This window comes from Paenarthrobacter sp. NCHU4564 (assembly GCF_052156435.1).
In the GTDB taxonomy this organism is placed as follows: Bacteria; Actinomycetota; Actinomycetes; order Actinomycetales; family Micrococcaceae; genus Arthrobacter.
Genome location: NZ_JBQLIS010000004.1, coordinates 1 through 55,230 on the forward strand (window position 1 = coordinate 1; position 55,230 = coordinate 55,230).

At 65.7% G+C, this 55,230-nt stretch carries 50 protein-coding genes, 1 tRNA gene and 1 riboswitch (1 of these 52 only partly in view); of the genes, 24 read left to right on the plus strand and 27 right to left on the minus strand.

Annotated features, from left to right (window positions below; translation table 11 throughout):
- Positions 1-96: 96 nt before the first annotated feature.
- Entirely contained in the window at positions 97-885 is a 789-nt protein-coding gene (locus tag ACSVIE_RS05460) for a TIM barrel protein (RefSeq protein WP_442423246.1), read from the minus strand.
- Positions 882-2,015: a Gfo/Idh/MocA family oxidoreductase gene (locus ACSVIE_RS05465; RefSeq protein WP_442423247.1), complete on the minus strand. Its 1,134-nt coding sequence runs from the start codon at positions 2,013-2,015 to the stop codon at positions 882-884. The genes ACSVIE_RS05460 and ACSVIE_RS05465 overlap by 4 nt, the downstream gene beginning before the upstream one ends.
- Before the next feature lie 440 nt (positions 2,016-2,455).
- Here ACSVIE_RS05465 and ACSVIE_RS05470 point away from each other — a divergent pair, with 440 nt between their 5' ends.
- The gene (locus ACSVIE_RS05470) at positions 2,456-3,445 is read left to right on the plus strand and encodes a LacI family DNA-binding transcriptional regulator (protein WP_442423248.1); all 990 of its coding nucleotides are present in this window, start codon (positions 2,456-2,458) and stop codon (positions 3,443-3,445) included.
- A 4-nt stretch (positions 3,446-3,449) separates the two neighbouring features.
- On the opposite strand, the gene ACSVIE_RS05475 is transcribed toward ACSVIE_RS05470, so the two are convergent.
- Together ACSVIE_RS05475 and ACSVIE_RS05480 are read right to left on the minus strand one after the other, a co-directional pair.
- Positions 3,450-4,772, minus strand: a complete 1,323-nt coding sequence (locus ACSVIE_RS05475) for an MFS transporter (protein ID WP_442423249.1) — start codon at positions 4,770-4,772, stop codon at positions 3,450-3,452.
- A 42-nt stretch (positions 4,773-4,814) separates the two neighbouring features.
- Positions 4,815-4,979 carry a hypothetical protein gene (locus tag ACSVIE_RS05480; protein ID WP_426005518.1) on the minus strand — a complete coding sequence of 55 codons (165 nt, stop codon included), beginning with the start codon at positions 4,977-4,979 and terminating at the stop codon, positions 4,815-4,817.
- Positions 4,980-5,109: 130 nt separating this feature from the next.
- Between ACSVIE_RS05480 and ACSVIE_RS05485 the strand changes: the two genes are divergently transcribed.
- Genes ACSVIE_RS05485 through ACSVIE_RS05495 form a run of 3 tightly spaced genes read left to right on the plus strand, consistent with a single transcriptional unit; the run spans position 5,110 to position 7,486 of the window.
- Positions 5,110-5,919, plus strand: a complete 810-nt coding sequence (locus tag ACSVIE_RS05485) for a hypothetical protein (RefSeq protein WP_426005520.1) — start codon at positions 5,110-5,112, stop codon at positions 5,917-5,919.
- Positions 5,903-6,652 (plus strand): LamB/YcsF family protein, encoded by a 750-nt coding sequence (locus tag ACSVIE_RS05490; protein WP_442423250.1) that lies wholly within the window; start codon positions 5,903-5,905, stop codon positions 6,650-6,652. Before ACSVIE_RS05485 ends, ACSVIE_RS05490 begins: the two co-directional genes overlap by 17 nt.
- A 30-nt stretch (positions 6,653-6,682) precedes the next feature.
- Positions 6,683-7,486, plus strand: a complete 804-nt coding sequence (locus ACSVIE_RS05495) for a biotin-dependent carboxyltransferase family protein (protein ID WP_426005523.1) — start codon at positions 6,683-6,685, stop codon at positions 7,484-7,486.
- A gap of 3 nt (positions 7,487-7,489) precedes the next feature.
- Here ACSVIE_RS05495 and ACSVIE_RS05500 read toward each other — a convergent pair whose 3' ends face one another.
- Entirely contained in the window at positions 7,490-8,845 is a 1,356-nt protein-coding gene (locus ACSVIE_RS05500) for a DUF445 domain-containing protein (RefSeq protein WP_426005524.1), read from the minus strand.
- Positions 8,846-8,894: 49 nt separating this feature from the next.
- Between ACSVIE_RS05500 and ACSVIE_RS05505 the strand changes: the two genes are divergently transcribed.
- The 4 genes from ACSVIE_RS05505 (at position 8,895) to ACSVIE_RS05520 (ending at position 11,397) form a co-directional block, all read left to right on the plus strand.
- Positions 8,895-9,785 (plus strand): glycerophosphodiester phosphodiesterase family protein, encoded by an 891-nt coding sequence (locus tag ACSVIE_RS05505; RefSeq protein WP_426005526.1) that lies wholly within the window; start codon positions 8,895-8,897, stop codon positions 9,783-9,785.
- A 156-nt stretch (positions 9,786-9,941) separates the two neighbouring features.
- Positions 9,942-10,325 carry a DoxX family protein gene (locus ACSVIE_RS05510; protein ID WP_442423251.1) on the plus strand — a complete coding sequence of 128 codons (384 nt, stop codon included), beginning with the start codon at positions 9,942-9,944 and terminating at the stop codon, positions 10,323-10,325.
- 26 nt (positions 10,326-10,351) lie between these two features.
- Entirely contained in the window at positions 10,352-11,089 is a 738-nt protein-coding gene (locus ACSVIE_RS05515) for an AzlC family ABC transporter permease (RefSeq protein WP_442423407.1), read from the plus strand.
- On the plus strand, positions 11,086-11,397 hold the full coding sequence (locus tag ACSVIE_RS05520; protein WP_426005529.1) for an AzlD domain-containing protein: 312 nt from the start codon (positions 11,086-11,088) through the stop codon (positions 11,395-11,397). Before ACSVIE_RS05515 ends, ACSVIE_RS05520 begins: the two co-directional genes overlap by 4 nt.
- Before the next feature lie 3 nt (positions 11,398-11,400).
- Here the strand turns inward: ACSVIE_RS05520 and ACSVIE_RS05525 are convergent, their stop codons facing one another.
- Positions 11,401-12,030 (minus strand): TetR/AcrR family transcriptional regulator, encoded by a 630-nt coding sequence (locus ACSVIE_RS05525; protein WP_426005530.1) that lies wholly within the window; start codon positions 12,028-12,030, stop codon positions 11,401-11,403.
- 92 nt (positions 12,031-12,122) lie between these two features.
- On the opposite strand from ACSVIE_RS05525, the gene ACSVIE_RS05530 reads away from it, so the two are divergent.
- From ACSVIE_RS05530 to ACSVIE_RS05540, 3 genes are read left to right on the plus strand one after another with little or no spacing between them, the layout of a single operon-like run.
- Positions 12,123-12,455: a thiamine-binding protein gene (locus tag ACSVIE_RS05530; RefSeq protein ID WP_426005531.1), complete on the plus strand. Its 333-nt coding sequence runs from the start codon at positions 12,123-12,125 to the stop codon at positions 12,453-12,455.
- Between the two features lie 41 nt (positions 12,456-12,496).
- A complete protein-coding gene (locus ACSVIE_RS05535; RefSeq protein WP_442423252.1) occupies positions 12,497-13,168 on the plus strand; it encodes an O-methyltransferase in 672 nt (223 codons plus the stop codon).
- Positions 13,168-13,671, plus strand: a complete 504-nt coding sequence (locus tag ACSVIE_RS05540) for a GNAT family N-acetyltransferase (RefSeq protein ID WP_442423253.1) — start codon at positions 13,168-13,170, stop codon at positions 13,669-13,671. Before ACSVIE_RS05535 ends, ACSVIE_RS05540 begins: the two co-directional genes overlap by 1 nt.
- Positions 13,672-13,696: 25 nt before the next feature.
- On the opposite strand, the gene ACSVIE_RS05545 is transcribed toward ACSVIE_RS05540, so the two are convergent.
- A complete protein-coding gene (locus ACSVIE_RS05545; protein WP_442423254.1) occupies positions 13,697-13,858 on the minus strand; it encodes a hypothetical protein in 162 nt (53 codons plus the stop codon).
- Positions 13,859-13,953: 95 nt separating this feature from the next.
- On the opposite strand from ACSVIE_RS05545, the gene ACSVIE_RS05550 reads away from it, so the two are divergent.
- The gene (locus ACSVIE_RS05550; RefSeq protein WP_442423255.1) at positions 13,954-14,883 is read left to right on the plus strand and encodes a spermidine synthase; all 930 of its coding nucleotides are present in this window, start codon (positions 13,954-13,956) and stop codon (positions 14,881-14,883) included.
- A gap of 13 nt (positions 14,884-14,896) precedes the next feature.
- Here ACSVIE_RS05550 and ACSVIE_RS05555 read toward each other — a convergent pair whose 3' ends face one another.
- From ACSVIE_RS05555 to ACSVIE_RS05565, 3 genes are read right to left on the minus strand one after another with little or no spacing between them, the layout of a single operon-like run.
- Positions 14,897-16,663, minus strand: a complete 1,767-nt coding sequence (locus tag ACSVIE_RS05555; protein ID WP_442423256.1) for an ABC transporter ATP-binding protein — start codon at positions 16,661-16,663, stop codon at positions 14,897-14,899.
- Positions 16,660-18,486 (minus strand): ABC transporter transmembrane domain-containing protein, encoded by a 1,827-nt coding sequence (locus tag ACSVIE_RS05560; RefSeq protein WP_442423257.1) that lies wholly within the window; start codon positions 18,484-18,486, stop codon positions 16,660-16,662. Before ACSVIE_RS05560 ends, ACSVIE_RS05555 begins: the two co-directional genes overlap by 4 nt.
- Positions 18,487-18,519: 33 nt before the next feature.
- A complete protein-coding gene (locus ACSVIE_RS05565; protein ID WP_442423258.1) occupies positions 18,520-19,431 on the minus strand; it encodes a LysR family transcriptional regulator in 912 nt (303 codons plus the stop codon).
- A 143-nt stretch (positions 19,432-19,574) separates the two neighbouring features.
- Between ACSVIE_RS05565 and ACSVIE_RS05570 the strand changes: the two genes are divergently transcribed.
- Together ACSVIE_RS05570 and ACSVIE_RS05575 are read left to right on the plus strand one after the other, a co-directional pair.
- A complete protein-coding gene (locus ACSVIE_RS05570) occupies positions 19,575-20,957 on the plus strand; it encodes an MFS transporter (protein ID WP_442423259.1) in 1,383 nt (460 codons plus the stop codon).
- 4 nt (positions 20,958-20,961) lie between these two features.
- Positions 20,962-21,711 (plus strand): 3-hydroxybutyrate dehydrogenase, encoded by a 750-nt coding sequence (locus ACSVIE_RS05575; protein WP_442423260.1) that lies wholly within the window; start codon positions 20,962-20,964, stop codon positions 21,709-21,711.
- A gap of 107 nt (positions 21,712-21,818) precedes the next feature.
- Here ACSVIE_RS05575 and ACSVIE_RS05580 read toward each other — a convergent pair whose 3' ends face one another.
- From ACSVIE_RS05580 to ACSVIE_RS05605, 6 genes are all read right to left on the minus strand, one after another.
- Positions 21,819-23,258, minus strand: coding sequence for an amino acid permease (locus ACSVIE_RS05580; RefSeq protein ID WP_442423261.1), 1,440 nt, complete (start codon positions 23,256-23,258; stop codon positions 21,819-21,821).
- 71 nt (positions 23,259-23,329) lie between these two features.
- Positions 23,330-24,598, minus strand: coding sequence for an MFS transporter (locus ACSVIE_RS05585; RefSeq protein ID WP_442423262.1), 1,269 nt, complete (start codon positions 24,596-24,598; stop codon positions 23,330-23,332).
- The gene (locus ACSVIE_RS05590) at positions 24,576-26,165 is read right to left on the minus strand and encodes an ATP-binding cassette domain-containing protein (RefSeq protein ID WP_442423263.1); all 1,590 of its coding nucleotides are present in this window, start codon (positions 26,163-26,165) and stop codon (positions 24,576-24,578) included. The genes ACSVIE_RS05585 and ACSVIE_RS05590 overlap by 23 nt, the downstream gene beginning before the upstream one ends.
- On the minus strand, positions 26,158-27,003 hold the full coding sequence (locus tag ACSVIE_RS05595) for an ABC transporter permease (RefSeq protein WP_442423264.1): 846 nt from the start codon (positions 27,001-27,003) through the stop codon (positions 26,158-26,160). The genes ACSVIE_RS05590 and ACSVIE_RS05595 overlap by 8 nt, the downstream gene beginning before the upstream one ends.
- Positions 26,996-27,937, minus strand: a complete 942-nt coding sequence (locus ACSVIE_RS05600) for an ABC transporter permease (protein WP_442423265.1) — start codon at positions 27,935-27,937, stop codon at positions 26,996-26,998. The genes ACSVIE_RS05595 and ACSVIE_RS05600 overlap by 8 nt, the downstream gene beginning before the upstream one ends.
- A 40-nt stretch (positions 27,938-27,977) precedes the next feature.
- Positions 27,978-29,534, minus strand: coding sequence for an ABC transporter substrate-binding protein (locus tag ACSVIE_RS05605; RefSeq protein ID WP_442423266.1), 1,557 nt, complete (start codon positions 29,532-29,534; stop codon positions 27,978-27,980).
- 270 nt (positions 29,535-29,804) lie between these two features.
- On the opposite strand from ACSVIE_RS05605, the gene ACSVIE_RS05610 reads away from it, so the two are divergent.
- The gene (locus ACSVIE_RS05610; RefSeq protein WP_442423267.1) at positions 29,805-30,671 is read left to right on the plus strand and encodes an IclR family transcriptional regulator; all 867 of its coding nucleotides are present in this window, start codon (positions 29,805-29,807) and stop codon (positions 30,669-30,671) included.
- A 13-nt stretch (positions 30,672-30,684) separates the two neighbouring features.
- On the opposite strand, the gene ACSVIE_RS05615 is transcribed toward ACSVIE_RS05610, so the two are convergent.
- A complete protein-coding gene (locus ACSVIE_RS05615; RefSeq protein WP_442423268.1) occupies positions 30,685-31,131 on the minus strand; it encodes an SRPBCC family protein in 447 nt (148 codons plus the stop codon).
- Between the two features lie 165 nt (positions 31,132-31,296).
- On the opposite strand from ACSVIE_RS05615, the gene ACSVIE_RS05620 reads away from it, so the two are divergent.
- From ACSVIE_RS05620 to ACSVIE_RS05630, 3 genes are all read left to right on the plus strand, one after another.
- Positions 31,297-33,027, plus strand: coding sequence for a urocanate hydratase (locus tag ACSVIE_RS05620; protein WP_442423269.1), 1,731 nt, complete (start codon positions 31,297-31,299; stop codon positions 33,025-33,027).
- Positions 33,028-34,620 carry a histidine ammonia-lyase gene (gene hutH / locus ACSVIE_RS05625; RefSeq protein ID WP_442423270.1) on the plus strand — a complete coding sequence of 531 codons (1,593 nt, stop codon included), beginning with the start codon at positions 33,028-33,030 and terminating at the stop codon, positions 34,618-34,620.
- Between the two features lie 187 nt (positions 34,621-34,807).
- Positions 34,808-35,056 carry a hypothetical protein gene (locus tag ACSVIE_RS05630; protein WP_426005556.1) on the plus strand — a complete coding sequence of 83 codons (249 nt, stop codon included), beginning with the start codon at positions 34,808-34,810 and terminating at the stop codon, positions 35,054-35,056.
- 147 nt (positions 35,057-35,203) lie between these two features.
- On the opposite strand, the gene ACSVIE_RS05635 is transcribed toward ACSVIE_RS05630, so the two are convergent.
- The 6 genes from ACSVIE_RS05635 to ACSVIE_RS05660 all read right to left on the minus strand — a co-directional run bounded on the left by ACSVIE_RS05635 (position 35,204) and on the right by ACSVIE_RS05660 (position 43,864).
- Complete coding sequence (locus ACSVIE_RS05635; protein ID WP_442423271.1) at positions 35,204-35,425, minus strand: hypothetical protein; 222 nt, start codon at positions 35,423-35,425, stop codon at positions 35,204-35,206.
- Between the two features lie 104 nt (positions 35,426-35,529).
- A complete protein-coding gene (locus ACSVIE_RS05640) occupies positions 35,530-40,434 on the minus strand; it encodes an NAD-glutamate dehydrogenase (protein WP_442423272.1) in 4,905 nt (1,634 codons plus the stop codon).
- A gap of 159 nt (positions 40,435-40,593) precedes the next feature.
- A tRNA-Cys gene (locus ACSVIE_RS05645) sits at positions 40,594-40,664 on the minus strand.
- 107 nt (positions 40,665-40,771) lie between these two features.
- Positions 40,772-41,260 carry a hypothetical protein gene (locus ACSVIE_RS05650; protein ID WP_442423273.1) on the minus strand — a complete coding sequence of 163 codons (489 nt, stop codon included), beginning with the start codon at positions 41,258-41,260 and terminating at the stop codon, positions 40,772-40,774.
- A gap of 54 nt (positions 41,261-41,314) precedes the next feature.
- Positions 41,315-42,265, minus strand: a complete 951-nt coding sequence (gene hutG / locus ACSVIE_RS05655; RefSeq protein ID WP_442423274.1) for a formimidoylglutamase — start codon at positions 42,263-42,265, stop codon at positions 41,315-41,317.
- A gap of 156 nt (positions 42,266-42,421) precedes the next feature.
- Positions 42,422-43,864 carry an NCS2 family permease gene (locus ACSVIE_RS05660; protein WP_426005563.1) on the minus strand — a complete coding sequence of 481 codons (1,443 nt, stop codon included), beginning with the start codon at positions 43,862-43,864 and terminating at the stop codon, positions 42,422-42,424.
- Positions 43,865-43,976: 112 nt separating this feature from the next.
- Between ACSVIE_RS05660 and ACSVIE_RS05665 the strand changes: the two genes are divergently transcribed.
- Together ACSVIE_RS05665 and ACSVIE_RS05670 are read left to right on the plus strand one after the other, a co-directional pair.
- Complete coding sequence (locus tag ACSVIE_RS05665; RefSeq protein WP_442423275.1) at positions 43,977-44,612, plus strand: copper resistance CopC family protein; 636 nt, start codon at positions 43,977-43,979, stop codon at positions 44,610-44,612.
- Between the two features lie 157 nt (positions 44,613-44,769).
- Positions 44,770-44,955, plus strand: a riboswitch (cyclic di-AMP (ydaO/yuaA leader).
- Between the two features lie 3 nt (positions 44,956-44,958).
- The gene (locus ACSVIE_RS05670) at positions 44,959-45,747 is read left to right on the plus strand and encodes an NlpC/P60 family protein (RefSeq protein WP_426005566.1); all 789 of its coding nucleotides are present in this window, start codon (positions 44,959-44,961) and stop codon (positions 45,745-45,747) included.
- Between the two features lie 83 nt (positions 45,748-45,830).
- On the opposite strand, the gene ACSVIE_RS05675 is transcribed toward ACSVIE_RS05670, so the two are convergent.
- Complete coding sequence (locus ACSVIE_RS05675) at positions 45,831-46,499, minus strand: FAD-dependent monooxygenase (RefSeq protein WP_426005568.1); 669 nt, start codon at positions 46,497-46,499, stop codon at positions 45,831-45,833.
- A 434-nt stretch (positions 46,500-46,933) separates the two neighbouring features.
- On the opposite strand from ACSVIE_RS05675, the gene ACSVIE_RS05680 reads away from it, so the two are divergent.
- Both ACSVIE_RS05680 and ACSVIE_RS05685 read left to right on the plus strand, forming a co-directional pair.
- Positions 46,934-47,971: a universal stress protein gene (locus ACSVIE_RS05680; protein WP_426005569.1), complete on the plus strand. Its 1,038-nt coding sequence runs from the start codon at positions 46,934-46,936 to the stop codon at positions 47,969-47,971.
- Positions 47,972-47,989: 18 nt separating this feature from the next.
- Positions 47,990-50,803: a PEP/pyruvate-binding domain-containing protein gene (locus ACSVIE_RS05685; RefSeq protein WP_442423276.1), complete on the plus strand. Its 2,814-nt coding sequence runs from the start codon at positions 47,990-47,992 to the stop codon at positions 50,801-50,803.
- Here the strand turns inward: ACSVIE_RS05685 and ACSVIE_RS05690 are convergent.
- Both ACSVIE_RS05690 and ACSVIE_RS05695 read right to left on the minus strand, forming a co-directional pair.
- The gene (locus tag ACSVIE_RS05690) at positions 50,800-51,720 is read right to left on the minus strand and encodes a cation diffusion facilitator family transporter (RefSeq protein WP_442423277.1); all 921 of its coding nucleotides are present in this window, start codon (positions 51,718-51,720) and stop codon (positions 50,800-50,802) included. The genes ACSVIE_RS05685 and ACSVIE_RS05690 overlap by 4 nt on opposite strands.
- Positions 51,721-51,730: 10 nt before the next feature.
- Complete coding sequence (locus ACSVIE_RS05695; protein WP_442423278.1) at positions 51,731-52,234, minus strand: metallopeptidase family protein; 504 nt, start codon at positions 52,232-52,234, stop codon at positions 51,731-51,733.
- Positions 52,235-52,351: 117 nt separating this feature from the next.
- On the opposite strand from ACSVIE_RS05695, the gene ACSVIE_RS05700 reads away from it, so the two are divergent.
- Together ACSVIE_RS05700 and ACSVIE_RS05705 are read left to right on the plus strand one after the other, a co-directional pair.
- Positions 52,352-53,416 carry a LacI family DNA-binding transcriptional regulator gene (locus ACSVIE_RS05700; protein WP_442423279.1) on the plus strand — a complete coding sequence of 355 codons (1,065 nt, stop codon included), beginning with the start codon at positions 52,352-52,354 and terminating at the stop codon, positions 53,414-53,416.
- A complete protein-coding gene (locus tag ACSVIE_RS05705) occupies positions 53,413-54,336 on the plus strand; it encodes a carbohydrate kinase family protein (RefSeq protein WP_442423280.1) in 924 nt (307 codons plus the stop codon). The genes ACSVIE_RS05700 and ACSVIE_RS05705 overlap by 4 nt, the downstream gene beginning before the upstream one ends.
- Positions 54,337-54,345: 9 nt before the next feature.
- Here the strand turns inward: ACSVIE_RS05705 and ACSVIE_RS05710 are convergent, their stop codons facing one another.
- Positions 54,346-55,230, minus strand: the 3' portion of a protein-coding gene (locus tag ACSVIE_RS05710; protein ID WP_426005578.1) for a DMT family transporter. It continues 72 nt past the right edge of the window; only the last 885 of its 957 coding nucleotides appear in the window; its start codon lies beyond the right edge, outside the window — the gene reads right to left on this strand; its stop codon occupies positions 54,346-54,348.

Consider the following 55,230-nt stretch of genomic DNA (forward strand, 5'->3'; position numbering starts at 1 on the left):
TCAACCCCAAAACCACCACCCCGCCGGTGGCGTTTTGGGGGGGTTTGGGCCCGCAACAAACGCCCAAAAATGGCGACCCAGTTGGGAGGGAGGGGGTTAGGTGAAGGCGGCGCGGAAGGCGGCGAGGGCGGTGTCGCCTGCCTCGATGCCCTGGCCACCCACGGCTCCGGCTTCCATCCCGATCACCCCGGCGTACCCGGCGTTACGGAGTGCCTTGGCTACGGCCGGGTAGTTGATCTCCCCAGTCCCGGGCTCGAAACGTCCGGGAACGTCGGCCACCTGGATTTCGCCGGTGTACGGCTGTGCCGCCCGGACCAGTTCGATCAGGTTCCCTTCGCCAATTTGAGCGTGATAAAGGTCCAGCATCATTTTGACGTTCGGATGATCCACGGCCTGGACCAGTGCCAGAGTGTCCTTGGCCCGGGCGAGTGGAATGCCGGGGTGGTCGAGGATGGTGTTCAGGTTTTCGAGCGCGAACGTGATGCCGTGCTTCGCGCCCAAAGCTCCGAGCTTCTCCAGCGTGCGGAGTCCGGTCAGCCACATTTCTCCCGTGGAGCGGTGCGTTGGCCTCACGGCACGCCCGCCCTCGCCCAGTTCGGCCGGGTGCACCACCATCCGCTCCACGCCCAAATCCAAGGCGGTAGGAATGAGCTTCTCCGCCGAGGCCAGGACCTCGTGGGCGTTGGCGGGGTCGATGACACTGCCGCCAAAATAGCCGCTCATGGAGGAGAAACGGGCGCCGGTCGCCGCCAAACCGGAGATGTCCCGCCCACGGGTGTCCCAGAGTTCCACCTCAAAACCCTGATCGTGGATCCTGCGCACACGATCGATCAGTGGCAGTTCGCCGTAGACCATTTCGGCGCAGACAGCCAAGCGGAAACTCATGCTCCGGCTCCCTGCAACTGCACGGCATCTTCGGCCGGGCGGAGCTCAGCGATCTCCGAAACGTCTACCGGCAGCCCGGTTTCGGCGGACTTGAACGCAGCCAACGCCACGGCCAAGGCGTTCCGGGCGTCGACCCCGCCGGGAGCGGCGGTAGGCGAGGCGGCCGTCGTCGTGCTTTCAAAGCCGCGGCGTGCCGCGACGTCGTGCGCAAAGTGCGCCAGCTCATCGGTGTAGGCGTCGTGGAACAGGTGGATGTTCAGGCGCGTGGTGTCCGAGGCGATGCCGGCAGCAGTGTAACTGGTGGCGTTGGTGGCCTGGGGCGTGCCTGCGGTGACCATGCCTGCGGATCCGAAGACTTCGCCGCGGACGTCGTAGCCGTAGAGGGCGTTGAAATTCGCTTCCGCCACTGCGATGGCGCCGTTACTGTACGTGACGGTCACGACGGCGGTATCCAGCAACCCGCCCGCCTTCGCCTCGGGTGCCACCAGGGCATCGGCAACGGCGTGGACCTTGACGGGGACGGCGCCGGGGTTGAGCCAGTTGAGGGTGTCGAAGTCGTGGATCAGGGTTTCCAGGAAGATGGTGCCCGGTGCGATGCGTCCAGGATTGCCAAGGCCGGCTTCCGTGCCTGGGTCGCGGGTGAGGGAGCGGAGAAGTTGCGGCGTGCCCACAACGCCGTCCTCGATCAGCCTGCGTGCGGCCGCGAAGTCGCTGGAGTAGCGGCGGTTGAAACCAAAGCGAAGGACGACGCCGGCACTCGCCGCCGCCTCGATGGCCGCGTCCAGTTCCTCGATGGTTCGTCCGCCGGGCTTTTCGCAGAAGATGTCCTTGCCGGCCTTCGCGGCGGCCTGGATCAGTTCCGCGTGGAAGCGCAGGGGAGTGGCGATGAGGACCGCGTCCACGTCGGGATCGGCAAGGACATCTGCGGCATCGGTACTGATCTTGGTGACCCCGAACGTGGTGGCCAGATCCTGGACGGCGGGAAGGAGGGGGTCGGCGATGGCTTCCAGCCGGGCATCCGGAATCCGGCGTGCGATGGAACCGGCGTGGAATTTGCCGATCCAGCCGGCGCCAAGCAGGGCAATCCGGACCGGCCGGCTTTGGGGCGCGGAATGCTGGAGGTATGTCATGTGGACTCCTGGTTCTCCTGGTCTAGATCGTTCTAGTCAGTCCATGGTGGCACGTGCCGGACGTGGTGTCTAGATCGTTCTAGTTCACGTGCCAAAAGGAACTTGATCCGGAACGCAAAACTTCTTTCAAAACCTCCGTCATGATCTTTGGTCAGGTGGCACATATCCAGTGCCCAAGTCATTGCCCGGTGTGCAGTGCCGTCGCCCTTTTCGGTACAGATCCACGGGCAATGCTGAGTGAGCAGCGATGGATGTGGTGGGTTCTGGGGCCCACCCGGGGCGCCGTCGCTGTGGAACCGGGCTAGTGCGGTCGGTCGTCTGAGTCGCGGCCGGCCGCACGTCTGGTACCTGTCACCCCATGGTCCGGCCATCCGCCGGGCAAACCGAGCGCCAGTCATCTGCTGGATCGTTCTATAGACTTGCTCAGTCGGAGGAGGGCCATGGCAGGAAAACGCCCCACGTTAATGGACGTGGCAGAGGCAGCCGGAGTTTCCCGGGCGCTGGTGTCGATCGTGATGCGCAACGCCCCGGGTGCGTCCGAGGCCACCCGGGCCAGGGTTTTGGAGGCCGCCGGAAACCTCGGCTACCGCCCGGACAGCAGGGCGCGGCTGCTCCGCAGTTCACGGACCAGGCTCCTGGGCGTCACCTTCTCCACGGCACAAGCGTTCCATGCCGAAATCGTGGAGGCAGCGTATGCCGGAGCCGCCCACCGTGGCTACGACATCGCCCTGAGCGCCGTCACAGGGGACCGCCCGGAGTCGCAGGCCGTGGAGTCGCTGTTGGATTTGGGCTGCGAAGCCCTGATCATGATTTCCCCGGCGCTGGGGCAGGACGAACTGGAACGCTGTTCCGCACGGCTGCCGGTAGTGAGCCTGTTGCGCGACGACGTTGGCCCTACCGTGGACTCAGTCAGCAGCGACGACCTCCAAGGCATCCGGCTGGCAGTGGACCACCTGGTATCGCAAGGGCACCGCAGGATTGTGCACGTCCACGGCGGAACTGCCGTGTCCGGATCCAGGCGCCGTGAGGCTTTCGTCCAGGAGATGGAAAGCAGGGGCCTGGAGGCGCGTGTTGTCCAGGGCGGGGCCACGGAAGAGGACGGCATGCGCGCAGGCCAGGCGCTGCTGGACGAGTTGCCCACGGCGGTCCTGGCCTTCAATGACCGCTGCGCCTTGGGCATCCGGGAGAGCTTCCGCGCCGCAGGGCTAAGGGTGCCGGAAGACGTTTCCCTGATGGGCTACGACGACAGCCAGTTCGCGCGCCTCAGCTACGTGCAGCTAACCTCAGTCAGCCAGGACGCGCCACTGCTTGCCAGGGCAGCGGTGGACAGGGCCATTGACAGGCTGGAAGGCTTGGCGACTCCCACCCACGCTGTGCGGACTCCCCACGTGGTGCTCCGCCGGACAACGGGGCCTGCTCCCGCGCAGTAACAACCTATGCCGGTGAATGACCTGCAGTTGAAGGACGGCCGGCCGGATCGGGCGAATCCGAGGACAGCGGGTGCTGGATCTCGTCCACCGTCATCCGTGCCGCAAACAGGGCAACGAAGGCCATGATGGGGCATACCAGCCCGCCCACGAAGAAGATCAGCCAGATGGGAACCACTTCGGCCAGCGGACCCGCGAGGGCCATGGACACCGGCATCAGGGCCAGGGACACGAAGAAGTCCAGGCTTGAGATGCGGCCCAGCAGATGTGGTGGCACCCTCCGCTGCAGGAGCGTTCCCCAGATGACCACACCGACGCCCTCGGTGACTCCGAAGACCACCATGGCAGCCGCGAGGACCCACACGCTGTCCATGAACCCGATGGCCGCCACCGGCAGGCTGCCCACGCCCCAGGTCACAATCATCACCGTGAGGTAGCGTCGGGGCAGCCGGAAGGATGCCGTAGCCAGGGACGCCACGGCGCTGCCCACGCCCATGATCGCCAGCAGGAAGCCGAACATCCGCGAGTCACCGCCCAGTTGGTCCCGAACCACAAAGGGCAGCAGGACCTCGATGGGGCCGATAAGAAACAGCACCGACAGGCAGGCCCACAGCAGGGTCCACAACAGCCAGGGAGTGCGGATCGTGTAGCTGAATCCCTCGCGCAGGTCGTGAAAGAGGGACGTCCGGGCCGGGACTTCCGCTCCGGCCAGGTCTGCGGTGGGCCCGCGGATGTCCAGGTCCTGCCGGCTCAGGAAATTCAGGATGCCGAAGGCCACCAGGTGGCAAACGGCGACTCCTGTCACCGCGAACGCAGGGGACAGGGACGCCACCACAATGCCCGCAAGCGCCGGGCCTGCTGCCTGTTGGAGGATGGGGCGGACCGTGCCCTCCATGCCGTTGGCGGCCAGCAGGTCCTCGGGCGGCAGGATGCGGGGGAGCATGGCGGAGTACGCGGGGAAGAAAAATGCCTGTCCCACTCCCAGCACGAAGGCCCCGACCGCCAGGTGCCACAACTGCAGGAGGTTGAGCAGTGCCAGCAGGGAGACCGTGGCGATCACTGCCAGGTTGACACCCTCCACCGCAATGATGAGGAGACGCTGGCGCATGCGGTCCGCTGCGATGCCGCCGACCAGGACGAACGCCACCAGGCCCACGCCGGCCGCGGTTGCCACAAAGGACAACTCCAAGGGACCGCCGCCGAGGTGGATGACCTCGTACACCATGGCCACGGCCCACATACCCGAGCCGAAAATGGAGACCGAAAGCGCGGCGATGAGCACCCGGAATTCACGGTGTGCAAAAGGGCGCAACGCCCTCAGAGCGGCCATTCCACCAGCCTAGACCCGGCAGCGGCCACAGGCGAGAGCGGGTCAGGAAGCTCCCGGCGCCGACTGGTCGTCGTCCGTGTCCGGTCCCTCTGCGGGATCCTGGCTATGGATGCCGATGTCGTCCGGTACCCAATCCTCGGTCCCGCCCTCGGCCGGGGAATCTGTGTGGTGCCTGATCACGTGTTCGTTCTTGTCGGCTGGGTTCATTACGGATACTCCTGTCCAGGGGACTGCTTCCGTGAATGCACCCTAGTCTACGCCCGGTGTGCAGCCGGCGTGGCATAGGCTGAACGCAGTAGTTCTTCGGAAACGAGCCAGCTGCCATGGAGAGGTGAAGATGCCCAAGCGACCCAACCCCGCTGTGAAAATCGCCCAAAAGACAGCACACAACGCCGTGTTCGACGCCCAGGGAAACACCAAGCCGGGCGTGCACACCGCCCTGCTCAAGGCCGTGGACGTGCAAAGGCCCCTGGTCCTGGCGAACCTCAGGAGGATGCAGCGGCGGCACCCCCACGCGACTCCCGCGCAACTGGCCGCCAAACTCGAGCGTGACTACCTGGCCGCCGTGGCAGGCGGGGGAGCAGCGGTAGGCGCTACCGCCGTCGTACCTGGTATTGGAACCGCAGCTTCGCTGGGACTGTCCGCGCTGGCCACCGTGGGTTTCCTGGAGACCACGGCACTGTATGCGTCGTCGCTGGCCGAACTGCATGGAATCCGGCTGACCGACCCCGAAAGGGCCAGGACCATGGTCATGGCCATCATGCTGGGCGAGGAAGGCACATCCCTGCTGGGAGCACTCAGCGGACAGTCGCTGGGCCGCGGGAAAGGCATCACCAACGAATGGGGCCGCACCCTGACCAAGAAGATACCGGGCAGCGGGTTCGGCGTGATCCGCGACGCCATCCAAAGGGCCTTCCTGAAGAGCCTGGTGAAGCGGCAGGGAACGGCACTGCTGGGCAGGGCCCTGCCGTTCGGGGTGGGAGCGGTGGTTGGCGGCGCCGGCAACCTCATGATGGGCAGGGCTGTGGTGGCCACGGCCAAGGAAGCATTCGGGCCGCTGCCGGACACCGTACCCGGTGAACTCCAGCCCGGCGCAGCCAGGCAGGATCTTCCCTTGGAAGGGGGCACCGGTGGATCTGAACGCTGACCTGGGCGAGTCCTTCGGCTCGTGGACCATGGGCGATGACGCCTCCATGTTCAGGATCGTCAGCAGCGCCAACGTGGCCTGTGGCTTCCATGCCGGCGACCCCCTCACCATGCTGGACAGCTGCCGTGCCGCCTTCGACCTCGATGTCCGGGTGGGCGCCCATGTGGGGTACCGCGACCTCGCAGGGTTCGGGCGGCGGTCACTGGATATGAGCTTCGATGAACTTTTCGGGGATGTCCTCTACCAACTGGGCGCCCTGGATGGGGTAGCCCACGCGGTGGGAGCCTCCGTGGACTACGTCAAGCCGCACGGCGCGCTCTATAACAGGATTGTCCATGACCCGGACCAGGCCGAAGCCGTGGTGGCCGCCGTGCACGCCTACGACCCCGGCCTGCCGGTGCTCGGATTGCCGGGTTCGGCATGGCTGAAGCTGGCCGAAGAGTCCGGCCACCCCGTGTTCGCGGAAGCCTTCGTTGACCGGGCCTACCTCCCGGACGGCACGCTGGTTCCGCGCTCGCAGGACGGCGCGGTACTGCACGACCCGGAGGCAGTGGTTGCCCAGGCAGTACGGCTGGCGACGCGGGCCGAAGTGGTGGCCGTTGACGGTTCCGTGGTGTCCGTCCGGGCCGATTCCCTGTGCATCCACGGTGACACCCCGGGCGCTGTGGACATGGCCGTGGCCGTGCGGCAGGGACTTGAACGCGCCGGTGTGGAGATCGAAGCGTTCGCCTAGGCGCGGCTTGGCCAGACCAAAGGAGGCCTGATGAGTGCGATAGTGATGGACCCCGGTGCTTCCGCCGTGGTGGTGGCGCCGGAACAGGCCCTGGACAGGGCGTCCCTGAACCTGGCGAATGCGCTGCTGGGAAACGCCGGTGAGGCTGCCGGGCTTGAGGTCCTGGTGGGTGGCCTCCGCCTGCGGTTTGTCACCGGTTCCGCCGTGGCTGTCTCCGGCGCGGAGGGCATGGTCAAGCTCAACGGCTCAGAGCTGCCCCTGAACAAGGCGGTCCGGGTGGCCCCCGGTGCCATGCTCGAGTTCGGCCCTGCCCTGTTCGGCATCCGCTACTACCTCGCGGTGCAAGGCGGCATGGAACCGCAGTCCGATGCCTTGACCACAGGGCGGACGCTAACCTTCGGGCCGCCCAACGGGCACACCTTCCCGGCCGTGACCCGGACCGCCCGCCGTGCCCTGGATCGTGAACGACCCGTGGTCGCCAGGGTGGAGCCCGGCCCGGACGTTGAAAAATACGACGCCGCCACCTGGCTGAGGTTGACCACGGAACCCTGGACGCTCTCGCCTGAGTCGGACCGCGCCGGAGCGCGGCTGGTGGGGCGTTCCCTGCACCCGGCCGACGGACCTGCCCAGGGCTTCCACGAGGCGGGCGAAGCACCCCAGGCCCGACCGCTGGTGACAGGCTCGGTCCTGCTCCCGCCGTCGGGCCTTCCCATCATTGCGCTGGCCGGACACCCGGCTACGGGTTCCTCGCCCGTGATTGCGGTGGTCCGCGACGAAGACCTGGACGCGCTGGGCCAGGCAAGACCCGGCCAGATGGTGCATCTGTTGCGCTGAGCCTCACCCGAACAGCAGGTGAGCCACCGAAAAGATGGCCAGCCCGGCCAGGGCTCCGACCACAGTTCCGTTGATGCGGATGTACTGCAGGTCCTTGCCCACCTGGAGTTCGATCTTCTGGGAGGTTTCCTCCGCGTCCCACCGCGCAACAGTATCGGAGATGACACCCGCGATGTCTGAGCGGTACGTGTTCACCAGATAGCCGGCGGCGTCTCCGATCCACGCGTTCACCTTCCCGGCGAGCTCGTGGTCGTTGACCAACCGGGTACCGAAATCGCGGACGGCGCCCTTGAAGCGCAGGCTCAGTTCACTGTCGGGATCGTCGACGGCGGCGAGCAGCGCGTTCTTGACGGTACCCCAGGTGCGGGAAGCCAGCTCGCGGACCTCGGGGTCACCGAGGATCTGTGCCTTGATGGCTTCGGCCCGTTCGATCATGGCGGGGTCGTGCTGCAGGTCCTGGGCGAGTTCGGTGAGGTAGGCATCGATGGACTGGCGTACCTGGTGGTTCTGGTCGTTCTGCACGGCACGGATGAACTTCAAGAGTTCCACGTACACCTTGTCACCCACGAGCCCGTCCACGAACGTTGGCACCCACACCGGCGAGCGGTCCGAGACCAGGCGGTTGACGGTGGCGTGGTTGGCATCCACCCAGTCCGCTGCCCGGTCCACCAGCAGGTCCACAAGCTTGTGGTGGTGGCCGTCGGCGAAGATCCGTTCCGCCATCCGTCCCACGGGCGGACCCCAGGGAGGCGTGAGCAGGTGCTTTCGGACCATCCCCTCGATCACGGCCTGGACGTCGTCGTCATTAAGCACGGTGAAGGCACCGCGGATCAGTGCGCCGCCTTCCTTGGCTACGCGCTCGGGACCGCCGGGACCGGAGAGCCAGGCGCCGGCCTTCCGGGCTATGTCGATGCTGGCCAGCTTGTCCTGCACCACTTCCTGGGACAGGAAGTTGCTCTCCACGAAGTTGCTCAATGACTCGCCGATCTGGTCCTTGCGGCGCGGGATGATGGCCGTGTGCGGGATCTTGAGGCCCATGGGGTACTTGAACAGCGCCGTGACGGCGAACCAGTCCGCCAACGCGCCCACCATGCCGCCCTCGGCCGCGGCCCGCACGTATTCCAGCCAGGGGTATTCCTTTTGGAATGCGAAGGCAACCATGAAGACCACAGCCATGACAATCAGCAGGGACAGTGCCAGCCGCTTCATACGGCGCAGCGCCGCAGCCTTCTCCTCGTCTCCGGAGGAAGGCCCGACGACGGCGGACCCACCGCGGGTGCGTGCGGTGCCTGCCGCCGGTGTGGCTGGGGAATGGTTGGTGACGTCTTCGGCTGGGATTTGTTCAGAGTTCACCTGCATTAATCCAGCCTAGCCCCGAGCGTCCAACAGCGTGGGCTACCGTGTCTGCATGACAAGTGACGACTTCGTTCCCGCCCGGCCCAAGGTCTACGCGCACCGGGGAGCCAGCGCTGCCTTCGCCGAGCACACCAGGGCTGCCTACTTGAAGGCCATTGCCGATGGTGCCGACGGTGTTGAATGCGATGTCCACCTGACCAGGGACCAGCATGTGGTCCTCCTGCACGATGCCACCCTGGACCGAACGTCAACGGGGACCGGGCCGGTTGCGGAGAAGACGCTGGACGAACTGCGTGCCCTGGACTTCTCCTCCTGGAAGGGCGCCCGCATCCCGGACGCTTACGGCGGGACGGCCGACCAGTTCCTGACGCTGCCGGAGCTGCTGGACATCCTGCGCGGAGCCGGGCGGGAAATCGGGCTGGCCATCGAGTTGAAGCATCCAAGCCCCTACCGGCTCAAACTGGAGGACAGGGTGCTGGACCTGTTGCGCAGCGAAGGCTGGAGCCCGGAGGAATCACGGCTGGACAATATCCGGATCACGTTCATGAGCTTCGACACGGATTCCATCCAGCATCTTCTGGCGTCTGTGCCCGGTGAGCACATCTGCCAGTTGGTGGACAACTTCACCGCGCAGGAAATCCGGGAAGACCTGGGCTTCGGCCCGATCACGGCAGGCGCGCTGGCCAATGTCATGAGGGCAACGCAGCAGGAAGCCGAGCGGGTCCTCGACGCGGGCGAGGTACTGATCGCCGGGCCGGGAATCGATTATGTGCGCGAGCATGCCAGGAACGTCCAGCGATGGCTTGAGTCCGGCCGTATTTTCCGTGTCTGGACAGTTGATTCAGACAAGGATGTAGCCCTGTGCCAGGGGCTGGGCATCCACGAGATCACCACCAACAAGCCTGCCCAGGTCCTGGCCCAGCTCGCCGTCCCAACTAAGTAGCACTTGTGCGCGTTTTGAGCGCTCAAAACGCGCACTAATGCGACCTGGTTGGGGAAACTTTGGCGGGTCTCCCGGCCGTTGTGATTGAGTGGTCTCATGTCGCTACACCGTTCGCCCAAAGCATCGCACGTCTTACATTCCGTCTCAGTAATAGGAATGAGCGCGCTCCTCCTGGCCAGCGGCATGAAGCACTTCCGCACTCCGCAGTTCTACTACCCCGTGGTTCCGGAGTATCTCTGCCGCCGGGACGAGCCCGGCAGCAAGGCCAATGGTGCCCTGGCCGTGATGTCCCGTGAGGAATGGGTGGCGTCCTCCGGCCTGATCGAGGCGGCACTCGGCGTCGGCCTTTTGATTCCCGCTACCCGCAAAGCCGCAGCGGACGCGACAACTGCGATGTTTACAGTATTCCTTGCCGGGCATATTGATGCTCTGCGTCGTGCATACGGGCCGGAGGGGACACCGGCTGAACGCAGGATCCACACCTTGCGCTTGCCCCTCCAGGCCCCTTTGATCCTGTGGTCATGGAGCCTGCGGAAATGAGCGGCCCCTCCCGGGAAGCGGCACCCATGAAGCTCCGGGACTCGCCGGCTTTCAAAATCGCACTTTCCCTGAGCATCGCTACCGGCTTGTACGGGGTTTCCTTCGGGGCGCTCTCCGTTGCTTCCGGATTCGACGTATGGCAGACCATGGTGCTGAGCCTGTTGCTCTTCAGCGGAGGATCCCAGTTCGCGTTCATCGGGGTTGTTGCCGGTGGCGGCTCCGGCGTGGCAGCCATGACGGCCAGTGCGCTGCTGGGGCTGCGCAACGGAATCTACGGTATGCAGATCAATGCCATGCTGCATCCCCGCGGATGGCGCCGGTATGCGTCCGCGCACATCACCATCGACGAATCCACGGCAACGGCATCGGGCCAAACAGATGCGGGCGAGCAACGCCGGGGATTCTGGACGGCCGGTATTGGCATATTCATTCTGTGGAATATCTTCACTGCTGTGGGTGCCCTGGCCGGCGATGCCATGGGTGATCCCAAGCAGTGGGGACTGGACGGCGCTGCGGTGGCTGCGTTTCTGGCGCTGCTATGGCCGCGGCTCAAGGGCCGCGAACCGTGGGCCATTGCGGCTGCCTGTGCCTTGGCGACCATCCTGGCCGTTCCGTTCGTACCGTCCGGCGTGCCAATTCTGGTGGCAGCGGTGATCGCAGGCGTCATCGGCTGGTTCAGCCACGCCCGTATGGACGAAGGACTGGAACCGGATATTGACCCCTACGCGGGACGCCACGGCCATGGGCGGGAGGGATCCTCGTGAATCTGTGGCTCTGGATCCTGATTGCCTGCGCCCTGGCCTACCTCACCAAGCTCGTGGGGTACTTCGTTCCGGCCAAGCTGCTGAAGAGCCCGCGTATCATGCACATCGCCGGGACCATGACCATCGGCCTCCTGGCCTCCCTGACGGCAGTCAATGCCTTGGCCTCGGGCCAGGGGCTGGTGCTGGATGCCCGCATCGGCGCACTGGCGGCGGCCGCGGTGGCCCTGTGGTTGCGGGCGCCGTTCCTGGTGGTGGTTATATCCGGTGCTGCCGCGGCGGCGCTGTTGCGGCTGCTCGGCTGGGGCTGAAACCTAGACGACGTCGGACAAGGTGACGCCGGGGATATCGGACTGTTCGGGCAGCGGCCGCGATGGCCGCTGGGTGCGGATGGCATCTTCGATCAGCGCCACCGGGCGCTTCCATGCCTGTGAGCCGGGTTCCATGGTGTCCACGGCACCGATGAGCATGGCCAGCAGGCGGACCATGTCCTCGATGGTGATGTCTTTGCGCAAGGACCCCTGGCCCTGTCCGCGCTCCAGCAAAGTGGCCATGGAGCCGATAAGTCCACCGGTGATGCCCATGAGCAGGCCGCGGCGCCCGGCCACCGCGTTGAGCAGGTTGGCGTCCTCGCTGGCCACGTGGACCACGGCGTCGATCACGTTGATCAGGCCCTCCGCCGCGTCCATACCGTCGAGTGCCGCCTCGGCCACGGGATCCACGTGCTGGCGGAGCTGGCGGGACAACGCCGCCAAAACCAATTGCTCCTTGTCGGCAAAGTTGCGGAACAAGGTTGCGGGGCCCACTCCTGCGGTGGAGGCGATGGTCTGCAAGGGAACGTCCGGGCCGTGTTCGCGGAAGCACTGCCGGGCGGCGGTGATGATCTTGTCCACATTGCGTGCAGCGTCCGCCCGGAGGGGCTTGCGTTGGGAGGGCTGTTCCATGCTTGCCAGACTAGCAACGGAGCGCGTGGGCGCCGTGGTTACGCGGGAGTAGGCCGTTATATGACATACCGGTACATGAAACACTGGTTTTCATGTTGCTTGCATTTTCAGTTGCTCCTTCCGGCCAGCCTGCTTCCGCCTCCGAAGGCGGACCCTCAGCGGACGCGTCGGTCCACGATGCCGTAGCGGCCGCCGTCAGGATTGTCCGTGAGTCCGGCCTGCCGAACAGTACCGATTCGATGTTCACCACCATTGAGGGTGAATGGGATGAGGTTTTCGACGTCGTCAAGCGTGCCACCGAGGCGGTGGGCCGCTACGGCAGCCGGGTCAGCCTGGTCATCAAGGCCGACATCCGCCCCGGCTACACCGGCGAGTTGACCGGAAAGGTCGAGCGGCTGGAGAGGGCCCTCGGCAACCAGGAGTAGTTCCTTCCCCCGGAGGCGCCACAGGTGCCAGACTGGGGCCCATGGTTGAACACGCAGCCGAACCCGCATGGGTTGAGGTGGAGCAATACCTGACTGACGTCGTCGTAGGTCCGGATCCTGCGCACCAGCGCGCCTTGGAATCTGCCGTCCAAGCGGGAATGCCGCCCATTGAGGTGGCTCCCACCGCCGGGAAGTTGCTCAAGCTGTTGGTGCAGCTGAGCGGTGCCCGCCGAATCCTGGAAATCGGAACCTTGGCCGGTTTCAGCAGCATCTGGATGGCGCAGGGACTTCCCGACGACGGCCGCCTCGTCACGTGCGAATACCTCCGGAAGCACGCGGACGTGGCGCGGGCCAACGTGGACGCGGCGGGTGTTGGCCACAAGGTGGAGATCAGGGTGGGCGCTGCCTTGGACACCCTGCCGACGCTGGCCGCGGAGGAATCCTTCGACTTCGTTTTCATCGACGCGGACAAGGAGAACGATGCCAATTACTTGGACTGGGCCATCCGACTGGGCCACCCGGGGACGGTGATCGTGATGGACAACGTCATCTGGGACGGTGCGATCCTTGAGCCGGAACGGGACGAGGTTAATGCCCCCGGCATCATCCGGGCCCTGGACATGCTGGGCCAGGATCCCCGGCTCGATTCCACCGCGATCCAGACCGTGGGCAGCAAGGGCTGGGACGGCTTCGCGCTGGCAAGGGTGCGCTGATGGATTTCACCATCCGGCCGGCCCGGGTCCACGACGCAGAGGACATGGCGCTCATGCACCTCCAGTCGTGGCGGGAGAGCTACGGACATCTTCTTCCGGAGGAGTTCTTCGTACGGCAGGAAGCCGGCTTGGGCGCCAGGATCGAACGGTACCGGGAGTACATCGCCGCCGGCCACCAGCGCCTGGTTGCCCACGACCCGAAGGGTGGATTGGTGGGCATCGCGGCGGCCGGGCCGGGCAGGGACGAAGACAGTCCGTGCGGGCTGGAACTGTTCATGCTGTATACGCTGAAGCGGGTCCACGGGCAAGGCGTTGGGCAGGCACTGGTGGATGCGTTGATCGGCACGGGTCCGGCCTACCTCTGGGTCCTGGACGACAACCCCCGGGCCCAGGCGTTCTATCGCCGCAACGGTTTCGTCCCGGACGGGAAGCGCCAACTGTGCGATCCTTCGTGGCACTCACTGCCGGAGCACCGCATGGTGCGTGCCGCCGTCGGGCGTTGATTTCGGGGCCAGGGCTACCGCCGCGCTATCCGTTGTCCGGACGTTCCTGGAACGGGTCGCCGACCTCGTCCGGGTCGCCCAGGATACTGGGCAGCTTCGGCACCCGCGCCAGGATGAGGCCGACGACCGTCAGCCAGGCGACGGCGACCGACAACACCACCATCCACAGCGTTCCTGCAGCATCCATGATGAGAGTGTATGGCCCCGGACCCGTTAATGGTAAGTATCCTTAGTAACAGTGGCCTCGGGGGCGCACTAGGGTGGAGGCATGACGTACGGTGGATGGGCATAGTGGCGAAATCCGGTAAGGCAGCCAAGTCTGCCAGGGGTAAAAGGTCGACGGCGGGAGTCATCGAGGTGCCTGCCGGCACCCGTCCGGACGGTCCCGTGGAGGGCATCTACTACATCGACACCGGAGACTGCGAACTCCTCCACGATCCCGACAACACCAACGGGTGGCTCCTGAAAATCAACGGCGTGCTGAGCTCGCACATTGACCTGGCCGACCCACTGTTCCTGGACTTCGAATACATGCGGTGGATCGCTGCCCTGGTGGAGTCCCGCTGGCCCAGGGAGGCCAAGCCAAAGCTGCGCGCGCTTCACCTGGGTGGCGGCGCGTGCTCCATGGCACGGTATTTCCACGCCGCCTACCCCGACGCGCGGCAAGTGGTGGTAGAACTGGATGGAAAGCTTGCCGGGTATGTCCGCAACTGGTTCGACCTCCCCAAGGCGCCGCTGCTCCGGATCCGGGTGGGCGAGGCCCGGGAGGTGACGGAAACCCTGACGCCGGACACCCGCGACCTCATCATCCGTGACGTCTTTGCCGGGGCGTACACGCCACGGGCCCTCACCACCCGCGAGTTCAATGCCCATGCCGACGCCGTGTTGGCTCCGGACGGCCTTTATGTTGTGAACTCAGGCGACGCTCCGGACCTGAAGAATGCAAGGGCGGACGCCGCCACCATCGCGGACACGTTCGAGCACACCATGATCATCGCGGACCCACCCATGCTCAAAGGACGCCGTTACGGCAACATGATCATGGCCGGAAGCCATGTGCCCTTCGGCGACGACCCGACGCTGGCCCGGCGGCTCCTGGGCGGGGCCGTCCCGGCGCACATCTGGAACGACGCGCAGGTCCGCGCCTTTGCGGCCGGAACGCCGGTCCGGCACGACGCGCCTCAGCCGGCGCCCGTGCCGCCGGCTGCTTAGGGCCGCCGGCCGCCTAGGGGCGGCTGAGGGAGCTGTTCCAGGCATCCCACAGCCGGGCGTATCTGCCCCCGCCGGCCAGCAGCTCGGCGTGCGAGCCCGACTCCACAATCCGTCCCTGGTCCATGACCACCACGGTGTCGGCGGACGCGGCCTGCGACAACCGATGAGCTATGACCACCGATGTCCTCCCGGCCAGGGCTGCCTCTGCCGCCCGGTCAAGCATGGTGGCTGTGCCGGTGCCCGCTTCTGCCGTTGCCTCGTCCAACACGGCGATGGGGGGATCCTTGAGCATGAGCCGGGCGAGGGCCAGTTGCTGAGCCTGTTCCGGTGTGGGCTGGTGGCCGCCTGCACCCACGGACGTCTCCAGTCCGTCGTCGAGCGCTTCAACCCAAGCGGCGCCGACCGCTCGAAGCGCTTGCAGCAGTTCCCCTGCCGTGGCGTTCGGTTTGGCGAGCCGCAGGTCCTCGGCGAGGGTTCCGGAGAAGACATGGACTTCCTGGCTGACCATGGCGATGCGCTCCCGCAGCTCGTGCGCCGGTGCCGTGGTGGCGTCAATGCCTCCCACAAGCACGCATCCGTCCTGGATCTTCTCCAAACCCATGATGACTTTGGCGAGCGTGGTCTTGCCCGCGCCGGAGGTGCCCACGATCGCCACGCTCTCACCGGGTTCCACCTGCAGGGACACTGACTTCAGCGCCGGCCGCTGCCCGGGATAGGCGAACGTCACGCTGTCCAGGACGATTCCGGCGGCAGGTCCCGACGGCGGCCGGCCCGCCAACGCGGCACCGTGCTCCGCGGCCCTGTCCTGTGTCAGCCCGACCATGCGGCCCAGCCCGGCAGCGGCCTTCTGGAGCTCGTCGAACTGGCCCAGGACCGTCCCGATCGGATCGAACAGCCGGTAGAAGTAGAGTGCCGCGGCCGTGGCGGCACCGATCGTGACCGCACCCTCGGCGTGCAGGAGGAAGCCCATGGCCAGCACCGCCGAAAGGCCGATCAGCTCAGCCAGGTTCAGCCGGTTGTAGAAGCGGGTGAGGTAGTTGACGCCCCGCAGGGAGTGACCGATCGTCTCCCGTGAAGCCGCCGCCACCAGGTCCGAATGCCGGTCCTGCAGGCCCAGGGCCAGGACTGACGGCGTGCCGTGGACAGTCTCAATGATCTGTTCGGTCCGGTCTGCTTCCGTGATCCGGACGGTCCGGTAAATGGGTGCGGTCCGCTTCAGGAACCAGCGCAGGGTGAACACCTGGAGGGGCGCTGCGACCAGCACGGCTACGGCAAAACGCCAGTCGATCACGCCGAGGCCCAGCAGGGTCACCGCTATGGTGAACGCCGCGCCCGTGAAGGCGGGAAGGACTCCGGAGATGGCCTCGCTGACAGCCTCGACGTCCCCGGACACGCGCGCAACGACGTCGCCGATGCCCGCTTTTTCCAGCTCCGCGAGTGGCTTCCGGACAGCCGCGGCGAACACTTCTTCGCGGAGGTCCGCCAGTGCTTCCTCGCAGATCCGGGCCAGCATGTTCTGGCCCGCAACACCCAGCAGGGCGCCGGCTCCGCCCGCCGCCAGCAGCCCAAGGGCAAGCCAGAGCAAGTCAGGAACCTCGCCGCCGGTGGCTGCGATGTTGACCATGATGCCCAGAATCGCCGGTCCTGCCAGCCCGCAGCACGAGGCCGCCAGCAAGGTCACGACGGTCAGGGCCAGGCGCCAGGGCTTTGCGGCCAGCAGCCGCCACATGGCCCTCCGGGTTTCCCGTGGCGTGGCGATGGGAAGGATTCCGTGGTTCATGAGTGCACCACTTCACGGTAGGTTGCCGAGGCCGCCAGCAGTTCACGGTGGGTCCCGGTTTCGGGGGGACCACCTGCCGTGTCCAGCACCACCCGGTGGCAGGCAGCCAGCAGCGTGGGGCTCGTGGTGACCAGCACCAGCGCCTTGTCCGGGAATCCTGCCAGCCCCTCCGCGATGACGGCTTCGGTGGCAGTGTCCACCGCCGTGGTCGGGTCGTGGAGGACCAGCACCGGTTGGGGTTGGTGGAGGGCGCGACCCAGGACAAGCCGCTGCCGCTGCCCGCCAGAGAGGTTCTGCCCATGCCCGGTCAGCACCGTTTCGGTACCTTCCGGGAACTGCGCGACAAAATCGACGACGGCGGCAGCCGAGGCCGCGCGCTCGTCCAGTTGGGCGTCGGCTGCTGACACGTTCTCCCGCACGGTGCCGCGGAAAAGCACGCCCTCGTGGCTGTCGGCAAACACTGTGGACCGGGCGTGCGAGGGATCCAGGTGTGCTGCATCGAGGCCGCCAATCTTCACGACGCCCGGAGCCGCGGGTATCCGGAAGCCCAAGGTGTCCACCAGTTGCCGGGCACGCGTCCCGTCAGGCAGGACGACGCCCACGATCTCCCCTGGAGAAGCAGCAAACGGCGGAAAATCCCCGCCAGGTGGCGGGCAGAGCTCAAGCAGCGGAGCAGGCGTGGCAGGTTTCGCGGCATCGGCATCCCCGCCAGGCGCAGCCGGCGACGCTCCGGCCGGAGGCGCTCCGGCCGGAGGCGCAGCCGGCGACGCTCCGGCCGGAGGCGCGGCCGTAGTGCCGGACCGGGCCGGGACGGCTTCCGTTTCGCCAAGAAAGGCGGCGATCCGGGCCGCGGACGCACGTTTCTGCGCCAGCTCCACACTCAGGAAACCCAGCGATGCCATGGGCCCCTGGACGAACTGTGCCACTCCCACCACGGTCACCAGCTGACCGACGGTAATGAGGCCCTGCACGGCAAACCACGCCGCAAAGAAGGCGATCCCGGCCAGGAAAGCCGCGGACATGGCAGTGCTCGCCCCGGTGAAGGCGGCCTTCGCGCGAACGGCCTTCAACGCCGAAACCAGCGATCCCTGGCTGGCAGTGCGGTACCGTGCCACGGCGGCGTCCTCGGCCCCCAGTCCTTTGAGTGGCCGGGACCCGGTGATGAAGTCGGTTGCCGAGGCACCTGCGCGGGCCGCGGTGGACTGTTCCGCGTCGCTGCGGTCTTCCAGGGGTTTGGTCAGCCGGTGCATGATCAGCAGCATCACGGGAGTCGCCAGCAGCACGGCCAACCCCAGCGGCACGGACACCAGGAGCAGTGTCACGGCGGAGGTCGCCACGCCGGCGGCCGACGCGAGTCCGCTGCCCACCAGCCAGGCCAGGCCCGCAACACGGTCCGTGTCCGAGGATGCGATGGCCACGATTTCTCCCGGTGCGCGCCGGGCTGCCATGCCGCGTGGATGGAGCACGCGTTCCACCACGAGTTGCCGGAGGTCATGCGCGCCGTAGGAGTAGGTGCGCATGGTGGCGAGGGTGCCGATCCGCCAGGAAAGAGCCAGCACGATGAAGACAACGGCCAGTGCCCCGAGCCACCAAAGGAGGGCGCCGCCGTCGTGCGGTGAAATCGCTTTGTCCACCGCGGCGCCGATCGTGGCCGGCACCAAGGCCTCGCTGACCTGGTGCAGCACGAGGCCTGCGCAGCCCACCACGACGTACTTCCATCGACGGTTTCCGAACATCGAGTACCGGAAGAGCCGGGATGCCTTCCATGGCTTGTGCTTGGCTTGCCCGGGAGGGCAGGGCGACGTAGCGGTACGGGAAGGCATGCTTCCCATAGTAAGGCTAACCTAACTTAGACGTTAAAAGCTGCGGGGCTGACCGCTTCCCAGCAGTTCCCCGCGCCGGTTCTCAGTTTCCTCCCGCAAAGCCTGCACGACGGCGGCCACTGCAGGGCGGCGCATGGAGTCGGGGCGGAGGACCAGCCAGTAGGGGAGAAGTTCGGCAAAGTCCCCGGGGAGGAGCCTGACGAGGTCCGGGTGCCGGTCCGCCATGAAGCACGGCAGGAATCCCACACCGGCGCCGGCGCGGGTGGCTTCCACATGGACGAACACGTTGGTTGACGTCAGTCCGTCGCGCATCGTAGGGACCAGTCTGCGCGGGGCGTCGAGGTCATCCACCTGAAGCATGGAGTCGACGAAATACACGAGCTGGTGCCGGGTCATCTCCGCCGCGTTGGCAGGGGTGCCGTGGTCCTTCAGGTACTGCTTTGATGCATACATCCCCAGCCGGTATTCGCCCAGCTTGATGGCTTCGGCCCGGTGGACCTGAGGGGTGCCCACCACGACTTCGATGTCCAGCCCCGAGCGCTGCTGGAGGGCCCGGCGGGTCACCGTCACGATCTCCAGGCTGAGGCCGGGATGCTCCTTCCGCAGGCGGGCTGCTGCGGGTGCCGCGATGTAGGCGCTGAAACCATCAGTAGCGGTCATGCGTACGACGCCGGTGATGGGGTCGGGTGCGCGATCGCTCGGTCCCAGCGTGCCCACTGCAGCTTCGATCCGTTCGGCGACCAGCACGGCTTCCGCGCCCAAATCTGTCACCTCCCAGCCGCCCGCTGCACGCGCGAGGACCCGGCCGCCCAGCGCCTTCTCCAGCGCCGCGATCCTGCGCGAAACGGTGGTGTGGTTCAGGCCCAAGGCCTGTGCCGCCGTCGTGAATTTACCTGACCGTGAGACGGTGAGAAGGATGAGGAGGTCGTCCGGGTTCGGATTCATATCTGCAATTCTGCACATATGTGGTGCCTCTTTGGTCATTGAGGCGCGAGGAATCTGCAGCAATACTCAGTGAAGCAATTCGTGTTGTGGATCACAACGCGCATCAAAAGGGCACTGTCAAAGAAGACACTGAGGAGATGGACATGAGCGTAGAGCAACGCTCCACACCCGCCGCCGGGAACACCGGCAAGGGATCCGGCCTGAAGAAGATCGTCGCCGCCTCCATGGTGGGCACCGTAGTGGAGTGGTACGAGTTCTTCCTCTACGCCACCGCCGCCACACTGGTTTTCGGCAAATACTTCTTCCCGAGCACCGGCAACGAGCTCGACGGAATCATCCAGGCATTCATCACCTACGCCGTGGGCTTCGTAGCCCGGCCGCTGGGTGGAATCGTCTTCGGACAGATTGGCGACAAGCTCGGCCGGAAGCCCACGCTGCAGCTGACGATCGTGATTGTGGGTGTTTCCACGTTCCTCATGGGCTGCCTCCCCGGCTTCGTCGAGATCGGATATTGGGCTCCGGCCATGCTGGTGGCCCTGCGCTTCATCCAGGGCTTCGCGCTCGGCGGTGAATGGGGCGGTGCCGTCCTCCTCGTCGCAGAGCACAGCCCCAACAAGTCCCGCGGATTCTGGTCCTCCTGGCCGCAGGCCGCGGTGCCGGTCGGCAACCTCCTGGCCACGCTGGTCCTGTTCGTCATGTCCAGCGTCCTCAGCAGCGAGGCCTTCCTCGGCTGGGGCTGGCGCGTGGCATTCTGGCTCTCCGCCGTGATCGTGTTCGTGGGCTACTACATCCGCACCCACGTCACCGAGGCGCCCATCTTCCTGGAAGCCAAGGCGCAGGTGGAGGAATCCAAGGCCATCAGCTACGGCGTGGGTGAGGTGATCCGCAAATACCCCAAGGGCATCCTGCAGGCCATGGGCCTCCGGTTCGCTGAGAACATCATGTACTACCTCGTGGTCAGCTTCGCGATTGTCTACCTCAAGAGCGTGCACAAGTACGACACGTCGTCCCTGCTGCTCGCCCTCCTGATCGCGCACGCCATCCACTTCGTGGTCATCCCGCAGGTGGGCCGCCTGGTGGATTCCTGGGGACGCAAGCCGGTCTACCTGGTGGGGGCCATCAGCGGTGCGGTCTGGCCGTTCTTCGCCTTCCCCATGTTTGACACGCAGAACGCCGTGATCATCGTGCTCGCCGTGACGATCGGCCTCTGCCTGCACGCGTTCATGTACGCCGGCCAACCGGCCATCATGTCCGAACTCTTCCCCACCCGGATGCGCTACTCGGGCGTTTCCCTCGGCTCCCAGGTGACGTCCATCTTCGCAGGCTCCCTGGCTCCGCTCCTGGCCACGCAGTGGCTCAAGGACACAGGCTCCTGGGTGCCCACGGCCATCTACCTCGTGGTCGCCTGCGCCGTGACCGCCGTGGCAGTGCTGTCCTTGCGCGAAACCAAGGGCATCGCCTTGGAATACATCGACGAGGCCGACGCCGAACGGCACGGACTGGCAACCGCTACCCCGAAGGGCTGATCTGATGGACGACTCCTTGAATGGGCGCAAAGCCTTGGTAACCGGCGGTGCGAGCGGAATCGGGGCGGCCTGTGCCCGAGCCCTGGCCGCCCGCGGCGCGAAGGTTGTGGTGGCCGACGTCGACGCTTCCGGAGCGGCGGCACTGGCGGATGAGCTGGGTGGCACCGCGTGGACGGTGGATCTCCTGGACACCGAAGCGCTTGCCGCGCTGAGCCTGGACTGCGACATCCTGGTCAACAACGCCGGCATCCAGAAGGTAGCGCCCATCGAGCAGTTCGAGCCGGCGGAGTTCCGGCGGATCCTGACCCTGATGCTGGAGGCGCCGTTCCTGCTGATCCGGGCCGCGCTCCCGCACATGTACGCCAACGGCTACGGACGGATCATCAACATCTCCTCCGTGCACGGGCTGCGGGCCTCGGCTTACAAGAGTGCGTATGTGTCCGCCAAGCACGGGCTTGAAGGGCTCAGCAAGGTCACTGCCCTGGAAGGCGGGGAGCGCGGGGTGACGTCCAACTGCATCAACCCCGGCTACGTCCGGACCCCGTTGGTGGAACGCCAGATCGCCGACCAAGCGCGCGTCCATGGCATCCCGGAAGCGGAAGTCCTCGCCAAGGTGATGCTCACGGAGTCAGCGGTGAAGCGGCTGGTGGAGCCCTCCGAAGTTGCGTCGTTGGCCGCCTGGCTGGCATCCGACGACGCCGGCATGGTCACCGGCGCGAGCTACACCATGGACGGCGGGTGGTCGGCGAGGTAGCCCGCCCCCCCTTCACGCCCGGCGCCCCCCCGCGAGATGGCAGTTAATGACAATGTTGGGCGCTCGGATTGTCATTAAGTGCCATCTCGGCGGGGGTGGCGTGGGGATCAGGCCGTCTCGTCCACCAACTCGGCCCGGCGCAGACCGCCACCGCGGACCCACAGTTTGTAGGCCACGAACAGCAGCACCAGCCAGGTGGCGCCAACATACAGGGCCACGCGGGTGTCTTCGAAGACTCCAAGGATCACGATGACCATAGCCATGAACGCGATGGTCAGGATCGACGCCACGGGCCACAGGGGCGAACCGAACTCCGAGGCGGGCAGCCCGTGGCGCTTGATCTCGCGCTTCATGGCAACGTGCGAGGCGAGGATCATTACCCACACCCACACGGTGGCAAAGGTTGCGATGGAGGCGATGACAACGAAAACGTCCTCCGGGATGACGGCGTTCAGCACAACGCCCACCAGCAGGATGCAGCCCACCATGACAACGGTCATCCAGGGGACGCCATGACGGGAGATCTTGCCGAAGCTCTTCGGCGCGTGCCCCTGCTGGGCCAGGCCAAAGAGGATGCGGCCGGCTCCGAAAATGTCGCTGTTGATCGCGGAAAGCGCCGCCGTGATGACCACGGCATTGAGGATGTGGGGTGCTGCCGGAATGCCCAGGCCATCGAAAATCTGGACGAACGGGCTGCCGTTGCTGCCCACCTGGTTCCACGGGAAGATGCTCATCAGCACGCTGAGGGTCAGGACATAGAACAGCAGCACGCGGACCGGCACGGTGTTGACGGCCTGGGGAATGACCTTCTTGGGGTTAGCTGCTTCGCCTGCCGTGATGCCGATTGTCTCAATCCCGCCGAACGCAAACATCACGACGGCGAACGCGGCCAGGAGGCCTTCGAAACCGTTGGGGAACAAACCGCCGTGGTTGATCAGGTTCCCCAGTCCCGGTGCCACGCCGCCGCCGTCGTTCCCGGTTTGGAAGCCGAACACGACGATTGCCGCACCGCCGATGATCATGGCGACGATCGCCACCACCTTGATGAGGGAGAACCAGAACTCAAGTTCCCCAAAGACCTTCACGCTGAGCAGGTTCATGGCACCGAGGAAGAGGATGATCGCGAGCACCCAGATCCATCGGTCTACCTGTGGGAACCAGAAGCCCATGTAGATACTGAAGGCTGTGACGTCGGCGATGGCCACGATGGCCATTTCGAACACGTACGTCCATCCGGTCACAAAGCCGGCGAACGGGCCGAGGTACCGGCTGGCGTATTGCCCGAAGGAACCGGAGACGGGATGGCGGACGGCCATTTCGCCCAGTGCCCGCATCACCATGAAGACGGCGGCACCGCCAATGATGTAGGCGAACAGGGCGGCCGGTCCGGCCTTTTGGATGGCGGAAGCGGACCCGTAGAAAAGTCCCGTACCGATCGCGGACCCAAGGGCCATGAAGCGGATGTGGCGGACGTTGAGGCCCCGGCTGAGTGCCGTCCCGGCGGCCTGGAGGACAGAATCCTTCGCGGCCAGCGTGGTTTGTTGCATGGTAAAACCTTCTCGTCTTTGGGAGGGGATCGCTATTCAGCACATCACTTTCCGGGCCCCTGTGATGGGACTCACGGGTGTTTGCTGTCTTCGATCGCAGACAATCGGGTTGTTGGGCGGGGCCTGGGCGGGAGGACGGAAGGAAGCGCCACGGCTGAGAGACCGGAGAGGACCACCAGCAGCAGCCAGGAAACGCCCGGCTCCCAGCCAGCCTGCCCGGACCAGGACCGCAGCAGTCCCAGGGCGGCGTTGGCCAGCAGCACGGCAATGCCTCCGCACGTGGCTGCCAGTCCGTAGTACGCGCCGCGGCCTGCAGTGCCGGACGGAAGGAACCAGGGGATGACGGCCAGGATGGTGGGCGTGAGGCTCATATGCCCCAGGATCAGCAAAGCAACGGCGGCAGCCAGTATCAGCACGGCACCGTTACCGCTGGAACCGGACACCACACCAGCGCCGCCTGCGAGCACGAACGACAGTGCCAGAAGGGAGAAGCCCACCGACATCGCGCGTGCTTCGCCCAGCCTCTGAACCCCCGTAGCCACAGGAATTTGCAGTAGCAGCGTCAGGACGGAGGCCATCAGGAACATCCCGGCGAGCCAGGCGTCGCCAAGCCCCAGGCGGCCCAGTTCCAGGGGGATGGTGAAGTACAACTGGTTGTAGGCCACCATGTTCACGCTGACGAGGATGCAGAACAGGAGGAACCGGCGGTTCCTGGCGGCGTCCGGAACCGCGAAACCGGCGCGTTTGCCGGCTTTGGAGGATTGCGGTCGCGGCGTCGCAGGCAACCTGAGCCACAACAGGACGGTCACGATGCAGAAAATCCCGGTCCCGAAGGCTAAGGCGGCGTCGAATCCCCAGCCCAGGAGCGCAGCGCCGAGCAGCGGACCCACGAGCGCCCCGAACTCCCCGGTCAGCGCCAGCCATACAAAAACCGAGCGCTTTGCCGGGTTCCGGTGCCCGGGATCGTCGGCCCTGGACAGCTGCGACTCCAGGGCAGGGGAAAACAAGGCGCCCCCGGCCCCGGTCAGCACAGCACCCAGGAGGAACGCCGGGAAATCGGCGGCCAGGGCCAGCGTGACGTATCCCGCGATCCGTACGAGGCAGCCCAACAGGATGGAGCGCTTTGCGCCCCAGTGGTCCGCCAGCATCCCGCCCACCAGGAACATGCCCTGCTGGCTGAAGGTGCGGGCGCCCAGGACAAGCCCGACGGCGGCCGCTCCCATTCCGTACTCCCCGGACAATGCGCTGGTCAGGAAGGGGACAACTGCGTAAAACCCGATATTGAAGACGAGCTGGGCTCCCAGGAGCGTGGACGTTTCAGGCCTTTGCGGGCGCGCCATCAGGAATTCCCCGGGTCAGCGGAAGGACTGCCGCCACCAGTTGTTTGCTGTGCTCGTGCCGCGGCTCGGCAAAGAAATCCGCCACCGACGCAAGCTCCACCACTTCGCCGCGGTAGAAGACGGCTACACGGTGGCTCATGTAGCGGATCACGTTCATGTCGTGGGAGATCATGATCAGAGACACCCCACGGCTTCGATGCAGCCTGAGCAACAAGTCAAGGATCTTGCGCTGCGTGATGGCGTCCAGCGCAGACGTTGCTTCATCGCAGATGAGGACCGCGGGTTCGAGCAACAGCGCACGGGCGATGGTCAGCCTTTGCAACTGACCGCCGGAGCACTGCCCTGGCCGGCGTTCCAGGATCGCCGGGTTGAGCTCTACTTCCCTGACAGCCTGCTGGATGCGTTCGATCCGGTCGTCAGCGGTGCCCGAGGATCGAAGCAGGGGCGCTTCCAGGCTTTTGAGCAGTGTCATGCGGGGATCGAAGACGTCGTAGGGTTCCTGGAACACCAATTGGACGCCGGCACCCGGAGCCGTGGTGATCTTTCCCGAATCCGGCGTGCCCAGGCCCACCAGGAGCCGCGCCAACGTGCTTTTGCCCGAACCTGACTGGCCCAGCACGCCCAGGATTTCGCCTTGCCTCAGTGAGAGCGTGACATTTTTCAGGGCTGCTGTGCTCTTACGGAAGCCGGACGGGAAGGTCTTGGTCACGCCGTGGAGATCCAGGATTGTGCCGGTGTTCTTCTCCGCGTCCGCTGGCCCGTGGTCGCCATCCTCGCGCGGATCCAGGGCCGAGGCCTGAAGGAGTTCCCACGTGCTGCAATGCGTCTGCGGTGATGCCAGGACGGTTCGGGTCACTCCCTGTTCCAGGATCCGGCCGTCCTTCATGAGGATCACGCGGTCGGCAAACGCAGAGACCGTGGCCAGGTCATGGGTGATGCAGAGAACCCCGAGTCCGTGGTTCCTGCGCTGCTGGTCCAGCAGCTCCAGGATCTGGCGTTCGAGCACCTTGTCCAGGGCCGAGGTGGGTTCGTCGGCAAGGAGCAGTTCGGGCTGCCCGGCCATGGCCACAGCCATCATGGCACGCTGTGCCATGCCTCCGGACAATTGGTGGGGATAGGACGCGGCCACGCTGCCGGGCTGCTCGAAGCCCGCATCCGCGAGGAGACGGAGCACCTCCGTGCGGGCTTCGCGTCCACGGAGGCCGCGGTGCAGCTTGAGCGGTTCCCGGATGTGGCGTTCCACGGTCATCCGGGGGTTGAACATGCGCTTGGGCTGCTGGTGGAGCATGCCGATCCGTCCGCCGCGCACCCGGTTCAGCTCACCTTCGCTGAGGTCGCGCAGTTCCGTTCCGCCCAACCGGATGGACCCGGACTGGATGGCCACGTTGCCGGGAAGCAACCCGGTGATGGACAGGGACGTCATGGTCTTGCCGCTGCCGGAGGCTCCCACCAGCGCAACGAATTCCCCTGGTTCCACGTGCAACGTGACGTCGTGGAGGATGCCCTGCGGTCCGGAGGAATCCCGCAGCCCTGCATGCAAGCCCTCGATCACCAATCCGCTATGCATTGGCGGGCACCGCCTCCGGAGCGAGAACCTGGGCTGTGGTCAGCCTGGACGTCCGCGAGAGGTGCTGGCCCAGGAGCGTTACGGACAGGGCGACGGCGAAAATCACCAGGCCGGGAGCCAGAATGGTCATCGGAGCCCGCGCTGCGTAGGGCTGGGCAGCGGCCAGCATGGAACCCCAATCCGACTGTGGTGGCTGGACGCCCAGGCCCAGGTAGGACAGGGCCCCAACGCTGATGAGGAAATGGCCAAAACGCAGGGTTGCCTGGCCCAGGAGCGGCCCGGCCAAGTGCGGGATGATGTGCTTCATCACGATGAACGAGGGCGGACACAGCAGCACGTGCGCCGCCTCCACAAACCCGCGCGCCGAGACGTCCAAGGCCAGTGAGCGGGCGAGCCGGGCGAATGGTGTCCACCCTGTCACGGTCAGGGCCAGGAGCAACGAGTGGTATCCGGTTCCCAGGACAGCCACCAGGAACAGGGCCACCACCATCTCCGGCATGGCGAGCAGGACGTCGTTGGTGCGGGTCAAGAATTCGTCCAGCCAGCCGCGCCGCCGGGCGCTCAGCACACCGATGGCCGTGCCCACGAGTGCCGTGAGCACGGTAGCCAGTGCCGCCAGCGTCAGGGAGAACTGGCCGCCGTCGAGCAATCTGCTGAGGGTGTCCCTGCCGAGGTGGTCGGTGCCCAAAAGGTGGGCAGGGCTGGGCGGGGCGAGCCTGTTGGCGAGGTCCTGACCGGCCGGCGGGTACGGGGCCAGCCAGGGCGACAGCAGGACGCCGACGACGATGATGGCCAAAACCGAACAGGCCACCCACAGGTGGAGGGGGAGTCTACGCAACGGTGGACCTCATTCGCGGGTTGAGGAACGTGTGCACCAGGTCGGCGGTGGTGGTGAGCAGCACGGCGAAGGCCACCACAACCACCACGGCACCCTGCGCCACGGGAATGTCGCTGTTGATCACGCCCTCAAACATCAACCTGCCCATGCCCGGGATGGAGAACATGACCTCCACAATCACCGAGCCGCCCAGCAGTCCGGCGAACCAGATCGCTACCGAGGTGGTGAGTGGAAGGAGGCCGTTGGGGATGACGTGCCGTGCCACAGTGGAAGCGCGGGACATTCCCCGGCTGCGGGCCGCTGCCACGTGGTCGGAGGCCAACGACTGGAGGACGCCTTCCCGCACGGCTGAGGTGAAGAAGCTGGTGGGGCGGAGCGCCAGGACAGCCACGGGAAGCACGGCGGAAGAGGGGCCGCTCCAGCCGGCGGAGGGGAGCAGCGCAAGCTGCAGCGAGAAGACCAGGACCAGCATCGGGGCCAGCCAGTATTCGGGGATGGCAATGAATGCCTGGGTTACGGCGCTGATGCCCCGGTCCAGCAAGCGGCCTTCGTTGAGCGCGGCCGTAACTCCCAGCAGCAGCGACACTGCTGCGGCAACCAGCAGGGTCAGGACGACGATGGAGAGCGTGATGCCGAGTGCGGGCAGGACCTGGTCGACCACGGGAGTGCGGCTGGTGTAGGACAAACCCATATCCCCGCTGGCGAGGTGCCCCAGCCAGCGCATGTACTGCGTCCACAGCGGATCGTGCAGGCCCAACTCGGCTGACAGCGCCTGCACGGCCGACTCATCGATCACGTCCCCGGCAACCCGTGAACGGATGATCTTGCGCACGGGATCACCGGGGGTGACGTACGGGATCAGGAACACTGCGAAAGACGCAAGAAGGACAGCGGCCACCAGGGCCGCTGTCCGTCGAGCGAGGAACCGGATCATTGCCGGGCCCGATCCGGGGTCTTCAGGTCAAGCATCTTGGTCAGGACGCGGGTTTCGCCGACTGTGCCCGGAGCACGTAGCGCGCCAGCGGATCCTGGGTGTGGCCGAGGACGTTGGAGCGGACAGCGTCGATCGCCTGTTCGTTGACCAGCCACACGTTGACGGCCTGGTCCCTCAGGATCTTGCCGGCCTGGGCATAGAGGCCGTAGCGCTCTTCGGCGTCGGCGGTCCTGGAAGCCTTGGCGATGATGGCGTCGTACTCCTCGTTGCAGAAGTGGCTGAGGTTGTAGGTGCCGTCGCAGGTGTAGTCGGCGGTCAGGAACCCGATCGGATCGGCGATGTCGATCAGCCGGTTGCGCTGGCTGAGCACCATGTCATAGTTCCCGGACAGGAGGTCAGGTTCGACGGCGGCATATTCCTTGGTCACGATGGTCACCGGGACGCCCACGGCCTTGAGGTTGTCCTGGATGACCGTTGCCACGTCGGCGAACTCGGCACGCTCGACGATCGCGATGATCTCCAGCGGGCGGTCCGAGGTGTAGCCGGCCTCGGAGAGGAGCTTCCTGGCGGCGTCCACGTCCTTCTTCGGAGCGCCGGGGTTCCCGCCGGCCCAGGGTTCGGACGGCGCGAACGGGCCGTTGGCCGGGATGGCGGCGCCTTCGTAAACACTGGCGGCGAGGGCCTCAAGGTCCAGCGCCTTGGTGACGGCCTGGCGGAACTCCACCTTGTCGAACGGCGCCTTGCCGTTGTTCATGTACAGCGTGGCCGTGCGCGGGGAGTCGGCTTTGAGGACCTTGACGTTGCTGTCGGCTTCCAGGGTGGCAAGGCCTGAGACCGGTATGGACATGGAGATGTCCGCCTCGCCCGTCTGGACCTGGGTGGTGCGGGTGGCGCCATCGGTCACAAAGCGGACTTCTGCTCCGGCCAGCTGCACTTCGCCGCCCCAGTAGTTCTCGTTCCGGTCCAGGGTCAGGGACTGCTTGGCTTTTTCGGAGACGGGTTTGAACGGGCCAGTGCAGTGCCCGAACGGGTCAACGTTGGCGCCCTTGAAGGCGGCCGGAGACAATACGCCGGTGTTCACACTGGCCAGCCGGTACGGAACCAGGGGGCTCTCGGTGGGTGTGGTGATGCGGACCGTGCGCTCGTCGAGGGCAGCAACACCGCTGACCACCTTGGGGTTGAAGGCCCTGGCAGGCACTGCCGCTTTCAGGACCCGCTGCAAGGACCCGACCACGGCTTCCGCGGTCAGCGGGGTGCCGTCCTGGAAGGTGACGCCTTCGCGGATGGTGAAGTCCCACTCCAGCGGTGAGGTTTGCTTCCACTCCGTGGCGAGCAGCGGGACGATCTTGCCTTCAGCTTCGTCGTAGCGCGTCAGGGTTTCGAGGCAGCCGGAGAGCGACAGGATGTAGGCTGCGTCGCTCTCGAGCGCCCAGTTGGCCACGGGCGCCCTGAAGTTATCCACCACGATCCGCTGTTGCTTGTCGGCAACCTGGGTGGTCTGGCTGGAGCCGGTGCTGGAACCAGTGAAGCCGCAGCCGGTCAAGGTAAGGAGGGCTGCCAGTCCCAAAGAGACGGAGGCAGGCAGGGAGATGCGCATAAAACCACCTGGGTGAAGGGGTGCCCGCGAACGGTGCAGGCGATGGAACGGAGGCCACGGGCCGCCAATTAGTTTAGGCTTCCCTAAGTTTCCCGGCCAAACCGTGAGGCTTCACAGACTGACTTTTATTCCGGAGCGGCAGTCTGGCATCCCGGACAAGGATCGGTCCTCAGCGACTGGCGCGGGCCGGAAGAAAGGTGCACGCTTGAGTACGGGATACCGGACTGCCTGCGCTGTCCGGTCCTCCGCACGTACGAGCAGTGAGGAACCATGACCACCACGTCCTTGGCACCCGGCAAAGCCACGTCCAAAGTTCCGGCAGCTGAAAACACGCTGCGGATCCTCAAACTGCTGGCATCGCGCCGGGGCCCCATGGCGGCGTCCAATATCGCCACGGCTTTGGGGTTGCCCCGGTCCAGCGTGTACCACCTGCTGGGAGTCATGGAGGCGAACGGCTTTGTGCTGCACCTGCATGAGGAGCAGCGCTATGGCCTGGGAATCAGTGCGTTTGAGCTCAGCTCGGCGTACTCGCGGCAGGAACCCTTGTCACGGCTGGGTCGGCCCATGCTGGCCTCGCTGGTGGATGCCATCGGGGAGAGTGCACATCTGGCAGTGCTGCACGGACGCGACGTCCTCTATATCGTGGAGGAACGGGCCAAGAACCGCCCAAGCCTGGTGACCGACGTCGGGGTCCGCCTCCCAAGCCACCTCACGGCCAGTGGCCGTGCAATCCTCGCCGCCTTGCCGAAATCGCAAGTCCGCGCCCTTTACCCGAACGCTGCCGCCTTTACGTCCCGGCATGAAGTTGAGTTTCCCATCATGAAGTACTCGGCCCTGTCGTCGCACCTGGACCAGGTGCGGCAGCGCGGTTATGCCACGGAAAACGGCGAGATCACCCCGGGCTTCGGGTCGATCGCCGCCGCTGTGACGGATCACCTGGGATGGCCGACGGCGGCAGTCGCCGTCACGTTCCTGGAGGACAAAGTGCCCGCTGAGCAATGGCCTGTCCTTGCCGCGCGCATCCGCAAGGCGGCGGACGAACTGGCCGCGCGTAACCCCGGCCGCCGCCCCACCTCGGTCGCATTTGGGCGCGTTTTGACCCGACAAACCGCGCACAAAGGCGACCCAGTTGGGTGAGGTGGGCTGCAGATCAGCGGGTTCCACCGGTCCCTGGGTTCTCGCGCTCGACGAGCCTCCGGAAGGTCTCAAGCTCCCCTTTGAAGCTTCCCCGGTAAGAGCCTGCAGCGAAGATCCGTGCCGATATCCCGGAGATGAATCCACGGGTCACGAACTCCTGGTTGATGCGGGTTCCCCCGCCTTCCGGGACGAACCGCACATCCGACTCGCCTTTCAGGATTGCGTTGCCGAACCGGGTGCGCAGGTGGTTGGGCCGTTCCACGGCAAGGACCTCGGTGGGGCTGGCCATCCGTCCGAACCACACGGTGTAACGGCTGCCGGGTTGGTCCACTGGACCCTCACGGTCGGTCACTCGAGTGACGCCGCCGATCCACTCCTTGAACCGGTCCTGATCTGTCCAGGTGGCGAAAACGCGGTCAGGGGGAGCCGCCACGAAAGTAGACACTCGGAAGGTTGCCATGGGACCAGCATGCACCTCTTCCACGACGATTGCGAGGGGCCCGGGACCCGTCTGTAATTCCGGACAGCACCCATCAAAAAGCCGTTCCGCGACGTTGATGGACAGGCTCTACTGGATACAGAAGATCTTTCACCCAGACACTTTTCGAGAGATGAAGGAGCCATCATGGCACCCGCCGATTTCACTACTGGAGCCCGTCCGGTCAAAGCTGCTCGTGGTACGGAGCTCACTGCCAAGTCGTGGCAGACCGAGGCGCCGTTGCGCATGTTGATGAACAACCTTGATCCGGAGGTTGCCGAGCGTCCGGATGACCTGGTGGTTTACGGGGGTACGGGCCGGGCGGTGCGTTCGTGGGATGCGTTTGATGCGATCACACGGACCCTGGAAACCATGGAGAAGGACGAGACCCTCCTGGTCCAGTCGGGTAAGCCGGTGGGTGTGTTCCGCACCAACGAGTGGGCGCCGCGGGTGTTGTTGGCGAACTCGAACCTGGTGGGGGACTGGGCAACGTGGCCGGAGTTCCGCCGCTTGGAGGCCGAGGGCCTCACCATGTACGGGCAGATGACCGCGGGTTCGTGGATTTACATCGGCACGCAGGGCATCCTGCAGGGCACCTACGAAACCTTTGCCGCCGTCGGACGCAAGCTCGCTGCTGAGGGCCGGCACCCGGCCCCCGCGCCTGAGGGCTCCACCGAGGGCCCGCTCGCCGGCACCCTGACCCTGACCGGTGGGTGCGGTGGCATGGGCGGCGCCCAGCCGCTCGCCGTGACCTTGAACGACGGCGCGTGCCTGATCGTGGACGTGGACGAGACCCGTCTGCGCCGCCGGGCGGGGAAGCGCTACCTGGACGAGGTCGAAACGGACCTGGACACCGCGATCGCGAAGGTCAACAAGGCCAAGGCTGAGCGGCGTGGCTGGTCCGTGGGGTATGTGGGTAACGCCGCGGAGGTGTTCCCGGAACTGCTGCGTCGCCATAAGGCCGGGGAGTTGACCATTGATGTGGTCACGGACCAGACCAGTGCCCATGATCCGCTGTCCTACCTGCCGGAGGGCATCACGGTGGAAGAGTGGCACACCGAGGCCGCCGCCGATCCGGAAGGCTTCACCAAGAAGGCCCAGGCCTCCATGGCAAGGCACGTACAGGCGATGGTGGAGTTCCAGGATGCCGGGGCTGAGGTGTTCGATTACGGCAACTCCATCCGCGACGAGGCCCGCAAGGGCGGCTACACCCGGGCGTTCGAGTTCCCCGGGTTCGTCCCGGCCTATATCCGCCCGCTGTTCTGCGAGGGCCTGGGCCCGTTCCGCTGGGTCGCGCTGTCGGGGGACCCGGAGGACATCCGCGTCACGGACGAGGCGATCAAGGAACTGTTCCCCGAGAACAAGCACCTGCACAAGTGGATCGACGCCGCCGCGGAGCGAGTCGAGTTCGAAGGCCTTCCGGCCCGCATTTGCTGGCTCGGCTACGGCGAACGCCACCAGGCCGGGCTGTTGTTCAACAAGCTCGTGGCCGAAGGCAAGGTCAAGGCCCCGATCGTGATCGGCCGCGACCACCTGGACTCCGGGTCCGTGGCGTCCCCGTACCGGGAGACCGAGGCCATGAAGGACGGCTCGGACGCGATCGCCGACTGGCCGCTGCTGAACGCCCTCACCGCCGCCTCTTCGGGTGCCACCTGGGTTTCCATCCACCACGGCGGCGGCGTGGGAATCGGCCGATCCATCCACACCGGCCAGGTCTCCGTGGCCGACGGCACCGACCTCGCCGCCGCGAAACTGACCGCACTCCTGACCAACGACCCCGGCATGGGCGTCATCCGCCACGCCGACGCCGGCTACGAACGCGCCATCGACGTCGCCCACGAACGCGGCGTCCGCATCCCCATGAACGAAGGCAAGTAAATGACTCTGACAACACACGAACCGCTGACCGTCACCCTCGGCTCCAGCGGCGTGACCCCGGAAGACGTCGTCGCCGTCGCCCGCCACGGCGCCAAGGTGACCATCTCGCAGGAAGCCCTGGACACTGTTGCCAAGGTCCGTGCCCACATTGACGGCCTGGCCACCAGCGACGTCCCGGCCTACGGCATTTCCACGGGCTTCGGTGCATTGGCCAACCGCCATATCCCGAACGAACTCCGCACCCAGCTGCAGAAGTCGCTCATCCGCAGCCACGCGGCCGGCATGGGTCCGGCCGTGGAACGCGAAGTCATCCGCGGCATCATGTTCCTCCGCGCCAAGACCCTGGCATCGGGCCGCACGGGCGTCCGTCCCGTGGTCCTGCAGACCATGGTGGATGTCCTCAACGCCGGGATCACTCCGGTGGTCCGCGAATTCGGCTCACTGGGCTGCTCCGGCGACCTTGCACCGCTGTCCCACTGCGCGCTGGTCCTCATGGGTGAGGGTGAGGCAACAGGGCCCGACGGCGAACTGTACGGCGCCGCGGGCACGGCACCTGTCGCTGAGCTGCTCGCGCAGCACGGCATCGAGCCGGTAACCCTGGCTGAGAAGGAAGGCCTGGCGCTGGTCAACGGCACCGAGGGCATGCTCGGCATGCTGCTGATGGCCATCGCGGACCTGCGCATGCTGCTGGCGACCGCCGATGTCACCGCGGCCCTCAGTGTCGAAGCCCTCCTCGGCACGGACCAGGTGTTCCTGCCTGAGCTCCACGCTGCCCTGCGTCCCCACCCGGGCCAGGCAGCGAGCGCGGACAACATGCTGCGCGTGCTCTCCAACTCGCCGATCGTTGCCTCCCACCGGATCAACGACACCAAGGTCCAGGACGCCTACTCGCTGCGCTGCGCTCCCCAGGTTGCCGGCGCCGTCCGCGATACGGTCGACCACGCAGCACTGGTGGCTTCCCGCGAACTCGCGGCTGCGATCGACAACCCTGTGGTCCTGCCCGACGGCCGCGTGACCTCCAACGGCAACTTCCACGGCGCTCCGGTCGCCTACGTGCTGGACTTCCTGGCGATCGCCGTGGCAGACCTCAGCTCCATTGCCGAGCGCCGCACGGACCGCATGCTGGACCCGGCCCGCTCGCACGGTCTCCCGGCCTTCCTGGCTGCGGACCCGGGCGTGGACTCGGGCCTCATGATCGCCCAGTACACCCAGGCCGGCCTGGTCTCGGACAACAAGCGCCTCGCCGTTCCGGCATCCGTGGACTCCATCCCGAGTTCCGCGATGCAGGAAGACCACGTGTCCATGGGCTGGCACGCGGCCCGGAAGCTGCGCAAGGCCGTGGAGAACCTGCGGCGCGTGCTCGCCGTCGAGCTTGTCACCAGCGCCCGGGCGATCGATATGCGCACGCAACTGTCCGACGGCGGACTGACTCCCGGTCCTGCCGGCACGGCAGTGCTTGAGGTGCTTCGCGAAGTGGTTCAGGGACCGGGTACCGACCGGTTCCTGTCGCCCGAACTGGAGGCGGCTGACCGCCTTGTCGGCTCCGGTGCCGTGCGTGCGGCCGCCGAATCCGCCGTCGGGATTCTAGCCTGACGCCGAATAAAGCGCTTCTTTGATGCGCAATTTAGCCACGCCCCGGACTTTGTTCGCAACGCAGCGTCCGGGGCGTGGCAAATGTAGTAGAACTTATGGTGTACGTCACGTCCGGCGACAACGGTGTCCCGGGCTTGACGGTCAAGTGAATATCAACAGAGAACATCCACAAAGGGGTAGAAGTTCAATGAAGGCACGGGGAGCAGTCCTTTCCAGAAGAAACGCACACTCTGCGACGGTTTCCGACTGGAAGCAGCTCAAGGTCGGCGAGAGGGTGGAAGTGGTCAAGTACGCCCATGTGATCGCGGCTGGACTGATCGAGGAAGTCTCCGGCAGCGGCAATGTGGTGTGGCTTGAACACTCCGGCCCGGGTGTCACCGAAGAAGGCAAGGAACTTTTCATGAAGTCCGACGGCGTGACTCTCCGCCGCGCGTAGGTACCCAACTGAGTCGCAGTAGTGCGTGTTTAGACCGCTCAAAACGCGCACAAATGCGACCTGGTTGGGGGAGCTTAAACAGAAACCGGGGCCTGTCCCTTTCCGCGGGTAGTAATGGCGGAAAGCGACGGGCCCCGGTTCTGCTTGCTAAGCGGCGAGAGCTTCGTGGGTCTGGCCGAAGGGAACGGATTCGTCCAGGGCCACGGTGTAGGTGCCGGGCTCATGCCTGGTCACCAGGATGCCGCAGTTGGCATCTGCTCCTGCGCTTTCGATGAGGGCATCCACGGCGCGGTCAAGACCGTCGTGGACCTCGCTTGCGTTGGAGAACGACAAGCGGATTTCGCGTTCTGCGGTGATCGCAGGGGTCATGGTTGGGGCCTCCTCTACGTGTCGCTATGCGAAGGCGACCCATCAACTATAGAGCGTTTGCCCCGAAAATTTGTAAGATGACTGGCAGCCCAGTGATCTGGATCTCACCTGCGAACCATGGCCCTGAGCAGTTTGACCGCCACGGACAGGGCTGCAATATCCATGGGGCCCGGCTTGATGGCTTCCTTGATGGTCTGTTGGATGCGCGCCAATTGTTCGATGTTTCCCCGCTCCCAGTCCACGATCCGTTCCACGGGATCACCGGCTGCAGCAGACGACCGTGGCGTGTGCCTGACGACGGCCTTGGTCATGTCCGCCAGCACCAGGTACATGTCGTCCCGCAACGCGGCCCGGGCCAACGATTCCCAGTGGGTGTCCCGCGACAGCATGGTGATGTGCTCCAGCAAAGGGATGGCCGAGATCCGTTCAAACACCGCAAAATACACTTCCGCCACAGCCTCCACCGGTTCCTGCAGTTCTTCGGCGATGGCGGAGATGTCCAGCAGGCCATAGCTCACCAGGAGTTCGGACGCCCGGACGCCCAGGCTGTGCGGGAGTCCCACAGCATCGGTGTGGGCCAGTCGCTTGAGCGAGTGGGCCAGGTTGATGCCGTGCAGGAACCCCGTGAAGTTGGCCCGCATCAACGCCATGGGCCGCTCCAACCTGGCGAAGGCATCAGCCACCGGTTTGTCCCTGAAATCGTGGGTGACATACCAGCGGACGGACCGGTCCAGGAGGCGGCGCATATCAAGGGCAACGGCGGCTCCGTGCTCGCTCGGAGTGCTTGCAGGAAGCGCCGCGATCGCTTCCATGACCGAGTCGAAGTCCCAGATCTGCCGCATGACCACGAAGGCCCGCGCGACTGCCGTGGCCGAAACCGTGGTTTCCTCCATGGCCCTGAAAGCAAACGAGATTCCGCCCATGTTGATCATGTCATTGGCGATCACCGTGGCCACGATCTCACGCCTCAGCGGATGCGTGGCCAGCTGTTCCCCGAACCGCTGGGAGACTTGCTGGGGAAAGTAGGAACGAAGCGTCTGGGCGAACCATGGATCATCCGCAAGGCCGCCTTCCGTGAGCTCCCGTGCCAGCTCGATCTTGGCATAGGCTGCCAGGACGGCCAGTTCCGGAGTGGTCAGGCCCTTGCCCGTGAGGACCCGTGCCTGGAGTTCCTGGTTGGAAGGGAGGAACTCCAGGCTACGGTCCAGGTCCATCGCTGACTCCAGCCAGTCCATGGTCCGTTCAAAGCTCGGGCTCCATTCCAAGGCCAGTTGCTTGTCATTGAGGAGCAGGACGTTTTGGTCCGCATTGGTCTTCAGCACGAGCCGTCCCACCTCACCCTGCAAGGACTGCAGGAAGCCGGTCCGTTCAGCCGCGGGCATCCTCCCGGCCGAGATCATCCGGTCCAGGAAGATCTTGATGTTCACCTCATGGTCCGAACAATCCACCCCCGCCGAGTTGTCGATCGCGTCCGTATTAACCAGGATTCCTGCCAGCGCTGCCTCAACCCTGCCCCGTTGTGTCACGCCCAGGTTGCCGCCCTCGGCGATGATGTGCGTGCGGAGCCGGCCGGCGTTGACCCTGATGGCGTCGTTGGACTTGTCGCCCACCTCTTCGTGGGTTTCAGCCGCCGCTTTGATGTAGGTGCCGATGCCGCCGTTATACAGCAGGTCCACAGGGGCCCGCAGGATGGCGCGCAGCAGCTCGGGTGGGCTGACCGCCGTCGGCCCTTCCTCCATGCCCAGGGCGAGCCGGACCTCCTTGGTGATGGGCACCGACTTCTCCGCGCGGGAGTACACGCCACCGCCGGGGCTGAGCTTCGCCGGATCGTAGTCGGCCCATGAAGACCGGGGCAGCGCGAAGAGGCGTTCGCGTTCCTGGTAGGAAGCAAGCGGGTCCGGGGTGGGATCCAGGAAGATGTGCCGGTGGTCGAACGCAGCCACGAGTTTGATGTGGTTGGAGAGCAGCATGCCGTTGCCGAAAACGTCTCCGCTCATGTCGCCGATGCCCACCACGGTGAAGTCCTCTGCGCGGGAGTCGATGGTGAGCTCGCTGAAGTGGTGGCGCACGGATTCCCAGGCACCGCGGGCCGTGATGCCCATCTGCTTGTGGTCGTAACCCACCGAGCCGCCGGACGCGAAGGCATCACCGAGCCAGAACCCGTACTCGGCCGCCACCGCGTTGGCGAGGTCGGAGAACGCAGCTGTCCCCTTGTCGGCCGCCACCACAAGGTAGTAGTCGTCGCCGTCGTGGCGTACTACGCGGGGTGGGCCGACAACGGTCCCGTTGGGTCCGCCGTCGGGATCCGACACCAGGTTGTCCGTGAGATCCAGGAGGCCACGGATGAAGGTGCGGTAGCTTTCCTGACCTTCGGCGAGCCAGGCTGAGCGGTCCTCCGCCGGGTCCGGGAGCCGCTTGGGGAAGAATCCGCCCTTGGCTCCGGTGGGCACGATCACTGCGTTCTTGACCGTTTGGGCTTTGACGAGCCCCAAAATCTCCGTGCGGAAGTCCTCGCGCCGGTCCGACCAACGCAAGCCGCCACGGGCGATCGGTCCGAAGCGCAGGTGCACACCCTCCACTTGTGGCGAGTAGACCCAGATCTCGTGCTTCGGCCGTGGGGCCGGGGCGGCCGGCACGTTGGAGGGGTTGAGCTTGACGCTGATGTACGGCTTGTTGAGGTAGAAGTTGGTGCGCAGCGTCGCTTCCACCAGGCTCGCCAGCTGCCGTAAAAGCCGGTCGGCGTCCAGCACCGGCACGGCGTCGATGGCGTTGGCCAGCGTGGTCCTGGCCGCGTGGACTGCCTGGGTGCGGTGGCTTAGTTCGCTGGTGCCTTCCTCGAAGACGTCACCGCCGCCGGACGGCCCCGCGCCGCCGGACGGCCCCGCGCCGCCGGACGGGGCCCCGCCGCCGGGCTGCGCCCCGAGGCCGGGCTGCGCCCCGAGGCCGGGCTGCGCCCCGAGGCCGGGCTCGAACAGGTCGGGGCCAAACAAGTCCGGATTGAACTTGGCCTCGAACAGGTCAAGGAGGGCATGCGTGGCGGCGGGGTTGCCACGAAGCGTGTCCGCAATGAAGCCATACGAGTTGGTACTGCCCAACTGCCGCAGGTACTTGGCATACGCGCGAAGGACGGCAACATGGCGCCAGCCGATCCCCTCCCTGATGACCAGCGCGTCGAAGGCGTCCGACTCCGCATCGCCCCGCATGGACGCAATGAACGAGTCGGCCAGCAGCCCGGCTGTCGGCAATGGATCCACGCCGCGGGGATACTTGAGCCCCAGGTCGTACAGGAAAAACTGCCGGCCATCGGCCCGCTGCACCTCGAACGGCCGCTGGTCCAGGACCTTCAACCCGAGGTTGTGGAAGAACGGCAGGATTTCGGTGAGGCTCTGGGGCCGGGTCAGGTACACGCGGATGCGGGCGTCCTCGGTCAAGACTGCCGTGCCCGGGCGCCGGTAGACGGACAGCACAGGGTCCGGAGCATGCCCGGGTTCACCGGACGTGCTGCTGGGTCCGAAGCTTTCGAACCGGCCGATGTCCTCTACGGCGTCCTCGACCTCGTATTCTGCCTTGTAGCCTGCCGGGAACGCCGCAGCCCACTGCGCAGACAGGCGGCTGGCTTCCCCGCGCGGGTACACTGCCTGCAGTGCCTCCTCCAGTCCCTGCGCCCACGACCTCGTGGCAGCAATGATGCGCTGCTCCAGTACTGCGGAATCAACGACGGCGGTACGTGCCTCCTGCTGGCCGGTTCCGGTGGCGGCAGGCAGCAGGATGCGGAAGAAGACCCGTGCCATGGCGGATTCGCCCAGCCGGAGCTCGAACTCGATCGCATCCGTTCCGAACGCTTCCCGCAGCTCGCGCTCGATGTTCAGGCGCACAGCGGTGCTGTAGCGGTGGCGCGGCAGGAAGACCAGCGCAGTCATGAAACGCCCGTACGAATCCGGCCGCAGGAACAGCCGGGTGCTGTGCCTCTCCTGCAGGCGAAGTATTTCGCGGGCATGCAGTGCCAGTTGCTCCGCATCGATATGGAAGAGTTCGTCCCGGGGGTAGGCGTCCATCACGGCGAGGAGTTCCTGGCCGTGGTGGGATGACGGCGGATACCCAAGGGACCGCAGGGCCTCGGAGACCGTGTCCCGGATGACGGGGATCTGCAGGACAGGGTGCGCCGAGGAACTTGGGGTGAACAGGCCAACGAAGGTGTTGCCCGTCCGTAGGCTCAGTTCATCAAGGTACGCGTGGCGCAGCACGGTGGAGCGCCGGGTGGATTTGGTGAGCGTGAGGATCGGGTCCCTTGCGCCGCGGTTGTCGATCGCGGCTTCGCCCCGCAGGATCCCCAGACCGGCTTCTCCCGGTCCTTGGTAGCCAAGGAACACGAAGTTCCCTTCGGCCAGCCAGCGCAGCAGCGCTTGGGCATCGCGCGTTCCTGCCCTGGTTTCGCCTTCGAGTCCGCCAACAGCCCTGTCGAGCCGTGCCTGCATGGCGGGGGCATCCTCGGCGGCGGCCCGGACATCCGCCAGCACGTCCTGCACCCTGGCAATGAGCAGTTCTGCGCTCGCCTCGTCCGGCAGGCGCGGGATATCCAACGCCAACCACGACTCGGTGAGGCGGCCGCCGTCGTGCGTTGCGGAGGAGGAAGGCCCGACGGCGGTTGGGAGCCCCGTGCGGTGCGGTCCCCGGTGGATGTGGGTAAGGCGGTGGGTGGCGGGGTCGCGCCCGACCGTAAAGGTGGGGTGGACGAGGAGCCGGATGGAGGAGGCATCACGGGCGATTTCGGCGGTGACGGACGGAAGGAGGTAGGGGAGGTCATCGGTGACTATGGCTACCACGCTGGCGTTGGTCTCGTGCAGGATGCCCACCACGGACTGGCCGGGCTCACGCCGCTCTGCCAACGAACGGTGGTAGCGTGCCCGTTCCAGGAGGGTTTCGGGCGTGTAGTTGCGGACGTCGTCATCGGATACGTGCTCGTAGTAGTCGGTCAGGAAATCATCGGCCGGCCCGATCCCTGGTGACATGCCACTGCGCCTCCGCTGCCTCCGGCGGTCCAGGGAGGGGCCGTGTTGGTGCGGCTTGGAGAGTCCCTGCGCCTCCCTCTATCATCGCCGCGAGTTGGCATTTAATACCAATGTTTGAGCCAAACATTGTGATCTAATGCCATCTCGCGGGGGCCAGAGACGTGGTGACGGGATTCGAACCCGCGTGCGCTGCTTTGCAGGCAGCTCCCTGGCCTCTTGGGTACACCACGTGCCAACGACCCTAGGCGCGGTGGCAAGTGCCGGACAAAGTTCTTTTCCCCGGTGGTCCCGGGGCTACGGAATCTTTCCCGGGGCTACGGAGTGTGTCCTGGTTGGGCTACGTGGTGTTTCCGTGGGTGGCGGCCTGTGACGGCCGGGTCCCGGTCCCGCTCCGGGCTGCCAGACGGGCCAGCTTCCACGCGCTGGAGGCCAGCAGCAGGGTAAGGATGGCTGCGGCAACGTGCGTGTAGAGCATCAGGTGCACGGATCCTTCGGACGCGGCGCTGCTATCCGCAGGAACGTCCAGGGGCTGATTGCCACCGTGCAGATGCCCGAAGAGTCCGCCACCGGGCACGTATCCGCCAAAGGCATCCAGCCCGAAGTGCAGGAGTTGCTGCGCCACGCCGGAGAACAGCAGCAGCAACAGGGGGCCATGGACCCATCGGGTAACCAGTTGCGCTGCGAGGCAGGTGAGGGCAAGGAGGGCCAGCAGCGGGGGCAGGGCCGGGGGAGCGCCACCGGCAGCCACGTGGGCTGCCAGTCCCAGGGCAACAGCGATCACACCAGCCGCCCAGGCCCACTTGTCCTGCACAGGAGCAGTGCGCATCGCCATCCTTTCCTCCACACAGGCTATGCGGAGGAAGACGCCGATGAACAGGGCTCACGCGAGGAGCGTGTTCACCAGCCTCGCTGCAACCTTGGCCGTCCGGGAATCGATGTCGAACTCCGGGTTCAGCTCTGCCACATCCAGGTGCAGCAGCTTTCCACTGGCAGCAACTTGGCGGCATACTGCGTTGATCACCGGCAATGGCACGCCATACGCCGCCGGCGCACTCACTCCGGGAGCCACCGAGGCCGGCAGCACGTCGAGGTCGATCGTCAGATAAAGTACGTCCACGCCGGCAAGGAAATCCGCAACAAAAACCTCCACCCGTTCCGCGGAGCAGTCCTCGTCCAGCAGGTATTTCACGCCGAGCCGGTCAGCGGTGTCGAACAGCGTCCGCGTGTTGTTGGGTTCCGAAATACCGACGACGGCGTACTGCAGTTCGCGCCCGGCGGCGGCTTCCTCCCGGGACATCTGGAGGAACGGCGTACCCGAACTCGGAGTGGGCTCATCCCGCAGGTCGAAGTGGGCATCGAGGTTCAGCACGCCCAGCCGCTTGCCACTGCGCACGGCGTCAGATCCCGCAACGCCCAGGTAGCTGGCGAACGCGGTCTCGTGTCCGCCGCCCAGCACCACGGTGAGGTTTCCGCCGTCGAGCAGTGCCGAAATGGCGCGCCCGGCACGCTCCTGGCCCGCCTCCAGGGCGTCGCCTTCCACCACGACGTCGCCGGCGTCGAAGAGGTGGCGGTCCAGATGGAACGCCAGTGGACCCAGTGCCGAACGGATCGCGGCCGGCGCCGCTGAGGCACCTACCCGGCCCTTGTTGCGGCGGACGCCGGCGTCACTGCAAAAGCCAAGCACGACGGCGGGACGCAGGGCCCCTGCGGACGTTTCCGGGGTGTGGGGAGCCACAGCCTGCCACCACCGGCGGTGCTCGGCGCCGTCGCCGTCGAAACGGCCGGTCCACGGGGTGGGAGTGACGTCTACGGTGAGGGCGCTCGTTTCCATGCTTAAAGCAGACCGGACCCGGACGGCCAAAGCCAGCAGTTCCGGGTCCGGAGTGTCTGAAATGCCGGACATCCAGGCCCGGACATCACCGCGACATGGCATTTGATGACAATGCCGGAGCCCAACATTGTCATCAAATGCCATCTCGGCAGGGAGCTATTTGACCCCGAGCAGCTCCTCCACGGTGCCAATGCCAAAGAACAACAGGAAGGCGGCGGCCACGGCCCACATCAGTGGGTGGACTTCGCGGGCACGGCCCTGGAACGTGCGGATCAGGACGTAGGAGATGAATCCGGCGCCCAGGCCGTTGGCAATCGAGTACGTGAACGGCATGAGGGCGATGGTCAGGAAGGCCGGGATGCCCACGCCCCAGTCCTGCCAGTCGATCTTGCCCACCTGGGAGACCATCATGAAGCCCACCACCACCAGTGCAGGGGCGACGGCTTCGAACGGAACCAGGTTGATCAGCGGCGTGAAGAACATGGCCACCAGGAAGAGGATGCCGGTCACGATCGAGGCGAGGCCGGTGCGTGCACCTTCGCCGATGCCGGCGCCGGACTCCACGAAGATCTGGTTGGAGGACACGGACGAACCGCCACCCACGATCGCGCCGAGGGCGTCAACCTGAAGCACACGGTCGACGTTGGGGATGTTGCCCTTTTCGTCCACGGTCCCGGCCTCGTTGGCCAGGCCCACCATGGTGCCCATGGCGTCGAAGAAGATGCTCAGCAGGATCACGAACGCCAGCAGCGCCGCTGCGATGAAGCCCAAGTGCTCAAAGGCGCCGAACGGGTTGGCTTTGCCGATCAGTGAGAGATCGGGTGCGCCCCATTCGGACAGGGTAGGGGCCACCAGGGACCAGCCGCGCGGGTTCACGGTGTCGCCGTCCACACTGGGGCCGATGTGGAGCGTGAACTCGAGGATGGCGGCCAGTGCGGTGGATGCGACGATGCCGATGAGGATCGCGCCACGGACCTTGCGGACTACCAGGGCGATGGTCAGCAGCAACCCGACGGCGAACACCAGGGTGGGCCAGCCCATGAGCTTGCCTTCAACACCCAATCCAAGGGGCACGGTGGTGCCGGCGGCGTCCGGGATGCGGCGAACGAAGCCGGCGTTCACCAGGCCGATCAGTGCAATGAACAGGCCAATGCCCACCACGATCGCGGTCTTCAGCGCCTCCGGGACAGCCTTGAACACGGCGGTGCGGAATCCGGTGAGCACCAGGATCAGCATGGTCACGCCGGAGAGCACCACCAGGCCCATCATGTCCGGCCAGGTCAGTTCCGGGTGGGAGGCCACGGTGACGGCCACGAAGGCGTTGACGCCCAGGCCGGTTGCCACGGCAAACGGGTGCTTTGCCCACGCACCCATGAGGATGGTCAGGATGCCCGCGACGAATGCGGTGGTAGCTGCCACGGCAGTAAAGCCGAGTGATTCGCCGCTGGAGTCCGCTCCGGAGAGGATCAGGGGGTTCAGGACAACGATGTAGCTCATGGCGAAGAACGTCGCAAAGCCGCCGCGGATCTCGCGTGAGTACGTGGAGCCTCGTTCAGAGATCTTGAAGTAACGGTCGATGGCAGAACCTTGTTTAAGCATGAAGGTCTCCGGGGATTGGGTGAGTGTGCTCTCAAATCCTATGCCGCGGATACGGCCCGCCCGGACGATTCGCCTAGTCTGTAAGGAAGCCAACACTAGGAGAAACCGCCCCATGCGTACCATCCGCCCCCTTCTGGCCGCCGTCGTTGCTGTTGTGGCCTTCACCGCCGCAGTGCTGTTTGGTGCTGCTCCGGCGTCCGCGCACGATGTCGCCGAGTCCACCGCTCCGGCGAACGGTGCCAGCGTTGCCGAGGTTCCGGCGTCGGTCTCCATCACCTTCAACAACCGCCCCCTGGCCATCGGCTCGGGCGTAACGGTGACTTCCGGTGGCGAGAACTGGGCGGATGGCGCCGTCGAAATCATCGACAACCAAGCGGTGCAGAAGCTTCGCCCCGGCGCGCCGGCTGGCCAATACACGGTCACGTGGCGCGTGGTCAGCTCCGACTCCCACCCGATCGAGGGCACCTTTTCCTTCACGGCCGCCAGCGGAAGTACGACGGCGGCCGGCGGCTCGGCGGTGGCGTCACCGTCGGCGTCCGCACCGGCAGCGTCGGTCCCTTCGGCAGGCACGTCAGCACCTGGTACCAGCGGCAACGAGGCTGCCCCGGCGGCGGAGTCCCAGCCGTTTCCCTGGAGCATCGTCGGGCTGGCTGTTGTTGCGGTTGGCCTCGTGATCTTCCTGGCCGTTACGGCGCGTCGGAAGTTGGCGGCCACCGACGGCGCCGATGCCGAAAAATCCGCGGAATAACGGGGTTTTCTACTTAGCGTCGAAGGTCTCGGATCGGTTACTGCGACACGCCAAAACCAAACTTCTCGTTACTCAAATGTGACTTTGGTGTGATCATCGCGTACGGTAGTACCTGTGCCCGATCCATGTACGGGGCACTTCCGGCCTGATTGCCTAGCTCTGCCGCAGGCCGGAATCCGTTCGCAGACATACCTACGGCAGAGACGGGGAACCCATTTTGGTCAGCTTTTGAAGCTGACCTTGGGGTGAAGTCACGAAGCTTCCGCTGCATGGCGGGAGACAGTGGCCGGGTGACTCCCATCCGAATCCGACAGCTAACCTCGCAGGCATCGGGAGAGGCTTTTTCATGTCTTCACGCATTCTTCGCGGCCGTCGTAAGGCGGACAGCGTACGTCCCAATCCGTTCATCTCAATCTCCAAGGCTGTTGCCAGCAACGCATCGGGCGCAGGCCGCCAGGCTGCTGTTATCGCCGCCGCGTCGGGCCTGGTCCTGACCGGTTCCATCGCCGCCCACGCCGCGGAAACCCCGGCACAGGCACCGGTGGAGCGCGACTCCAGCCCCGCCACGGTGGCGCAGACGGTTTCCGAGGCTCCCAACAAGGTTGTCACCGCCGCTGCAACGGCTACCGTCAACTTCGAGCGTCCGGCAGTTGCTTCCGTAGCAGCACCGGTCATCGAAAAGCCGGCACCGGCTCCTGCGCCGGCACCCAAGAAGGCTGCAGCCACCACCGCTGCCGCCCCGGCCAAGGCCACGGCTACCGCCACTGCAACCGCTCCGGCTCCTGCCGCTCCTGCTGCCGCTGCTCCGGCCGCCGGTGGCGTCAACGCCGCCATGGTTGCCTCGGCCTACGCGCAGATCGGCATCTTCCAGGACTGCACCGCCATGGTTGAAAAGGCCCTCGGCTCTGCAGGTATCCGGGTTGGCGATCTCGCTCCCATGCAGTTCCTGAACTACGGCAAGGTAGTCAGCGACCCGCAGCCGGGCGACATGATCGTCCAGTCCGGCCACGTTGCCATCTACATCGGCAACGGCCAGGCCATCAGCGGTGGCATCAACGGCAACCAGACGGGTATCCATCCCATTAGCTGGCTGACCGCTACGGGTCCCCTGACCTACGTACGCGCAGGCGCCTAAGCCTCACGCTTCACCAAAAGCCGGCATCTCCGGGACTCAACGTCCCGAGGGTGCCGGCTTTTGTTGTCTGGTTGGAAGGCGTTTCAGGCGAGGGCAACGCCCGGTGAGGCCGGAAGGGCCACCCTCGCCGAGATGGCCTGGCCCACGGCTTTGGCCTGCCGAAGTACTTCCTTGGGGGTAGGGGTCACGAGTTCGCCCACGCCCACCAGGTGCATGCCTACCGCCCGCATGGCAGCCACGAGGTTCTGGCCGATGCTGATTCCAAGGTCCGCGAGCATCCTGCGCAACTGGCTCTGGGCGCAGCGCGTGACCACGATGTGGTCGGCCAGCAGGATGCCGTCCGGGGTATGGACCGCCCATTTCCGGGTTTCGACCGGGGATAGGCCGGTGCGGGTGCTGCCAAGGTCCGCCACTTGGCCATAGGCCGGCTGTGGCTCGCTGCCCAGGAAATCGAGGCGCACGGCGCGGGTAGTGCTGCGGACATCCAAGTGATGGCTCGCTGCGTAGTTGCGCAAGTGCCGGAGGATTTCGTTGCGTTCCTGCATGGCAGCGGGGTCGGAAACGTCGCAGCGGGGCAGCATGCCGGTATGAAGGGACGCCGTTGCCGGGGAAGGTGTTCCCATGAGGCTGTCCACCACGATCGAGCCAACGCCATGACGGCTCAGTTCGCTGGCCACAGCCAACCCGGAAAGCCCGGCGCCGATGACCACGGTGGTGGTCCGTTCCGTGCCGGAATCAGGCGTGAGGTGCACTGCTTGGTTCCTCCTTGACTGTGTGCCCGCGGGCATCGCATGGGTTGCGTCCGGGTCCCCAAGCGGTCGCAAGTAAATGGCCGGTATGTGTGCTGGAACACGCTTGCCGGCCATTCGGTGACTCGAACATTACCCAACTTTTTGTGTCGTGGATAGCCTCCGCCACAGCGTGTTTTTTGTGGTCATTTTGGCCATCAAGGAGCCTGGCTGCGGGCACTGGCTGGACCCCGAAACCGAGCCCGGACCGTTATGCACATAGCCCAACGTCGCCTTGATTCGGCCATGCCAACCGAGAATAGTTGGGATTGGAAGGGGAATCCCAAGGGCTTCCCCGGCCCCGGCCGCAGGCAAGCTTGTCACGAGGTCCATCGATTGCTGGAACCTCTGGCAGAATGGCCGGAACATCAAGCAGCAGGTGGAGAGGCAGGCCCCCAATGGACCAGCACGGCAGACACGTTGACCACACCCGGGACGGTGAGGACCCGGTGGCAGCACCCGGAGGAATCGTCGTCGGCGTGGATGGTTCGGAGCACGGTCAGTGCGCCTTGGTCTGGGCCGCCCGGGAAGCTGAACGCCGGCAGCGCCCGCTCCACATCGTCACCGCCTATTCGGTGCCGATCTTTGCTGCTTCGGGCTTGGACGGCGGATACGCCACAGTGGACGACTCCGTGATCCGGGAGGGTGCCGAGGCGATCGTCAAACAGGCCATGGACAAGGTTTCCGGCTACTCCATCGATGTCGACGCTTCCGTTGAGAACGGAGACGCGGCCGGTGTCCTGCTGGACCTGTCCGCGGAGGCGGAGCTGCTGGTCTTCGGAAGCCGCGGGCGTGGCGGGTTCGTCGGGCGCCTCCTGGGCTCCGTGAGCAGCGCGCTGCCTGCCCATGCCAAATGCCCTACCGTTACTGTGCCGCTCTACTGCGCGGACCGCTTGGGCGAGAACACCGAGGACAAACACATCAAGGCCGAACACGCCAAGGCCGGTCCGCGGACGGTGGAGAATGTGGTCGTCGTGGGCGTGGATGGTTCGGAGCAGGCGCGGGTCGCGGTTTTGGAAGCCGCTGAACAAGCAGAGCGGATGGGCGCCAGCCTCCGCGTCATTTGCGCAGTTCCGCAGTACAGCGGATCGCTGGCCTGGGTGCCTGCGCCGCTTGATCGCGATGCCCTCTTCGCGGACATCAAGGTGCAACTGGACGCTGGGGTAGCGTGGCTGCGGAGCCACTTCCCCCGGCTGACCGTGGAGACGGACCTCCGGGACGGCGCACCCGTTGACGTCCTGGTGGAGGCCAGCCGCAGTGTTGAGCTGGTGGTCCTGGGCACCCGCGGACGGGGTGGATTTGCCGGCATGCTTCTGGGCTCCACTTCGGACGGCGTCCTGCACCATGCCAAGGGGCCCGTGCTGGTGGTTCCGGACAGGGAAGATCCCAGGCTCGCCGACCGCGCCAAGTTCGGTCCCATGCTTGGCACAGCCTAAAGCAGCGCCGCCCTTCACATGAGCAGCCAGGAACGGAACCGGCAACCAGGAACTGGTGGACGCACGTACGTTGTGCCGCTGGACCGGATCCGGGCTGGGATGCTCGCAGAAGTCGGAGGCAAGGCGGCAAACCTGGGGGAGTTGCTTGCCGCCGGGTTCCCCGTGCCTTCAGGGTTTTGCCTGACGACAGCCGCGTACAGGCATTCCCTCGCGTCCACCGGCCTGGAGGATGTTCTTGAGGCCTTGGATGCTGCGGCTAAGTCCATGTCCGGCCAGCAGTCCATGTCCGGCCAGCGGGCCACAGCCGAACTGAACTCCTTGGCGGCCCGCGCGCGATCGCTGATACGGGAGGCGGGAATCCCTCCTGATGTGGTCGCCGAACTGCGAAGTTCCTATCTGGCCCTGGGCGGAGACGCTCCTGTCGCGGTCCGTTCCTCGGCCACCGCGGAAGATTTGCCGTTCGCGAGCTTCGCCGGCCAGCAGGACACGTTCCTGAACGTCGTGGGGGTGGACAACGTCGTTGATGCAGTGAGCAGATGCTGGGCTTCGCTGTGGACCGACCGGGCCGTGAGCTACAGGACCACCAACGGAATCAGCCACTCAACGGTGACCCTCGCGGTGGTGGTGCAGCAAATGATCGACTCCGCGGCCGCCGGGGTGATGTTCACTGCCAACCCGGTGACAGGCCGCCGGCGGGAGGCAGTCATCGACGCAAGCCCCGGGCTCGGCGAGGCCGTGGTGTCGGGAGCGGTCAATCCGGACCAGTACATCGTCGATGTCCAAACCCGGAGCATCCTCAAACGGACCCTCGGTGATCGTCGGGTGGAAATCCGATCGGTACCCGGCGGCGGCACGGAACGGATCGAGGCCGCTCTGCCGGACAACCCTCCCCAACAGTGCCTCAGTGACTCCCGGATCCAGGAGCTGGCGCTGCTGGGGCAAAGGGTGGAGGAGCACTACTCTGCCCCGCAGGACACGGAATGGGCCATCGACAAAACCGGCACCTTGTGGCTGACGCAGGCAAGGCCCATCACCACGCTGTATCCACTGTTCACCAGGAAGCCAGGCACCCCTGGAGAGCACGCTTTCCTGAACTTCAGCCTCGCACAGGGACTGACCCGTCCCCTGACACCCATGGGACTGGCCGGGATACGGCTGATCGCTTCCTGCGTTGCCCGGACTGCCGGTTTCGACGTTCCCCATCCGCGTTCCGGTCCTTCGCCGTACTACGAGGCCGGGCAGAGGATCTTCTTCGATCTCACGTCCGTTGTGCGCAGCCGGGTGGGCCGGTCCATCGTGCCGCGCGTCTTCGACATCATGGAGGCCCGCTCCGCGGCGCTGATCCGGGGGCTTACGGAAGATCCACGGTTCTCCATAACCAACAAAACCCCGCTGAAGCTCCTCCGGCATGTGGCTCCGGTGGTTGCCAGGTACAGGGTGCCGGAGACCGCGCTTCGCGGCCTTTTCCGTCCGGATGCCGCCATGGATCGCGTGGGCAAGCTCAGCAGGCACCTCAGGGACTCACTGGAACTTTCCGGCGCTGCCACGAGCCGTGAGCGCCTGGGCCATGCGGAGCAGATCCTCGGCCGGCAGATTTTTGCCACCGTGCCGCAAATCCTTCCGCTGCCGGCCCTCGGCTTCGGCATGCTGCTGATGGTCAGGAAGTTGCTCGGTCCGGACGTGTCCTACAACGAGCTCCAAACCGTGATCCGGGGGCTACCCAACAATGTCACCACGGAGATGGACCTGGAGCTTTGGAGCTTGGCCGCGGAAATCCGGGAGGATCCCGAAGCCGCCGATTACTTCCGGACACACAGTGCAGGGGAACTGGGAGCGGCCTGCGTGGCTGGAACCCTCCCTCCCCGTGCCCAGTCCGGTGTGGAAAAATTCCTCGCCGCCTACGGACACCGTGCAGTGGCTGAGATCGACCTCGGCATGCCGCGCTGGTCCGAGGACCCGACCCACATCCTGGGCGTAGTGGCCAACTACCTCAGGCTGGAATCTCCAGGACGCCTGGAAGGACGCTTGGAACCGGGAATCCCGCCCCAGGAGGCGCCAACGCCCGGGGACCCCGACCGGCAGTTCGAGCACGCCGCACGGGAGGCCGAAAAACAGGTGACAAGGCTCGTGGCCCGTGCCAGGACCAAGAGCCCGGTGCATGCGGCACTCGTCAAAACAGCCCTGGACCGAACACGCCGGTTTGCCGGGCTGCGGGAGTTGCCCAAGTACAACCTGGTTCTCGGCTTGGCGGCGGCACGCAGGCAGTTGCTCGTGGTTGGTGAGGACCTCGCGCGGGACGGCCGGATTGACGCGCCGGAGGACATCTTCTTCCTTGACTTTGACGACGTCGGTCTCGCGTTGTCCGGAAGGAGTTTCCAGTCCACGGTGGTACAGCGGCGCGAGGCCTACCAGCAGGAGCTGCGCCGCCGGCATATTCCGCGGGTCCTGCTCTCTGACGGCACCGAACCCGAGGCAACAGGCCACTTGGCCGCCAAGGACCTGTCGCCTGGTGCCCTTGCCGGAAGCCCGGCGTCGGCGGGAGTAGTGACGGCGCGGGCAAGGGTCATCATGGATCCCGTGGGAGCCCACCTGGAGCCCGGCGAGATCCTGGTGGCCCCCTCAACAGACCCCGGATGGACGCCGCTCTTCCTCACGGCGGGCGGGCTGGTCATGGAAATGGGTGGCCCCAACTCGCACGGGGCAGTGGTGGCCCGCGAGTACGGAATCCCCGCAGTCGTGGGTGTTCCTGATGCCACGCTACGCCTGGAAACCGGCCAGGCCATTACTGTGGACGGAGCCGCCGGGACAGTGGTTCCAGCCGCTGAAGCCTAGGCGTGCTGGTGGGATTCGTGCTCCGAGTGGCTGACGGGCTCCAGCTGGAACGTGCAGTGGTCGGTGTCGAAATGCCGGCCAAGGCATGAGCCCAACTGGTCCAGGATGCTGTCGGCACCCGTCGCGTTGAGCACCTCGTCTTCAACCACCACGTGTGCTGAAAAGACCGGAACACCGGACGTAATGGTCCAGATATGGATGTCGTGCGCGTCCACCACGCCCTCGACGGCCAGGATGTGTTCCCGGATCATGGTGACTTCGATCCCCTTGGGGGTCGCCTCGAGGAGAACATCCACCACATCGCGGAGCAGGTGCCAGGCCCGGGGAATGATCATCAGTGCTATCACCACCGATGCAATGGGGTCCGCTGCCGTGAATCCGGTGGTCATGATGACGATCGCAGCCGCAATCACGGCCAGCGAACCGAGGAGGTCACCCAGGACTTCCAGGTAGGCACCACGGACGTTGAGGCTTTCCTTTTGCGCACCCTGAAGGATGAGCAACGAAATGAGATTGGCTGCGGCGCCCACGATCGCTGCCCACAGCATGACGTCCGTGTGGATTTCGGGCGTCTGCCCAAAACGGCGGATGGCTTCGATCATGATCACCACGGCGATGACGATGAGGATCAACGCGTTGGCCAGCGCTGCCAGGACTTCCGCCCTCTGGTAGCCGTAGGTGCGCTGGTCGCTGGCGGGCCGGGTGGCGATCCACGCTGCCATCAGCGCAATGAAGACCCCGGCGGCGTCCGAGAGCATATGGCCTGCATCGGCCAACAGGGCGAGCGATCCGGAAAGGAAAGCACCCACGACCTGGATGCCCACGACGCCCAGGGTGATGGCAAGGACGGCCACCAGTCTCTTCCGGTGCTTGCCGGTAGCTGTGAGTCCGTGCGAGTGGTTGTGGTCGTGCCCCATGACTACAAGGCTAGCCCCAGCCCAGCTCGTGCAGGCGGTCGTCGTCGATTCCAAAGTGGTGGGCGATCTCATGGACCACGGTGATCGCGACTTCGTCGATCACTTCCTGCCGGGACGTGCAGATATCGAGGATCGGCTGGCGGAAAATGGTGATGCGGTCCGGCAGGGATCCTGCGTCCCACCACGAGTCCCGCTCGGTCAAGGGCACGCCTTCGTAGAGTCCCAGGAGGACAGTGTCGGGGTCCTCGCCCAGTTGCGGGGTGTAGTCGTCTTCGATGAAGATCGCCACGTTGTCCATGGCACTGGCAGCTTTGGGCGGAATGAGCTGGAGCGCATCGCTCACGGCTTCCTCGAACTCCTCCGGAGACATCTCGAAGGGTGCCCCTGCAGGCTGGCCCACTTCTTCCACGGGGCTGTGGACGGCGTTTCGCTCGGAGATCGGCCCGGCGAGGGGTGATGAGGGGCGCTCACCGTCAGGAACAATCGGCAGGCCGGGAGGAAGGTTCGCGGGCATAATCCGACTTTAGTCCGCTGGCGGGGCGTTGACGCTGGTTGTGATGGGAGATACAGTTTTCCGGGTTTGGTTATTCGTATAACTGCCTCTTTCATTCCGCTCACAGACAGGTCCCGCATGACGCGCCCCGGTACCCGGCACGGCCCCACGATGCACGATGTCGCTGCCGCTGCGGGCGTCTCGCAGGCCACGGTCTCCCTGGTGCTCAATGATGCCGGCGGCGGAAGGTTTTCCGAGGACACCCGTCAGCGGGTTCACGAGGCCGCCCGCCATTTGGGGTACCGCACCAACGCCCACGCCAAGGTGCTGCGGGACGGCGTGGCCGGCATGATCGGCTTCGTGGGCGACCACGTGGCCACGGCTCCGTTCGCCGGCAAGATCATCGAAGGCGCGCAGGCCAGGGCATGGGAGGCCGGCATGCTGCTGCTCACCGTCAACACCGGGGGAGACCAGCGACTGGAGGAAGCGTCCCTGGAGGCCATGCTGTCCCACAAGGTGGCCGGGGTGGTTTATGCGTCCATGTATCACCAGGTGGTGGACGTCCCCGACGTCCTGGGTGAGGTTCCCGCCGTCGTGCTTAATGCCCGGGACAGAAGCGGCACCTTTCCCAGCATCGCGCCGTCGGAAGAGCTGGGCGGCTACACCGCCACCAGGCGGCTCATCGACGCAGGCCACCGGCGGATCGGCTTTATCAACATCGGTGACGTCGAGGAGGGGCTGCCGGCCGTCGTCGGGCGTCTTGAAGGTTACCGGCGCGCCCTGGCTGAGGCGGGCGTGGATTACGACGACGACCTCCACCGCCCGGGCGACGGCCACGAAGACGGGGGGTACCGGAACACCCTCGCGCTCATGACGGGCCCGAAACCTCCCACAGCGCTATTTTGTGGCAACGACAGGACCGCGTGGGGCGCCTACCAGGCGCTGGCTTCGCTGGGGCTGTCCGTTCCCGACGATGTGTCCGTGGTCGGCTTCGACAACCAGGAGTCCCTGGCGCCGTATCTCCGGCCTGGCCTGACCACCCTGAAGCTTCCCTTTGTGGACATGGGGCGGCGCGCCGTGGAGCTGATCCTCGCCGGCAACGCTACCCCGGGCCACACTGAATTGTTCGAATGTCCTTTGATTGAACGGCACTCCGTGGCCCATCTCCAGCACCTCCCCACCCAACGAACAGGAACCGCATGACCGCCACTGCCAACACCGCGCCTGAGCCCCTCGACGTCGTCGTGGTGGGTGAAGCCCTTATCGACATCGTGCAGTCTCCCGACGGCCAGACCGAGTACCCCGGCGGTTCGCCGGCCAACGTCGCCTACGGCCTGGGCCGGCTGGACGTCAAGACGGGGCTCCTGACCGCGATCGGCCGCGACGAGCGGGGGGATGCGATCGCCGCGCACCTGCAGAGCGCCGGCGTGGTGCTGCTGCCGGGATCCAAATCCCTGGGCAGGACAGCGACGGCGACGGCCAGTATCGCTGCGGACGGGTCCGCTGAATATACGTTCGAGATTGACTGGGCGCTTGCCCCGCTGACGCTGCCATACGCTCCTCGGATCCTGCACACGGGCTCGATCGCGACTTTCCTGCAGCCTGGTGCGTCGGTGGTCCGCAGCCTGTTGGAACAAGCTCAGGGCGGCTGCATGGTCACCTACGATCCCAACATCCGCACGGACCTGCTGGGCAGCCACCACGAGGCGCTGGCGCTGTTTGAAGAACTCGTGCCGCTCACCGACGTGGTCAAGATGAGCGACGACGACGCACGCTGGCTCTACCCGGGGAAGGACCTGGAAGACACCGCGAACCACCTGCTGTCGCTCGGGACCGGGCTGGCAGTGGTGACGCAGGGATCCAGGGGTTCCCTGATGGCCGCCCCGCGCATGCAGCTCAACGTTCCTGCAATTCCGTCCTCCGTGGCTGACACCATTGGCGCCGGCGATTCCTACATGTCGGCCCTCATCATGGGTCTGCTGCTGCGCGGCAGCGACGGGCTGGCACCCACCGTGCTTGAACGGATCGGCACCACTGCGTCCATGGCGGCATCCATCACGGTGGGCCGGCCCGGAGCAAATCCGCCAACGCACCGTGAACTCCTGGCCGGTATGGCCCGCTAGTTCACCGGTTCAGTGTGATGTGCGCGGCCGGGGGTTGCGCCGCGTCAGTGCAACCCCTGCCAGGCACACCGCGCCGCCGACCAGGCCCCAGATGCTGGGGATTTCCTGCAGCACGGCCCACGAAATCAGGATCGTGGTTCCGGGAACCAGGTAGGTGGTAGCGGCCAGCTTCCCTGCCGAAATCAGGGACAGCGCATAAGCCCATGTAGTGAAGGCGATGGCTGTGGGAAAGATGCCCAAGTACACCAGCCCCAGCGTCGCCGGCATGGGAGCCGCTTGGACCTCACTGATGAGTTGTCCGGTCCACGGCAGGCAGCAGAGCGTGCCGACCATGATGCCGAACCAGGTCGCCTGCCCCGCGGTGAACTTCCGCAGTACCGGCTTCTGCAGGATCGCGCTCACCGAGGCGAGCACGGCGGCAAGCAAGCACAGCAGGACGCCGGTGACATCCGCCGTCGAGCGTTGGCCAGAGCCCAAGGCGATCATCGCCACTCCGCCGAAGGCCACCGCGCTGCCGATCAGCAGCCACCGCGGAAAGCCTTCCTTCAGGATTACGCCGGCCAGAACGGCGATCAGGATCGGCGAGACATTGATGAGCATGGCGCTCGTTCCTGCGTCGAGCAGGTGTTCTGCGGCGTTCAGGGCAACGTTGTAGCCGGCGAACCACATCACGCCGTAGGCGGCGATCGGCAACCACTCGCGTCCGCGGGGCCACACCTTCAGGGTCGGCAGCACCACGATTCCAAGAACGACGGCGGCAACCGCCAAACGTCCGAGCGTCAGGGAACCGGGGGAGAAACTTGGTCCGACGGCGCGGATGCCCACGAACGCAGAGGCCCAGAGAACCACGGTGATGGCCACAGCTGCGATGCCGGCCTTGCTAATGGGGGCTCC

Excerpts from the sequence above, each read along its gene's own strand:
- ACSVIE_RS05460 (WP_442423246.1), bottom strand. The coding sequence starts at position 885 with ATGAGTTTCCGCTTGGCTGTCTGCGCCGAAATGGTCTACGGCGAACTG.
- ACSVIE_RS05465 (WP_442423247.1), bottom strand. The coding sequence starts at position 2,015 with ATGACATACCTCCAGCATTCCGCGCCCCAAAGCCGGCCGGTCCGGATT.
- ACSVIE_RS05470 (WP_442423248.1), top strand. The coding sequence starts at position 2,456 with ATGGCAGGAAAACGCCCCACGTTAATGGACGTGGCAGAGGCAGCCGGA.
- ACSVIE_RS05475 (WP_442423249.1), bottom strand. The coding sequence starts at position 4,772 with ATGGCCGCTCTGAGGGCGTTGCGCCCTTTTGCACACCGTGAATTCCGG.
- ACSVIE_RS05480 (WP_426005518.1), bottom strand. The coding sequence starts at position 4,979 with ATGAACCCAGCCGACAAGAACGAACACGTGATCAGGCACCACACAGAT.
- ACSVIE_RS05485 (WP_426005520.1), top strand. The coding sequence starts at position 5,110 with ATGCCCAAGCGACCCAACCCCGCTGTGAAAATCGCCCAAAAGACAGCA.
- ACSVIE_RS05495 (WP_426005523.1), top strand. The coding sequence starts at position 6,683 with ATGAGTGCGATAGTGATGGACCCCGGTGCTTCCGCCGTGGTGGTGGCG.
- ACSVIE_RS05500 (WP_426005524.1), bottom strand. The coding sequence starts at position 8,845 with ATGCAGGTGAACTCTGAACAAATCCCAGCCGAAGACGTCACCAACCAT.
- ACSVIE_RS05505 (WP_426005526.1), top strand. The coding sequence starts at position 8,895 with ATGACAAGTGACGACTTCGTTCCCGCCCGGCCCAAGGTCTACGCGCAC.
- ACSVIE_RS05510 (WP_442423251.1), top strand. The coding sequence starts at position 9,942 with ATGAGCGCGCTCCTCCTGGCCAGCGGCATGAAGCACTTCCGCACTCCG.
- ACSVIE_RS05515 (WP_442423407.1), top strand. The coding sequence starts at position 10,352 with ATGAAGCTCCGGGACTCGCCGGCTTTCAAAATCGCACTTTCCCTGAGC.
- ACSVIE_RS05525 (WP_426005530.1), bottom strand. The coding sequence starts at position 12,030 with ATGGAACAGCCCTCCCAACGCAAGCCCCTCCGGGCGGACGCTGCACGC.
- ACSVIE_RS05530 (WP_426005531.1), top strand. The coding sequence starts at position 12,123 with ATGTTGCTTGCATTTTCAGTTGCTCCTTCCGGCCAGCCTGCTTCCGCC.
- ACSVIE_RS05535 (WP_442423252.1), top strand. The coding sequence starts at position 12,497 with ATGGTTGAACACGCAGCCGAACCCGCATGGGTTGAGGTGGAGCAATAC.
- ACSVIE_RS05540 (WP_442423253.1), top strand. The coding sequence starts at position 13,168 with ATGGATTTCACCATCCGGCCGGCCCGGGTCCACGACGCAGAGGACATG.
- ACSVIE_RS05545 (WP_442423254.1), bottom strand. The coding sequence starts at position 13,858 with ATGGATGCTGCAGGAACGCTGTGGATGGTGGTGTTGTCGGTCGCCGTC.
- ACSVIE_RS05550 (WP_442423255.1), top strand. The coding sequence starts at position 13,954 with ATGGGCATAGTGGCGAAATCCGGTAAGGCAGCCAAGTCTGCCAGGGGT.
- ACSVIE_RS05555 (WP_442423256.1), bottom strand. The coding sequence starts at position 16,663 with ATGAACCACGGAATCCTTCCCATCGCCACGCCACGGGAAACCCGGAGG.
- ACSVIE_RS05560 (WP_442423257.1), bottom strand. The coding sequence starts at position 18,486 with ATGCCTTCCCGTACCGCTACGTCGCCCTGCCCTCCCGGGCAAGCCAAG.
- ACSVIE_RS05565 (WP_442423258.1), bottom strand. The coding sequence starts at position 19,431 with ATGAATCCGAACCCGGACGACCTCCTCATCCTTCTCACCGTCTCACGG.
- ACSVIE_RS05570 (WP_442423259.1), top strand. The coding sequence starts at position 19,575 with ATGAGCGTAGAGCAACGCTCCACACCCGCCGCCGGGAACACCGGCAAG.
- ACSVIE_RS05575 (WP_442423260.1), top strand. The coding sequence starts at position 20,962 with ATGGACGACTCCTTGAATGGGCGCAAAGCCTTGGTAACCGGCGGTGCG.
- ACSVIE_RS05580 (WP_442423261.1), bottom strand. The coding sequence starts at position 23,258 with ATGCAACAAACCACGCTGGCCGCGAAGGATTCTGTCCTCCAGGCCGCC.
- ACSVIE_RS05585 (WP_442423262.1), bottom strand. The coding sequence starts at position 24,598 with ATGGCGCGCCCGCAAAGGCCTGAAACGTCCACGCTCCTGGGAGCCCAG.
- ACSVIE_RS05590 (WP_442423263.1), bottom strand. The coding sequence starts at position 26,165 with ATGCATAGCGGATTGGTGATCGAGGGCTTGCATGCAGGGCTGCGGGAT.
- ACSVIE_RS05600 (WP_442423265.1), bottom strand. The coding sequence starts at position 27,937 with ATGATCCGGTTCCTCGCTCGACGGACAGCGGCCCTGGTGGCCGCTGTC.
- ACSVIE_RS05605 (WP_442423266.1), bottom strand. The coding sequence starts at position 29,534 with ATGCGCATCTCCCTGCCTGCCTCCGTCTCTTTGGGACTGGCAGCCCTC.
- ACSVIE_RS05610 (WP_442423267.1), top strand. The coding sequence starts at position 29,805 with ATGACCACCACGTCCTTGGCACCCGGCAAAGCCACGTCCAAAGTTCCG.
- ACSVIE_RS05615 (WP_442423268.1), bottom strand. The coding sequence starts at position 31,131 with ATGGCAACCTTCCGAGTGTCTACTTTCGTGGCGGCTCCCCCTGACCGC.
- ACSVIE_RS05620 (WP_442423269.1), top strand. The coding sequence starts at position 31,297 with ATGGCACCCGCCGATTTCACTACTGGAGCCCGTCCGGTCAAAGCTGCT.
- hutH (WP_442423270.1), top strand. The coding sequence starts at position 33,028 with ATGACTCTGACAACACACGAACCGCTGACCGTCACCCTCGGCTCCAGC.
- ACSVIE_RS05630 (WP_426005556.1), top strand. The coding sequence starts at position 34,808 with ATGAAGGCACGGGGAGCAGTCCTTTCCAGAAGAAACGCACACTCTGCG.
- ACSVIE_RS05635 (WP_442423271.1), bottom strand. The coding sequence starts at position 35,425 with ATGACCCCTGCGATCACCGCAGAACGCGAAATCCGCTTGTCGTTCTCC.
- ACSVIE_RS05640 (WP_442423272.1), bottom strand. The coding sequence starts at position 40,434 with ATGTCACCAGGGATCGGGCCGGCCGATGATTTCCTGACCGACTACTAC.
- ACSVIE_RS05650 (WP_442423273.1), bottom strand. The coding sequence starts at position 41,260 with ATGCGCACTGCTCCTGTGCAGGACAAGTGGGCCTGGGCGGCTGGTGTG.
- hutG (WP_442423274.1), bottom strand. The coding sequence starts at position 42,265 with ATGGAAACGAGCGCCCTCACCGTAGACGTCACTCCCACCCCGTGGACC.
- ACSVIE_RS05660 (WP_426005563.1), bottom strand. The coding sequence starts at position 43,864 with ATGCTTAAACAAGGTTCTGCCATCGACCGTTACTTCAAGATCTCTGAA.
- ACSVIE_RS05665 (WP_442423275.1), top strand. The coding sequence starts at position 43,977 with ATGCGTACCATCCGCCCCCTTCTGGCCGCCGTCGTTGCTGTTGTGGCC.
- ACSVIE_RS05670 (WP_426005566.1), top strand. The coding sequence starts at position 44,959 with ATGTCTTCACGCATTCTTCGCGGCCGTCGTAAGGCGGACAGCGTACGT.
- ACSVIE_RS05680 (WP_426005569.1), top strand. The coding sequence starts at position 46,934 with ATGGACCAGCACGGCAGACACGTTGACCACACCCGGGACGGTGAGGAC.
- ACSVIE_RS05685 (WP_442423276.1), top strand. The coding sequence starts at position 47,990 with ATGAGCAGCCAGGAACGGAACCGGCAACCAGGAACTGGTGGACGCACG.
- ACSVIE_RS05690 (WP_442423277.1), bottom strand. The coding sequence starts at position 51,720 with ATGGGGCACGACCACAACCACTCGCACGGACTCACAGCTACCGGCAAG.
- ACSVIE_RS05695 (WP_442423278.1), bottom strand. The coding sequence starts at position 52,234 with ATGCCCGCGAACCTTCCTCCCGGCCTGCCGATTGTTCCTGACGGTGAG.
- ACSVIE_RS05700 (WP_442423279.1), top strand. The coding sequence starts at position 52,352 with ATGACGCGCCCCGGTACCCGGCACGGCCCCACGATGCACGATGTCGCT.
- ACSVIE_RS05705 (WP_442423280.1), top strand. The coding sequence starts at position 53,413 with ATGACCGCCACTGCCAACACCGCGCCTGAGCCCCTCGACGTCGTCGTG.